Source organism: Corynebacterium sp. CQ3829_602738, assembly GCF_054478435.1.
Genome location: NZ_CM137003.1, coordinates 1701121 through 1757206, shown reverse-complemented (window position 1 = coordinate 1757206; position 56086 = coordinate 1701121). Strand labels below are relative to the sequence as shown.

The following is a 56086-nucleotide window of genomic DNA, read 5'->3' as shown; positions in this document are numbered from 1 at the left end:
TTTGGGCGCGGCGGTGGTGTTCGCCGGGATTGTGGTGGTGCTGCGCGCGGGCAAACGACCGGTGCTGGAGGGCGACGCCGAGGGGCTCGAGCTGGCGATCTTCCGCGTGCTCGGCGTGCTCGTCGGCGTGTGCACCGCCATCCAGACCTCCGTGAACGGTTACATGGGCGGCATCGCCGGGTCGTCGCTGCACGCCGGCGAGATCAACCTCGCGGTCGGCGCGGTGTTGCTGCTGGTGGCGGCGCTGGTGACCAGCCCTCGCCAGCTCGCGCGGCGTCCTGAGCCGGGGCCGTGGTGGATGTGGCTCGGCGGCCTGGTCGGCGCGACGTTTGTCATCTCGGGCGCGACCCTGGCGCCGCTGCTTGGCACAGCCACCACCGTGATCGCGTTCAACGCGGGCACGATCGCGGCCGGCCAGGCGCTGGAGGCGCGCGGGGCGTTCGGGGCGCGGAAGAACCCGCTGACGGCGACGCGCCTGGCCGGCCTGGTGGTGATCTTCCTCGGCGTGCTGGCGGTGCGGCTGCTGTAGGGCGGGGTGCTAAACGACGATATCGGCGTTTACCCGTAACGGCTCCGCAAAAGCCCAGGTCGCCGCATCTCGGAAGGCGTAAACGCCGATATCGGCATTTGCGATCGGGGCGGCAAGAGGGGCTCGCGGCCTGACGTGCGGGCTACGCGTGCCCGCCGCCCCTCAACCTCAACCGAAGCTCGAGCAAATAGGGGGATCAACCAGCGGTTGAGGGTTGCTCGAGTCAACTTGTGTGAAGCAATATCGGCCGAGAGAAATCAGAGGCCGTTGGGGAAGACGAACCTCTCGTCTCACACTCCGCCGCGCGGACTAGTCACCCGCCGCGGCGCAACATCCCGCCTAGTCACCGGGGTCGGAGTGTGCCGCCATCGATGCGGGCACGCCGAAAAGGCGCCCGCAAGAAGGGTCCCCACCAATGACGACAACACTGGCCGCACCGACCTGCCGCGCCCCGCGCACCCGACTCGCGTGGACATTCTGCGTTGAGGGGATGCCGGTGCGGGAACGACGGAGCGTCGAAAAGCAAATGCTCTTGCTTCCCGACGGCGCGCCCGGCGAAATCTGGTTCACCCGCTGGCAGCGGCGCGCGGACCGCACGTACTCGTGCCGCGAGACGATTTACGCCACGCACGAGGAGATCGAGCCGTTTGCGCAGGCCATGGACCGGCTTTCGCGGGAGAAAAATTTTGTGGCGAGCCTCACGCCACGCTCCTACGATGGGCCGCATGTCTACTAAATACCGCGTACAAAACCCGAAAAACAACGAGATCGTCGAGTCCTTCGACTTCATCACCGACGACGCGCTCGAAACCGCGCTGACCACCGCAAACGACACGTTCAAGCAGTGGCGCGAGAGGAGCTTCGAGGAGCGCGCGGAGGTCCTTCGCAAGGTTGCGAAGCTTTTCGACGAGCAACGTGCCGAGCTGACCCGCATCATCGCAGAAGAGATGGGCAAGTCGGTCAAGGAGGGCGACGGCGAGATCAACGACGTCGTCGAGATTTTCAACTACTACGCCGACAACGGCGCTGAGTTCGGCGCCGACGAGGAGATCCCGAACCAGCGCGGCGGCACCTCCGTGATGCGCAAGGTCCCGCTCGGCGTGATCCTGGGCATCATGCCGTGGAACTTCCCGTACTACCAGGTCGCACGCTTCGCGGCCCCGGCGCTGATGGCCGGCAACGTGGTGATGGTCAAGCACGCCGAGATCTGTCCCCGCTCCGCCGCGGCGATTGCGAAGATCTTCGACGAGGCGGGCGCGCCGAAGGGCCTGTACACGAACCTGTACGCCAAGCACTCGCAGGTCTCCACGCTGATCAACGACGACCGCGTCCAGGGCGTGTCGCTCACCGGCTCCGAGCGCGCCGGCCGCACCATCGCCTCCCAGGCTGGCCAGGCGCTGAAGAAGTGCGTGCTCGAGCTCGGCGGTACCGACGCCTACGTCGTGCTGGATGCTTCCGACGTCAAGGCCGCCGCGGAGACCGCGTGGAACAAACGCATCGGCAACGTGGGCCAGGCCTGCACGTCCAACAAGCGCATGATCGTTATGGAGGACATTTACGACGAGTTTGTGCAGGCGTTGGTGGACCTGGCGGCGTCGTATAGCGAGGGCGACCCGCTCAACCCCGGCGACGGCAACGAGTTCTACCCGCTGTCCTCCCGCGACGCTGCGGAGCTTCTGGCGCAGCAGCTGCGCCTAGCTGTCGAGGATGGCGCGAACCTGCGCGTCGGCGGCGAGGTCACCGGCAAGGGCGCCTACATCACCCCGGCCGTGATCACCGACATCCCGGTCGGCTCCGACTCCTACTACGAGGAGTTCTTCGGGCCCGTGGCCGAGGTGTACAAGGTGTCCTCCGAGGAGGAAGCGATCGAGCTGGCCAACGATTCCCGCTACGGCCTCGGCGGCGCCGTGATGTCCGAGGACGCCGAGCGCGCCAAGAAGGTCGCCGCGAAGATCGACACCGGCATGATCCACGTGAACATCCCGCAGGCCCGCGGCGCCGAGCTGCCGTTCGGCGGCGTGAAGGCGTCCGGCCTGGGCCGCGAGCTCGGCCCGCTGGGCATGGACGAGTTTGTCAACCACCAGCGCTTCTACGTCGCCGGCTCCGACTCGGCGGTGTAGCTGTTTCAAAAATGAAACGAGCGTGTCAATATTGACACCATGAAGCTTCAGAACCCGTTCACTGCCATCTGCTCAGATGCGGATGCGGCGGTGTTGCTCTCGCTCGGCCGAGCGCCGGTGGAGCTCACCGCCCAACAGGTTCACCGTCTCGTGGCGGGGCCGTCTCTGTCCAGCGTGCGTCGTAGCTTGGAACGGCTCGCCCGGAGCGGGGTGGTTCTTGAGCGGGTGCTGGGGCAGGCGAGGGGCTACTCGCTGAATCAACAACACCTGCTTGCTGGCCCGATCCGGGAAATCGCTCAAGCGACCGAGGAGCTGTACTCCCGCATCGCGCAGTCCCTGGATGCTTGGCCTGCGAGCGTGGCGGGGTGCGTACTATTCGGCTCGGCGGCTCGCGGCGAGATGGGGGATTCCAGCGACATTGATTTGCTCATTTTGGTGGACAGCGAATCGGCGGCGGTGCAGGCGGAAAACGGAGCGTACGAGCTATCCCGGCAGGTAGAAGCCTGGACAGGGGTGCCCGCCAATGTTGTCGTCTGGACGCGTAACCAGGAAAACCCGGGCGCGATCCTTGAGAACATAGCGGGCGAGGGCAAAACCATTTATGGTGATCCGCAAGAAGTTCGGGGGATTCTGAGGGGGATTCGTGGCACCACGAGCGGGCAAGGGGAAGACCGCGCAAGCTAACAACGCTGTCTTGCGCAAGCGGATGCTCCGCGTAGAAGAGCATCTGGAGTTGGCGCAGTTCGCCGAAGGCGAGTTCGGAGCGAACGCTGTGATCTCGAGCTACATCAACGCAGCGATCGGTGCTGGGGACGTGATCTGCGGAGCGCTGACTGGTGAATACAACCGTTCCGCTGATCACCTCGAGGCGGTGCGGATGCTCGAGTTGGCTGGAGAAAAAGACGCAGCGAAGGCGCTCAACACGGTGCTGCAAAACAAAACGGTGGCGAACTACAGCGACGTCGGCCTTAGCGAAGTGCAGGTTAAACAGACTTCGCGGCTGTCAGTGAAGCTCGTCAATAGGGCGAGGCAGCTCGCCCCGTAGGCAACTGCCCCGGCTACTCGCCGTCCGTGTAGAACCCGTCGCCAAACGGGTCGCGGATGCGGTCCACCAGGTCCGCCACGGAATCCACCACCGCGGTGGGGCGAAAGGGGTACTTGGCGATCTCGGAGTCGTCGGAGATGCCGCTGCGCACGAGCACGGTGCGCATGCCCGCCTCGAGGCCGGCCTTGACGTCGGTGTCCATACGGTCGCCGATCATCACCGTGTTCTCGGAGTGCGCGCCGATGTTGTTGAGCGCCGAGCGCATCATCACCGGGTTCGGTTTGCCCACGTAGTAGGGCTCCATGCCGGTCACGGCGGTGATCATGGTGGCCACGGACCCGGTCGCCGGCACCACGCCTGCGGGCCCCGGGCCGGTCAGATCCGGGTTGGTGGCGATGAACCGCGAGCCGTTGCGGATCAGGTTCGACGCGGTGGTCAGCGCTTCGAAGGAGTAGGTGCGCGTTTCGCCCAGCACCACAAAGTCGGGGTCCGTGTCGGTGAGGATCCAGCCGATTTCGTGCAAAGCCGTCGTCAAGCCGGCTTCCCCGATGACGTATGCGGATGCCTCGCCAGCCTGCTGCGACAAGAACTTCGCGGTCGCGGTGGCGGAGGTCCAGATGCGCTCCGGCTCGATGTCCAGGCCCATGCGCATCAGCTTCGCGGACAGGTCGCGCGGGGTCTGAATCGAGTTGTTGGTCAGCACCATAAAATCGATGTCTTCGCTGCGCAGCGCTCCGATGAACTCCTTGGCGCCGGGAATGATCTCGCCCTCGCGGTGCAGCACGCCATCCATGTCGGTCAGATACGAAATCACTGGTGCTCCTCCACATAGTCGGCGAGGTCTTGGGCGGTGGTGCATTGGGCGTAGACGTGCTCGTCGATAGGCACTGCGAACTCCTCCTCGATGCGAACAGCGAGCTCAATACGGCTTAACGACGAAATCCCGCTCCCGTCAATCGTCGTTTCCGGTTCAAGCTCGACGCCGGAGATATCCTCCACGAGCTCCGCAATGCGCGCGAACGTGCCCCGCGCCTCCGCCTGCTCTTGGGCGTCCGTGTCGTCGGCGAGGTCGAGGTTGCTCAGGTTCAACCGCTGCGAAAGTTCCATGCCGTTATGATAAGCGCATGCAACGCTTCGCACTTCCGGCCGTGGTCGTCGTCGCCGCCGGCCTGCTCGCGCCCGCCGCCTCCGCCGCGATGGCCGACGAGTACACGCCCCACTTCGATCCGGCGCCGCGGCATGCGGCTGTGAAGCCGGGGGACGGGTATTCGGAGACCATCGAATACGAGCTTCTCGGTGTGCCGGAGGGGACGAAGTGGAAGCAGACCGGCGAGGACACGCTGCGGAAGAAGGCGCAGCTGTTCAACGGGGAAACCGAATTTGTGGATAAGCCGCTCGGCGTCAGGCTGAACAACTACACCAGGGAAACACCCCCGCAGCCCGGCGAAAACGTCATCGACTTTTCGGTCCGCGTTTTGTTCCCGGACGGGTCGAATGAGCTGTATTCGCAGAAGGTCAAACTGACCTCCGACGACGCGTTCTACTACAACCCGCTTTACGACGCCCGCGTCACCGCCAACCCCGGCCAGACCGTGACCTTGACGCCGGAGAACCAATTCCAGCTGGATCTGCCGACGAACGCTCGTTGGAAGGTCACCGGCGGCGAGGGGTGGGACTGGAGCGTCGACCAGAAGACGGGCACCATCACCGCGACGGTGCCGACCGACTCCTACAGCGACGCAAACTTCGAGGTAGTCACTACGTTCGCGGATGGGTCGGAGCGCAAGACTTGGACCAGCATCGACAACTCTGGTGTCGGTGTGGAGCTGCCGGAGCCCCCGGCGGCGGAGCCGGATGCGCCGGCGCCGGGCGGAGAGGGCAGCTCTAACGGGTCGTCCACGGCGCAGAAGGCCGCTCTCGTCTTCGGCATCCTGGCGCTGCTGGTAAGCGCCGCCGCCTTCGCGTGGCCGCAGCTGCAGCAGTTCCTGCCCAAGATGTAGGGGCCCCGGGCTCTCCCGGGGCCATCCCCGGGAATTTGTTCACTCGCGGGCTGCTAGCTGGTGAACAAACCCCTCATCTTCGCGGTGGTTTGTTCATTTTGCCCAGGTCGGATGATCGAAAGGGGAGGGTTGATTCATCGCGTAGTGAACAAATCCAGGCGTGCCGGTAGACGAGGACGCGCGGCCCAGACGCATCGCGGCGGAATCTGTCAGTCTGGCCCCATCGGCCCAGGTCGGCACAAAGGGCCGCCGTAATCTGTCAGGAATCCACCCAAGCCCCGCCCAAAACCACCCCAAAAAGGCACACGAAAAGGGGCGTTCCGCTACCGGGAACGCCCCTCCGTCGCTAGGCAGAAGGCCCTAACTCAAGCTACTCAGCGGCGTTCTCGTCGCCCTCGTCCTCGCCGTCGGTCTTGGCGGCGGTGGCGGTCGGGTCGTCGATCTTCAGGTCCTTCGCTGCCTGGGCGGCGACGGAACGGTCGATCTTGCCCTCGTTGGCCAGGCCGAGCAGGGCGGCGACGACCATGGACTCGGCGTCGATGTTGAAGAAGCGGCGGGCGCCCTCGCGGGTGTCGGCGAAGCCGAAGCCGTCGGCGCCGAGCACGATGTACTGGCCCGGGACGTAGGCGCGGATCTGCTCCTGCAGGTCGGAAGCGAAGTCCGAGGTCGCGATGTACGGACCGGAGGTCTGCTTCAGCTGCTTGGTTGCGAAGGCTTCCTCGACATCTTCGCCCGGGTTGAGCAGCTGCTCGGTGGCCTTGGCCTGGCCCTCGCGGGCGAGCTCGGTCCAGGAGGTCACGGAGTAGATCGCGGCGCCGACGTTGTACTGCTCCTGCAGGATCTCCTGCGCACGCAGCGCCTGCTGCATGCCCACGCCGGAGGCGAGCAGGGAGACCTTGTTGTCCAGGTCCTTGCCCTCGTCGTAGAGGTAGATGCCCTTGTGCAGGCCCTCCACGTCCAGGTTCTCCGGGCGTGCCGGCTGGTGGTGCGGCTGGTTGTAGACGGTGATGTAGTACATCACGTTCTCGTCCTTGCCGGCGCCCTGGCCGTACATGCGCTCGATGCCCTTGGAGATGATGTACGGCATCTCGTAGGCGAACGCAGGGTCGTACGAGACAATGGCCGGGTTGGTGGACGCCAGGATCGGGGAGTGGCCGTCCATGTGCTGCAGGCCCTCACCGAACAGGGTGGTGCGGCCGGCGGTGGCGCCGATGATGAAGCCGCGGCCCATCTGGTCGCCGGCGGCCCAGAAGTTGTCGCCGGTGCGCTGGAAGCCGAACATCGAGTAGAAGATGTACATCGGGATCATCGGCTCGCCGTGGGTGGCATACGACGTCGCCGCGGCGATGAAGGAGGCCGACGAGCCGTCCTCGTTGATGCCCTCGTGCAGGATCTGGCCGTCGGTGGCTTCCTTGTAGGACAGCTGCAGGTCGTGGTCCACCGGCACGTAGTTCTGGCCGTTCGGGTTGTAGATGCCCAGGGTGGGGAACCAGGAGTCCAGGCCGAAGGTGCGGGCCTCGTCCGGGATGATCGGGACGACGCGCTTGCCCAGCTCCTTGTCGCGCATGAGCGCCTTGAAGGTGCGCACGAGCGCCATGGTGGAGGCGACTTCCTGCTTGCCGGAGTCCTTGAACAGCGCCTTGAAGGTCTTTTCAAACTCGGGCAGTTCCAGCGGGGTGTACTTCTCGCGGCGCTCCGGCAGGTAGCCGCCGAGCTCCTCGCGGCGGGCCTTGAGGTATTTGATTTCCTCGGCGTCCTCGCCCGGGTGGTAGTACGGCGGCAGGTACGGGTCCTTCTCCAGCTCTTCGTCGGAGATGGGGATCTGCTGCTTGTCGCGGAAGAGCTTGAGGTCTTCCAGCGTCAGCTTCTTCATCTGGTGGGTGGCGTTGCGGCCCTCGAAGTTGTGGCCGAGGCCGTAGCCCTTGACGGTGTGGGCGAGGATGACGGTCGGCTTGCCCTTGGTCTCCAGCGCGCGCTTGTAGGCGGCGTAGACCTTGCGGTAGTCGTGGCCGCCGCGGCGCAGGTTCCACAGCTCCTCGTCGGTCATGTTCTCGACGAGCTTCTTGGTGCGCTCGTCGCGGCCGAAGAAGTGCTCGCGGACGTAGGCGCCGTCGTTGGCCTTGAAGGTCTGGTAGTCGCCGTCCTTGGTGGTGTTCATGATGTGGACGAGTGCGCCGTCCTCATCCTTTTCCAAAAGCTCGTCCCACTCGCGGCCCCACACGACCTTGATCACGTTCCAGCCTGCGCCGACGAAGAAGCTCTCCAGCTCCTGGACGATTTGGCCGTTGCCGCGCACCGGGCCGTCGAGACGCTGCAGGTTGCAGTTGATCACGAAGGTGAGGTTGTCCAGGCCGTACAGGGAGGCCATCTGGATCAGGCCGCGGGATTCCGGCTCGTCCATCTCGCCGTCGCCGAGGAATGCCCAGACGTGCTGCTGGTCGGTGTCCTTGATGCCGCGGTCCTGCAGGTACTTGTTAAAGCGTGCCTGGTAGATCGCGTTCATCGGGCCCAGGCCCATAGACACGGTGGGGAACTCCCAGAAGTTCGGCATGCCGTGCGGGTGCGGGTAGGACGGCAGGCCGCCCTGCTTGCGGGAGTGCTCCTGGCGGAAGCCGTCCATGTCGTCTTCGCTCAGGCGGCCTTCCATGAAGGCGCGGGCGTACATGCCGGGGGAGGCGTGGCCCTGGAAGAAGACCTGGTCGCCGCCCTGCGGTGCGTCCTTGCCCTTGAAGAAGTGGTTGAAGCCGACCTCGTACAGCGCCGCTGCGGAGGCGTAGGTGGATATGTGTCCGCCGACCTTGATGCCGGGGCGCTGCGCGCGGTGCACCATCACTGCGGCGTTCCAGCGCATCCAGCGGCGGTAGCGCTTCTCAATCTGCTCGTCGCCCGGGAATTCCGGCTCGAGCTTGGTGGGGATGGTGTTGACCAGGTCGGTCGAGGACAGCGCCGGCAGCGGCACGCGCTTGGCGTTGGCGCGCTCGATCAGGCGCAGCATGAGGTAGCGGGCGCGCTCCGGATCGGATTCCTCCAGCAGACCGTCGAGGGAGTCCATCCATTCCTGGGTTTCCTCCGGGTCTGCGTCGTGCAGGTAGGACGCTACGCCTTCGCGCAGCGAGAGAATGTTGGTGTCAACTTCGGACGCGTTCTTCACGCGAGCGTCTTCCATCTTGGTCTCTTTCTGGGCCACTTCAACCTCCTGGCTTCAGTCGGGCAATACGTCCCCAAGGATACGTGCTTACGCGCGCGCTTTCTTACAGCGGGTGGCCTTTGGTGAGACTAATCACGAGTTTCCAAGCATTCTTTGCTTCTCGACGTTAAGCTATCGCCCAAACCACACCATTTTGATACTTGGAGGACATGGAGATTTGAGTGCCACAGGAGTGGACACCTACGCATCCCGCCTGGGGGTAAAACCGGGTGATGTTGTGCAGGAGATCGGCTGGGACGAGGACGCGGATTCCGCCATCTCGGAGGCCATCGAGGATGCCATCGGGGCCGAGCTTCTCGACGAAGACGCCGACGAACCCTGCGACACCATCCTCCTCTGGTTCCGCGACGGCGACGGCGACCTCGTCGACGATCTCGTCGACGTCTCCCGCGGCCTCGGCCCCGGCGGCCGCATCTGGCTGATGACCCCCGGCGCCGGCTCCGCCTCTACCGGAGTTGTCCCGCCTAGCGAGATCGCCGAGTCTGCCCAGCTCGCCGGCTTCATCCAGACGAAGGCGGACCGCTTCGGCGCCTGGCAGGGCTCCTGCCTCACACCCCGCAACCGGTAGCTGTCGGCGGATTCTGGCCAGCGCTGGCCACGTCGCGGGGCTAGGCAGCAATGCGAATGGTCCCGTTCCGGAATGCCGGATCGGGACCATTGATTTGGTGCGCCATGACGGGCTCGAACCGCCGACCTACTGGGTGTAAACCAGTTGCTCTTCCAGCTGAGCTAACGGCGCGCGTAGCAAGCAGAGTAGCAGAGCCTTTACGGGAAGCGAAAACTGCTGCTGGCTGGGTAACTCAGCTCATCTGGGCCTAGGTGCTTACCCCAGGATGCTTACCGGGCCTAGATGCTTACCCGAGGATGCTTACCCGGCCTAGATGCTTACCCGAGGATGCTTACTTCTCGAGTGTAGTGGCGGGCGCGGCCGGAGGTTCGTCGAGAAGTAAGCGTTTAGGAGTAAGCATCTAGCCTGGGGCGGGGTTTCGGTGCCCACAGACCCTGGGCAGGGGCGCCAGCAGAGGAGCGCGGGCAGTGCGGGACTACAGCGCGCGGGACTCGATGGCGGCCAAGATGGCCAGCTCGAAGCTGGGGGAGGGGCCGTCGAAGGGCACGTCGGCGACGTCCCACTCGGAGAACTGCACCCGGGCGGATCCGGCCGCGGAGCCTTTGGCGTCGGGGACGATGGCGAGGCTCCAAAGCTCGACGCCGGCGGCGGCGCAGGCGCGGGCGGCGCGGGTTTCCAGGGAGCCGGGGCGGGCGAGAGCGAACAGAGCTTCGTCGGTGTCTGACAGTCCCGCCACCTGCGCCAACACCGCGAACGGGCGGGTGGGGAACAAGACTGGCTGGTCGGCCACGGCGTCGTCGATGTCGTCTACCTCGACATCATCCGCGAGACCGACACCCGCGGATTGCAGGGTGAACAGGGCGGAGTGGAGCTGGTCGGCGGTCGAATTCACGGCGGTAGACATCCGTCCCCTTCAACGATCAAGGAAAGCTAGCGTTCTTCTTCCTTATCGTAGGCCTTGGCCCACGGGTTGGCGCGGGAGGAGCCGTAACGCTGGCGGGACCGGGCAGTGGAAACAGTGGGCACAGCGGGAGAAGGATCCGGGTCGGGGCTGCCGGCGGCGGTGGTGTCGTCGAGAAGCAATTGCTCCTGCTCGGCCTCGAAGCGGCGCCGCTCGCGGGAGTCGGCGTAGAGGAAGTAGATCAGGCCGGCGGGGGCGGCGATGCCGAACAGGATCCACTGCAGCCCGTAGGAGAGGTGGTTGCCCGTTTCGAGTTGCGGCAGCGGAATCGGGTCGAGCACGCCCGCTTCGCCGCCGAGGAGCTGCAGATACGGCGAGACCACATTGGTGCCGGTCAGCGAGCCGATCTGGGCGGGGCTGATGGAGTAGACCATGTCGTAGCCCTGCTCGTGCATGGGCGGGTTGGGGTGCTCGCCTTCGTCGGCGCGCAGCAGGCCGGTGAGGGTGACTTCGCCGGTCGGCGCCGGTTCCACGGCGGGCACTTGGGTGGAGTTTTCGGCTTTCACCCAGCCGCGGTGGACGACGATCGCGCGACCGTCGTCCAGCATAAACGGCGTGAGGACCTGGAAGGCGGGTGTGCCGTCGACGGGCCGCAGGCGCAGCAGCACGTCCGAACCTGCGTAGTGGCCGGTGGCGACTACGCGGGACCACTCGGCGTCGGCACCGAGGGAACCGTCGGCGCCGACGCGGGAGGACAACGGCTCCGGGTCGTGCTCGAAGGCGGCGGAGATGTGCTCGTTGCGCTCCACAAGCGCCTCGTTCTTGCCCAGCTGCCACGGCGCCAGGAACGTAAACGCGTAGTAGGAAAACACCCCGATCAACAGCGCCGCGATGACCCAGCCGGGGGTAAGCATCTGCCGCCACCACGGCTTCGAAGTCTGATTGTTGGCGCTCACGCCGGGTCAGTCTAGTCGCTCACGCACCCAGGCAATAATGCCGTCAGCTGCGGACTCGATCTGCTCGCGCACAACGGTAAAGCCCTGGGGCCCGCCGTAGTAGGGGTCGGCCACGCCCGCGCCTTCCTCAGCGGCGGGGTCGAACGAACGGATGAGGCGCACCTTGTCCTCGTCCACGCCGCGCGCGACCAGCTCGGAGACGTGGTTCGTGTCCAGCGCGACGATCAGGTCGGCCTGCTCCTGCGCAAACCCGAATTGTTGCGCGCGGTGCGCCTCGCCGTCGTAGCCGTGGGCGGCAAGCTCGGCGCGCGCCCGCTCGTCGGCTTTCTGCCCGACGTGCCAGCCGCCAATGCCTGACGACGTCACCGTGACCGCGTCCGCAAGCCCCTCCTCCGCCAGCTTGTCGCGCACGATCACCTCCGCCATCGGGGAGCGGCAGATGTTGCCGGTGCACACGAAGTCGATGTGCAATTTAGAACTCACGGATGATCCTTTCTAGTTCTGCGGCGTCGTGTGCCACGTAGTCCGCCAACTTCCACTCCTCTTCCGCGCCGTAACCCCAGGTCATGGCCACGCTCGGGATTCCGAACTCTTTCGCGCCCTCGAAGTCGTGCAACCGGTCGCCGACCATCAGCGGCCGCTCGGGCGCAACAGTGTCCAGCACGTGCCGGATCACGTCGACCTTCTTCGCGCGCACCCCGTCGTTCGATGCCGCGCCAAGGAAGTCGATGTGTTCCAGCAGCCCGGCGCGCTCAAGGGCGGCGCGTGCGAAGCGTTCGCTTTTCGACGTCGCCGTGCACACGCGGTAGCCCTCACCCGTCAACCGCCGCACCAGGTCGTCCATGCCGGGGTAGACCTCGAAGCGCTGCCAGCCCTCGCCGGACATGTAGTCCGAATACGCGCTCATGGCCTGGTCGACCTGCGCGGCGGTCATGCCGAGCGAGCGCATCGTCTCCGGCATCGGCGGGCCGGGGATGCGGCGGATAAATTCCTCGTCGGGGATCTCCCACCCCACGGCATTAAGCCCGACCAGGAAGCCGTGGCGGATGCCGGGGAAGGAGTCGATCAGCGTGCCGTCGACGTCGAAAAGCAAAGTGGCGTTCACACATACCCACTGTTCCAAATTTGTAGGCTGGCTGCCATGACAGACGTAACAGTGCAGACAGTTGTTGACGCGCTCGAGGCGGCCTACCCGCCCGCGCTGGCCGAGAGCTGGGACCAGGTGGGCCTGATCTGCGGCGACCCGGACGCGAAGGTGGCCAAGGTGGCCTTCGCCCTGGACTGCACCCAGGAGGTGGCCGAGCGCGCCGTCGCCGCGGGCGCCCAGCTGCTGGTCGTGCACCACCCGCTGCTGCTGCGCGGCGTGCACTCGGTGGCGGCGAACACGCCGAAAGGCAAGGTCATCCACACTCTGCTCGCCGGCGGCTGCGCGCTGTTCGCGGCGCACACCAACGCCGATTCGGCCCGCCCGGGTGTCTCGGACAAGCTGGCGGAGCTGGTCGGCATCGCACCCGGTCGCCCGATCAAGCCGGTCACCCTGGACGCCACCGACCGCTGGGGCGTGCACGTCCCGCCGGCAGCCGCCGCGGACCTGAAGCGCGCGCTGTTCGAAGCGGGTGCCGGCGCGATCGGCGACTACCGCGAGTGCGCCTTCTCCGTCGAAGGCACCGGCGAGTTCACCCCCGTCGAGGGCGCGAACCCCACCGACGGAGCCGTGGGCACGCACTACACGGGCGACGAGATCCGGATCGAGTTTGTGGCCAGGGCGAGGGACCGCCGGAGGATCGTCGAGAAGCTGCGCGAAGCGCACCCCTACGAAGAACCCGCGTTCGACGTGGTGCAGATGGCCGACACCCAGGACCTAGAGAAAGCGACCGGCCTGGGCCGCATCGGCGAACTGCCCAAACCGATGACGCTGCGCGAGTTCACCCAGCAGGTCGCCAACGCGCTGCCCGAGACCGCGTGGGGCGTGCGCGCCGCCGGCGACCCGGACCAAATCGTGCAGAGAGTCGCGGTCTCCTCTGGCTCCGGCGACAGCTTCCTCGCAGATGTGGCGAAGCTCGGCGTGGACGTCTACGTCACCTCCGACCTGCGCCACCACCCCGTGGACGAGCACCTGCGCGCAGGCGGGCCCGCCGTGATCGACACCGCCCACTGGGCCAGCGAGTTTCCCTGGACCCAGCAGGCGGAGAGTATCGTGGCTCCGTTAAGCGTGGACACCGAGATCCTGCACATCCGCACGGACCCGTGGACCATCTCCGCGCACCCCGAGTAAGGAGAAACGATGCACCTTTCCAAAGACCTGCAGCCCGTCCTCCTGCAGCTCGCGCAGGCAGACGCCGCGTCCTCGCAGCCGCGCGTGCGCCCCGAGGAGCAGGAGTTGCAGAAGCTTATCGACGAGCGCAAGCGCCTCACCGACGCCTCCGCCGCAGCCCAACTCGCAGTCGACGACATGGAGCTGGAAATCCTGCGCATCCAGGAGGACGAGCGCAAGCTGAAGAAGCGCGAGCTGGACGACAAGCGCCAGCTGTCCGCCGAGACCGACCCGGAGCGCCGCAAGGATCTCGAGCACGACCGCTACGCCGCGAAGTCGCGCATCGCCGACCTGCTCTCCGAGCTGAAGGAGGCGCACAACGAGATCGCCGCGCTGCGCAACAACCGCGACGTCCACGCCGCCCGCGTCGACGAGGCCAACCGCAAGGTCGAGGCCGCCCAGCGCGCCGTGGACGCCCTGCCCGAGGAAGACGTCGTGGACACCGATGCGCTTCGGGGGCAGCTGCCTGACGACGTGCTCCGCGCCTACGACGACATCAGCGCCGCCAAGTTCAACGGCCGCGCCTGCGGCGGCTGCTTCATCCAGCTGCCGCCGGCCGAGCGCGCCGAGGTGCTGGCCGAGCCGGAGGACGAGCTGCCCACCTGCCCGAACTGCGGCACGCTGCTCGTGCGGGTCAACCCGGTTACCGACGAGGCGTAAATGCACGTCAAGATGTACTGCGACGGCGGCTCCCGCGGCAACCCGGGTGTGGCCGGCTCCGGTTCGGTGGTCTACGACGCCTCCGGCGAAACCCTCGGCGAGATCGCCTACGTGGTGGGCAAAAAGTCCTCCAACAACGTCGCCGAATACTACGGCCTGATCCGCGGCCTGGAGGCCTGCCGTGAGGTTGGGGCCACGGTGGTGGACGTGTTCATGGATTCCAAGCTGGTGGTCGAGCAGATGACCGGCCGCTGGAAAGTCAAGCACCCCGACATGCAGAAGCTGGCGCGGGAGGCGCGCGACCTCGCGTCTTCGTTTGAGAAGGTCACCTACACCTGGGTCCCGCGCGCGAAGAACAAGAAAGCCGACGAGCTTTCCAACGTGGCCATGGACGCCGCCGCCCGCGGCGACGCGCCCGGCATCGTCAAAGGCACTGGCGTGTGGGTGGGGGAGAAGCGGGGGGAACCGGAGGACGTCGAGAAGCACACGCACCAGACCGCGAGCCCCGCGCACTGGGCAGGCGCCGACGCGCCGCGCACCCGGTTCATCCTGCTGCGGCACGGGCAGACCCAGCACTCCGCCGAGCAGCGCTTTTCCGGCGCCGCCGAGCCCGAGCTGACCGACACCGGCCGCGACCAGGCGCGCCGGGCCGCCGACGCGCTGCGGGGGTTCGGACGCATCGACGCCATCGTCGCCTCGCCGCAGGCCCGCGCGCAGGGCACCGCCCGCATCGCCGCCGGGGCGCTCGGGCTCGACGTGGTTGTGGAGGAGGGGCTGCGCGAGATCGACTTCGGCGACTTCGAGGGGCTCACCCGCGACGAGGCCGTCGCGCGGGACTCGGCGGCGTTCGACGAGTGGCAGTCCTCGCCGAACAACGCGCCGCCGGGCGGCGAGTCCCTGACCGCGTTGCACCGCCGGGTCACGCGCACGCGGTCGAAGCTGCAGGAACGCTACGAGGGCCAGAACGTGCTGGTGGTCACGCACATGACGCCGGTGAAGTCGTTTCTCCGCCAGGCCCTCGGTGCCGGGCCGGAGCTGTTCAAGCACCTGTTTTTGGACCTGGCCAGCATCAGCGTCGTGGACTACTACGGCGACTTCGGCGTGGTGCGCTGCGTCAACGACGTCGCTCACCACCGCGGGTAGGTTCCGGCGCTAGATGCTTACCCCAGGATGCTTACCGGGGGAGGATGCTTACTCCTAAACGCTTACTTCTCGAGTGGACACGAGAGATGCCCGTCAACGCTCTCGAGGGATAAGCATCCTTGGGTAAGCATCCTCGACCGATGCCCGGCAGTTCCGTTCCAACCGGCGGAAAGCGTATGCTGTACCTCGCGAATGAGCCGGCCGGGCGGCCGCGGCACCGTGAACCACCCCAACCTTGGGGAAGGCGCGGGTCGAGGAAAGTCCGGACTCCACAGGGCACGGTGGTTGCTAACAGCAACCCGGAGCGATCCGCGGGAAAGTGCAACAGAAAGTAGACCGCCTCGGCGACGAGGTCAGGGTGAAAGGGTGCGGTAAGAGCGCACCGGCATCTGCGGTGACGTAGGTGGCCAGGTAAACCCCACCGGGAGCAAGGCAAGAGCCCCCGTCGCAAGGCGGAGGTCATCGGATGTAGGCTGCCCGCCCAGTCCGAAGGTAGCTGCTTGAGGCCCCCAGCGATGGGAGGTCCAGATGGATGGTCGCCGCCCCGCAAGGGGAACAGAATCCGGCTCATAGGCCGACTCATTCGCCCTTTTCGTGGCACGATGGCTGCTTATGAAGCTCTACGCCGCGCCCCTGAACTTCCGCTCGATTGCGCGCGAATTCGACGTGCGCACAACGTTCGCGCCGGAGCTCCACACACAAGCCTCGCAGCTTCAGGACCGCTTTTCGCAGTTGCGTATCGACGCCCGCTCCGTGCCGCTGGTCACCATCGATCCCGCCGGCTCGAAAGACCTGGACCAGGCGGTGCACATCGAGGCGCGCGACGGCGGCGGCTACGTGGTGCGCTACGCCATCGCGGATGTGGCGGCGTTCGTGGACCCGGACTCTGAGGTGGCGGCAGAGTCGCTCGAGCGCGGCCAGACCATCTACCTGCCCGACGAGCCTGCGCGCCTGCACCCGGAGGAGCTTTCGGAAGGCTCTGCCTCGCTGCTTCCCGACGTGGACCGCCCCGCAGTGCTCTGGACGTTCGAGCTGGACGAGCGCGGCGAGGTCGATTCGGCGCACGTGGAGCGCGCGCTGGTGCGCTCCGTGGCGCGGCTGGACTACGAGGGCGTGCACGAGGAGATGCAGGCAGGGTCGGTGCACCCGTCGATTGCGCTGTTGGAGCAAGTCGGGCAGTTGCGGCAGCAGTCCTCGCTGCGCAGGCACGCGATCAACCTGCGCCTGCCGTCGGTGCGCGTGGTCGGCGACGGCGGCACCTTCGAGCTGGTCATCGAGCCGCGCCACCCGGTCATGGACTACAACTCCGAGATCTCGCTGCTCACCGGCATGGTCGCGGGGCGGATGATGGTCGACGCCGGGGTGGGCTTCCTGCGCACGTTGGGCCCGGCGGATGAGGGCGGGGAGGCGGAGTTCCGTCGAGAAGCACGCAACTTGGGCTACGACGTCGCCGGCGACATCGGGGAGTTCCTCGCCGGCGTGGACGCCGACACCCCGCGCGGCATGGCGGTGATGCGCGAGGCGCAGAAACTCCTGCGCGGATCCGGCTACGTGGACTTGTCCGAGAAGCAGGCCGAGGTGCACGCCGGTATCGGCGGGTTCTACTCGCACGTCACCGCGCCCTTGCGGCGATTGATCGACCGCTACGCCACCGAAGTCTGCCTCGCCATTTGCGCTGGTGAGGACGTTCCGGAGTGGGTCGAGCGCGATGCCCCGCGCGTGATCAAGACGATGGGGCGGTCCTCCCAGCTCGCCAACACGGTGGAGAAGGCGTGCCTGCACCTGACGGAGGCGACTGTGCTCGAGCCGTGGGTGGGCCACAACTTCGACGGGGTGACGCTCAAGAGCAGGGAGGATGCCGCGCGTGTGTTCATCGTGGACCCGCCGGTGCTCGCGCCGTCCGCGGGCGCGCCGGAGGAAGGTGCCGAGACGAAGTTCTCCCTCGTGCGGGCGGACTCTGGCGCCCGCGAGGTCGGCTTCGCCTGGCCCGCGGACTAGGCCTGGTTCCTCTAGCTGGGACGGCTAGCACGGCAGCGGTGCGGTACAGAGGAGGCAGCCCGCGCCGTCGACTTACATTTCCTCTTTCGCGCGGTCAAACAATGCCGCCATGGGTTCAAACGGAATGTCAGAGGCCGCTCGAAAAACGGGGAGCCCTCAGTGTCGGTAACTCTATTCCGCCATCCAGTACAGCGCGAGGTCGACGTCGCGTGCTCGCCAGGCCAGGCCGCGTGCGTTATTGATGTCGTAGCGCAATGCTTCAACAACTGCCATGTACCGAGAATAGATGCCTGTCTTGTACCCAATGGAGATACCGAGTTTCCTCAACGATGCGTGCGCGCGACGGTCGTAAACTGCCATTCGTTCCGGCACCCCAGCGGTGAGCACAGCCGACGCGACGGCTCCGCCTCGTCGCAAGCCGGGGAGCGGGTGCAACGCTGCGACGGCGTTGGCGGCGGCTTCCGAAATCGATTCCGTGCTTCGTGCTGCCGCGAACGCCGTACCAGTGGCGTCGCGCACGGCGCTTTCAGGAAGTTGCATTAATTCTCGGACCCACACCGCGCTGGCGTTGAGCCGTTTCCAACTCACCAGCGCTGCTACGTCCGTTTTTCCGGCGCTGCCGGATGCAGCAATCCGGTCCTCAACTTCGTGGAGCACCTCGTCGTAGTACTCGTTGCGGGAGTTGCGGTAGCCAGCATGCGCAGCAATAAGCTTCTCGACGACACCGCCGGCGTCCTCCGGATAGCCAAGAGAGTCGAGCGTAAGAATAAGCGCCAAAGTTGGCCCTACCCCTCGAGGCGGGCGGGTTCGCCGGCGGCGACCTCCACCACCTCGAACTCGCGCGCCATCGCGGCCGCGAACGAGTCCGCCTCCTGCACCGGCACGAACGCGATCACCGCGTCGGAGGTGCCGATGGCTGCAGGACGGGCGGCGACGGCGCCGCGCTTGCGGGCTAGGGCGACCAGGGCATCGGGGGAAGCCAGGTCGTGGGCCTCAGAAGGCGAGTTGAGCAGCGTAAACAGCTCGTTGGCGCGGCGCGAACGTAGGGCCTTCGCCGCGGCAAGCGAGCGCAGCGTCTCCGATTCGCAGAACGTCACCCAGCGCCGCGCGGCCTCCGGCTCCGGTGCGTCCGAGTCACCCGCGGCGCGGCGGGCCTCGACCCATTGGACGGCGCGGCCCGGGGCGTCGGGAAGCTGACGCAGCGAGGAGACGCCGAAGTTGGAGCAGGCGGCGTCGATGAACGCGCGGCGCTCAGCGATCGCCTCGCGGGACTGCGTAAACGGCACGCCCAGCTCCTGGGACACGGAAAACACGCGCACGCCGTGGCGCGAGGGGTGCGGCGCCTGGGTCAACGAGCCGTCGGCGTAATCCACCACCGACACGCCCTCGGCCCCGCGCAGCGCCACCGAGTGCCGGGCGCGCAGCACCGGCAGCGACGAGTAGGTGGCCACGGCGTGCGAACAGATCTCCGCCAGCCGGGCCCGAAACGGGGCGGTGTCCACGTCGTCGTGCGAACCTGCCAGAGCCAGCGCGATCGCGGCGTCGGCGGCGTACAGCGCGCCAAGGCCCGCGCCGACCGGCACGTCCGACTCCACGGTGATGTCCACGCCAGCGGTGTCGCGGGAGAGCACTTGGCGCTGCACGAGTGTGTGCACGAGCCCCCACCAGCGGCGGGCGAGCCCGTCGGCAGGCTCATCGCTGTAGGGCAACTGCTCCGAGAACTCCTGGCCGAGCGGGCCGCGGGCCGCAATGGAGATCACGCCGTCCGTGCGCGGGGACACCGCCGCCGCGGCGCGCAGCGACGACGTTCCCACCAGCGTCACGCCGCCGAAGTGGTCGACGTTTTCACCGATGAGCACCCACGTGCCGGGCGCGGATGCGACACGCCCGGACGCTGCGCGGACGCGCTCCGCAGGCGACTTCGAGGGGGTTTCAAATAATGCCATGTCACGCTCCTTTTAACCGCACCCACACTACCAACCGCCCCGGTACAGTCGGACGGGTAAACAACACCCGAAAGGAACGAAAATGGCAGACGAGCAGTACTACTACAACCCGTCCACCGGCGAGGTCACCCAGGGCAAGGAGGCCGCCTGGGACAACCGCATGGGCCCGTACGCCACCCGCGAAGAGGCGGAGTCCGCGCTGCAGATCGCCGCGCAGCGCAACAAGAGCGCCGACAACCAGGACGAGGCGGACGACAACTGGGGCGAGGCCCCGTCCTGGGAGAAGTAAACCCGCTTACGGCTTGATCTTCTTAAACGCCTTGCGCACCTCGCGCACGGCCTCGTCGTAACCGCTCAAGGCCTGCTCCCCGCGGTCGAGTTCGCGCTGGTAGAGCATGCCGTAGGCGAAGGTGTCCTCGCCGCGCTCGCGGGCCTCCTCGGCAAGCCGCTGGATGCGGTCGCGCGAGGTCACGGCGTCCTGGAAATCGCCCAGCTTGGACTGCAGCGCCTTGCATGCCTTCGCCAGCCGCCCCGCCTTCAGCCCGGCGTCGGCCGCGGCGTTGGCGGAATACCGCAGCTTCTTCGCGGCCTTGCGCACGTCGTGGACGTAGTCTTCGCGCTCGTGCAGCGGCAGGTCGGTGTCGTGGTAGTGCTCATCCACCTTGTCGTGGCGCTTCTTCAGCTTCTTGTAGCCACGCTTCAAGTGGTCGTAGAGGACCTCCTTCGACTCCGCCGGGGTGTCTTCAGGAGCTTCTTGCTTTGCGACGGGCGGCTTAGCCAACAACCCGTCAATCGCGTCCAGCAGATCCATGAAGCGCTGCGAGTCGAGCATGGCCACGATCTCGGCGTGGGCCTCGTTGTAGTCGCGGCGCATATCGCCGGCGATGTGCGCGCGGGCGGCGTCGTCCACCAGCCCGGACTCGTCCGAATCCAACAGCTCCAGGAAGCGCTCTTCCACCACTTCGGCGTCGCGGGCCACGCCCAGCACGCCGGCGGCGTGCTTGAGCTCGTCTTCAAGCGCGCCGAGCTGCTCGCCCTCCAAAACACCCTCGAACGTCTCCAGCAGGGAGCGCATCTCGCGGGTTGCCACGCGCAGCTGGTGCACCGAGTCGTACTCGTCGGCGCGCACGCGCGGCTCCCAGGAAACGATGGCGTCGCGCTGCTTGCGCAGGGAATCCACCACGGCCGCCGCCGGGGAGTCCGCCTCCAGCTCGGCCTGCATGTGCGGCGGCAGGGGAGCGGTCTTGACCGAATCACCCAGCGCGGTGGCCAGCTTCGACGGCGAGGACGACTTGCGCGCGCCCGCCGAGATCAAAAAGCTCGTGCCCTGGTTAATCAGCGTTTCGCCCGCCTCGGTGCCGGCGAGCGTCTCGGACAGCTCGAGCTCCCACTCGCGCCAGTTGGTGCGCTCGCCGCCGGGAAGCAGCGACCAGGCGGTGACGTGGTCGTCGCAAAACTCCGCGACCTCGCCCTCATCGCCCGCCAGCGCGATCTCCACTCGGCGGTTGTCCACCTGCGCCACCGGCGCCAGCTCCTCGGTGCGCACAATCGAGCGCACCTGGGCCAGAAGTTCCTCGGGCACGGCCGATGGATCGTCGAGAGGCATCCGCACCTCGTTGCGCCCGCCCTCCTTGGGCAGCTTGAGGTGCCAGCCGTCATCCGCACCGCCGGTGCGGCGGCGCAGCGTGATCTTGGAACGCGTCAGGCGCAGATCCTTGGTGTCGTAGTACACGGCGGAGAGGTTGTGCTCGCGCATGTTGGAGATTTCCTCCACGCCGGGCAGTTGCGTCAGGTCCGGCATGCCGGTGCCCTCGTCCACGGCGAGTTTGATTTCCACCTCGAGGAACTGCTCGGGTGCTTGTGCAGCCATGATCGTTGTCCTCCTTCAATGGTTTGTTGCCCCCAAGCTTAGCCTGCCTATCGACGCCCAAAGGCCCGCTACAGTTGAGCAGCATGAGCGCCCAAACCGACAACGTGCTGCGAATGGTGGAGCAGCAGGACATCGCCTTTATCCGCCTCTGGTTCACCGACATCTTCGGCTCGCTGAAAACCGTGATGATGTCGCCCGCGGAGCTGGAAAGCGCCTTCGAGGAGGGCGTGGGCTTCGACGGCTCCTCCATCGAGGGGTTTAGCCGCGTCTCCGAGTCCGACACCCTGCTGCGCCCCGACCCGTCGACGTACCAGCCGCTGCCCTTCGACGAGGAGGCGGGCCTGCAGACTGCGCGGATGTTCTGCGACATCACCATGCCCGACGGCGACCCGCTTTTCGCCGACCCGCGCCAGGTGCTGCGCCGCCAGATCACCAACGCCCGCGACATGGGCTTCGAGTTTGTGGCCAGCCCCGAAATCGAGTTCTACGTGGTCAAACCCGGCGAAGGCGACCAGCCGCCCACACCTGCGGACAAGGGCGGCTACTTCGACCAGGCCAAGCGCAACGAGGCGCCGAAGCTGCGCCGCATGGCCGTCTCCGCCTTGGAGTACATGGGCATTGTCACCGAGTTTTCCCACCACGAGGGCTCGCCGGGCCAGCAGGAGATCGACCTGCGCCACACCGACGCGCTGACCATGGCCGACAACATCGTCACGTTCCGCTACATCGTGAAAACGGTCGCCGAGATGAACGGCGTGCACGCCACGTTCATGCCCAAGCCGTTCGCCGACCTCGAGGGCTCGGCGATGCACACGCACTTCTCCCTGTTCGAGGGCGACGCCAACGCCTTCCACGACCCGGACGACGAGATCAGCCTGTCCGCCACAGGCCGCCAGTTCATCGCCGGCATCATCGAGCACGCGGGCGAGATCTCCGCGGTGACCAACCAGTGGGTCAACTCCTACAAGCGCCTGCAGTTCGGCTCCGAGGCGCCCACCGCCGCCACCTGGGGTATTTCCAACCGCTCCGCCATGGTGCGGGTGCCCACCTACCGCCTGCACAAGGCGGATTCGCGCCGGGCGGAGGTGCGCTCGCTGGATTCCGCGTGCAACCCCTACCTGGCGTTTTCCGCGATCCTCGCCGCGGGTCTGAAGGGCATCGAGGAGGGCTACGAGCTGGACGAGCCCGCCCGCGACGACGTCTTTGCCCTGACCCGCCGCGAGCGCCGCGCGATGGGCTACCGGGACCTGCCCAACTCGCTGGACCAGGCGCTGCGCCAGATGGAGCGCTCCGAGTTCATGGCCGAGGTGCTGGGCGAGCAGGTTTTCGAGTTCTTCCTGCGCGCCAAGTGGGCCGAGTGGCACGACTACACCGCCCAGATCACCCCCTGGGAGATCGATACGGGGATCGACCTGTGATTTCACCCGCCAAGCTCGGACTGACCAGCCCGCGCGCCGCCGAGGACATCGAGGAGCTTTCGCTTTACGACGAAGCTTCGCTCTACACCCTCGCCGGCTCAAGCGACCCGGACCTGGCGCTCAACAACGCCCACCGGCTCTTCGACGCGTTAGGTGGCGGATGGGCGGAGCTGCTTGCCGCGCTGCGCGACTTTCCGGTGTTCCGCACCCGGTTGTTCGCCCTGCTGGGCGGCTCCACCGCGTTGTCGGACCACCTGATCGCGCACCCGCAGCAGTGGCGGCTGCTGCTCGAGGACCTGCCCGATGAGGCTGAGCTTTACCGCACCATGCTCGCCGCCGTGGGGGTCGACGCTGACGGGCCGGGGTTGTATAAGGCGGGGGAGGGCGAAGTAAGCGCGGCTAAGCAAAAGCTCCGCGCCACCCACCGCGACCTGGTGATGCGCATCGCCGCCGCCGACCTCGCCGGCACCTTTGCCGCGGTCAAGGGCTACGGCGAGGGCGAATCCATGAGCTACAGCTACACGACGGAGCGGCTGACGTGGCTCGCGGACGCCGCGCTCACGGCCGCGCTCGCGGTGGCGGTGCGCGACGTTTACGGCGACGTGGAGCCCGACGCGGAGCTCGCCGTGATCGCCATGGGCAAGTGCGGCGCCGGCGAGCTGAACTACATCTCCGACGTGGACGTCGTGTTCGTGGCCGAGCCCGCCACGCCCAAGATCACGCGCGTGGCCGCGGAGATGATGCGCATCGGCTCCGCGTGCTTCTTCGACGTGGACGCGAACCTGCGGCCGGAGGGTACCTCGGGCGCGCTGGTGCGCACGCTGGAATCGCACCAGGCCTATTACCGGAAATGGGCTGAGACCTGGGAGTTCCAGGCGCTGTTGAAGGCGCGGCCGCAGACCGGTTCCATGGACTTGGGGCGGGCGTACTCCGAGGCGATCGCGCCGCTGGTATGGGAGGCCTCCCAGCGCGACAGCTTTGTTGAGGACGTCCAGGCCATGCGCCGGCGCGTGTTGGAAAACGTCCCGGCCGAGGTGCGACGCCGCGAGCTGAAACTCGGGCCCGGCGGGCTTCGCGACGTCGAGTTCGCCGTGCAGCTTCTGCAACTCGTGCACGGGCGCATCGACGACACGCTGCGCTCCCGCAACACCCTGGAGGCCCTCGCGGCGCTGGCGAAGGCCGGGTACGTCGGGCGCGAAGACGCTCGCGTGCTCACTGAGGCCTACGAGTTCCTGCGCCTTTTAGAGCACCGCCTGCAGCTGCAGCGCTTCAAGCGCACCCACCAGCTGCCCGAACCGGACGACGAGAAACGCAACCGCTGGCTCGCCCGCGCCGCAGGCTTCACCGCCAACCACCGCGGCTCCGCCCCGGACGCGATGTACCGCGAGCTCAAACGCGTGCGCCGCGACGTTTCTGACCTGCACGAGCGCCTGTTCTACCGACCGCTGCTCGGCGCGGTGGCGGACATGTCCGTCGGCGAGGCCACCCTCTCCGCCGACGCGGTGAAAGCCCAGCTCGCCGCGCTCGGCTACCGCCACCCGGCGCGCGCCTTTGACCACCTCTCCGCGCTGGTCAAGGGCACCTCGCGCAAGGCCAAGCTGCAGGCGATCCTGCTGCCGTCGCTGATGCACTGGCTCGCGGACACCGCCGACCCCGGCCAGGGGCTGTTGAACTACCGCAAGCTTTCGGACGCCGCCGTGGACCGCAGCTGGTTTCTCCGCATGCTGCGCGACGAGGGCGTGGCGTCGCAACGCCTCATGCATATCCTGGGCACCTCGCCGTACGCCTCCGACCTCATCATTTCCGCGCCCGACGTGGTCAAACTCCTCGGCGACGGCTCCAACGGCCCCCGGCTGCTCGACGCCGCCCCCGACCAGGTCCACAAAGCCATCCTCGCCTCCGCCAAGCGCCACCAGGCCGACCCGGACAAGGCCGTCGCCGTGGCGCGCTCCCTGCGCCGCGCGGAGCTCGCCCGCATCGCGTCCGCCGACCTGCTCGGCTTCATGGAGCCGCGCCAGGTCTGCCTCGAGCTGACCTACGTGTGGGAGGCCGTGCTTGAGGCCGCACTTCGCGCCGAGGTGTACGCCGATCTCGCATCCTCGCCTTACGACGAGCCTCCCGCCCGCATCGCCGTCATCGGCATGGGCCGCCTCGGCGGCGCCGAACTCGGCTACGGCTCCGACGCCGACGTGATGATCGTCGCCGAGCCGAGCGAGGAAGCCGACGAAGCCAAGGCTATTTCTTGGGCGGCAAAGATCGTCGACCAGATGCGCGCCCGCCTGTCCAAGCCCTCCGGCGACCCGCCCCTCGAGGTGGATCTGGGCCTGCGCCCCGAGGGCCGCTCCGGCGCGGTGGTGCGCACCATCGCCAGCTACGAGCGCTACTACCGCGAGTGGGGCGAGGTCTGGGAGCGCCAGGCGCTGCTGCGCGCGGCCGTCGTTGCCGGCGACCGCGGCGTGGGCGACGCGTTTTTGGAGGCCATCGACGACTTCCGCTACCCGGCCGGCGGCGCCAAACCCGCCGACATCCGCGAAATCCGCCGCATCAAAGCCCGCGTGGACAACGAGCGCCTGCCCCGCGGCGCCGACCGCGCCACCCACACCAAGCTCGGCCGCGGCGCGCTCGCGGACGTGGAGTGGACCGTGCAGCTATTGACCATGCAGCACGCCCACACCCACGAGGAGCTGCGCACCCCGTCCACCCTCGACGCGCTGGATTTCCTCGTCGAGCTCGACGACCCGTCCGTCATCCGCGGCTCGCACGCCGAGATACTGCGCACCGCGTGGCTCACGGCCACCCGCGCCCGCAACGCCATCGTGCTGGTCACCGGCAAGCGCACGGACCAACTTCCCGCGCCGGGCCCGCAGCTCGCTCAGGTCGCGGGCTCTGCCGGCTACGACCCCGACGACCAGCAGGAGTTCTTAGAGGACTACCTGCGCATCACCCGCCACGCCCACAAGGTGGTCGAGGAGGTGTTCTGGGGAGAGGTGCCGTCGCACGAGTTCGATTAGGGCGGGGAGGCGCAGTGGCGTCGATAGGCAATATGCTCGAGCCCATGGCAGTGAACATGACCATCGACCTGAACAACGCCACCTTCGCGGACCTTGTCGCGCTGGTGGACGCCGCGCGCGTGGCCGGCGTTGACCCCAAGACCGGGCTGGAGCTCGACGGCGAGTCGCTGAGCATCACCGTCGAGCCGACAACCCGCACGCCCGCGCGCGAGCATGCGCCGGAGAAGGAGCGCACCGTGCCGCCGCTTGGCGACGCCGCGATTCGTTCGGTGGTGGATATTTTGACCGGTCGACAGGAACCGCCGCGCAGGTAGGCGCCCATGACGTAGACTGCGCGGGGTGGACTACATCTCAACTCGCGACGCATCGGCGCAGCCGCGTTCCTTCACAGACATCCTGCTCACAGGCCTAAGCCCCGACGGCGGCCTGTTCATGCCGGCGGTGTACCCGGCCATCACGCCGGAACTTCTGAGCGAGTGGCGCGAGCTTTTGCTTCACGACGGCTACGCTGCCCTCGCCGCCGAAGTGCTGAAGCTCTACGTCGACGACATCCCCGAGACGGACCTCGAGGCCATCGCGCGCCGGGCGTACCGCACGCCCGTGTTCGCCGACGAGGAGATCGTGCCGGTGACCCGCCTGAACGACCAGCTGCATATCGGCCACCTGTCCGAGGGCCCGACCGCCGCGTTCAAGGACATGGCGATGCAGCTGCTCGGCGAGCTGTTCGAGTACGAGCTGGCCCGCCGCGGCGAGGAGATCAACATCCTGGGCGCGACTTCGGGCGACACTGGGTCGTCGGCCGAGTACGCGATGCGCGGGCGCGACGGCATCCGCGTGTTCATGCTCACCCCGGCCGGGCGCATGACCCCGTTCCAGCAGGCGCAGATGTTTGGGCTGGACGACCCGAACATTTTCAACATCGCCCTGGACGGCGTGTTCGACGACTGCCAAGACGTGGTCAAGGCCGTCAGCGCGGACGCGGGGTTCAAGTCGAAGTACTCCATCGGCGCGGTGAACTCCATCAACTTCGCGCGCCTGCTTGCGCAGGTGGTGTACTACCTCGCCACGTATCTCAAGGTCACTGAGACCAACGACGAGCGCGTCTCGTTCTGCGTGCCCACCGGCAACTTCGGCAACGTGTGCGCGGGCCACATCGCGAAGCAGATGGGCCTGCCCATCGACCGCCTCATCGTGGCCACCAACGAAAACGACGTGCTCCACGACTTCTTCGCGCGCGGCGAGTACCGCCCCCGCTCCGCCGCGGAGACCTACGCGACGTCCTCGCCGTCGATGGACATTTCGAAGGCGTCCAACTTTGAGCGGATGCTTTTCGACGCCACGTTGCGCGACTCCGACCTCACCCGCGAGCTGTTCGCCAACAGGGTGAAAGACGGCGGCTTCGCTGCCTCCGACCTGGGCGGGGAAGAGGTGATGGAGCGCATCCGCGGCGAGTTCGGCTTCGCCTCCGGCACCTCCACCCACGCCGACCGGGTGGCCACCATCAAGCGCGTGCACGACGAGGTCGGCGTGCTGGTGGACCCGCACACCGCCGACGGGATCCACGTGGCCGAGCAACTCGCGCGCGAGGTGGACACCCCGATCGTGGTGCTGGAAACTGCGCTACCGGTGAAGTTCGCCGACACCATTACCGAGGCGATCGGTCAGGCGCCGGAGGTGCCGGAGCGGTTCGCGGGCATCATGGACGCGGAGCGCCACGTGACCGACCTGCCCAATGACGCCGAGGCCGTCAAGGCGTTTATCGCCGAGGCCATTGAGGGCACTAACGTCTAGGGCACATCGTCCTCAAGCCACAAAGGAGTGCGCGCACATGGCACAGGAGCAGTTCGCAGGCCCGGAGCACTACACCGACTTCGACCCGGAGAAGTTCATCCGGGACATGAAGATCATGGCCGAAGAAAAGGAGAAGGACGGCGAGTCCGGCGACGAGGGCTCGGCGGTTGACGCCTCCGAGTAGCCAGGGCGGTTCAGCCAAGCGCTACCAGCCCGAGCAGGGCCCGCAGTGGCGCTTCCCGGACATGCCCGGAGAGCCAGCGCCGCAGCGGCAGCAGTACCCGCAGTACCCGCTGAAGTTCCCCGACATGCCCGCGCAGCCCGGCTCCACGGCTCGGGCGCGCCGCAGCGGGCTGCAGACGGGCGGGTGGATCACCGTCATCGTCGCGATGGCGATGGTCGTGGGCATCGTGGTGTGGCTGGGCCTGAACGCGTCGAAGGTCCCCACCGGCACGGTGGAGGAGCGCGAGGCGCTGTCCGAGGTGCAAACGCCTGACGACGACGCTCCCGCGCCGGAGAACGAAAACAACGTGCTCGTGCCCGCGTTCGCCCCCTGGGCACCGGGGACGAAGATCCAGACCACGGACCACCGCCCGGCGCCCGGGGAGCATTTCACGGCGCAGTCGTGCACCGCGGCGTTTTCGTTTACCGGCAAGGACGGCCGGGCGTATGCGGTGACCGCCGGCCACTGCGGCCGCGAAGGCGACCTGGTGTGGCCCACCAACGCCTCCACAGCCTTCGACTACGCCTCCGAGGTCGGCCACTTCATTTTCTCCGGGCTGTATTCGCAGAACACCCCGGAGACGGAGGGCGCGGACGTCGGCATCATCGAGATCACGGACCCGGACCGGTTCATGGACATGGTCGGCGTGCCGATACCGACTGGGATCGGGGAGGGCCTTGGGCCCGTCGATAGGGTGTGCAAAACGGGCGCGACCACGGGCTACACGTGTGGCGATTTCGAGGACACTGAGCGGGTGCAGATAGTCAACCTCGACCCCGGCGTGGAGGACGAGACCTTCGGCGACATCGCCGCCGTGTGCGCCGCCTCCGGCGACTCGGGTGGGCCGGTGTTCGCCGACGTCAACGGCCGAGCCACCGTCATCGGCGTCGTCTCCGGCACGGAAGCCGGCCGCGCGGGCGAGGAGTGCTACGAGGGCATGGAGGATCCGCACCTGATGAGCTACTCCAACGTCAATCAGGTCATGGCCGTGATCCGTCACGCGGTGCCGGACGCGGAGTTTATTCCCCGGCGTTGGTGACAGGGTTGGCGAGCAGCGGCCAGCGCTTGAGGTGCTCGCCGGTTTCCTTGTCGTTGTCCACCACCACGACCTCGTCGTCGGTGTAGCCGTTGAACGTCACGCGGTCGATCTCGTCGGGGCGCTCCACATCGAGCCACCGCTTCGACAGCGCGTCGGCGTCGTCCACGTCCATCCAGTTTAGGGTGATCACGCGGAAGTGGTTGTGCGACGCGTAGTCCACAAACGACACCGAATCGGCGCCCTCTGCCACGCCGAAATCGATGTACTGGGCGAGGGTCTCCGGAGGAAGCGTCGAGAAGCAAAAGCCCCAGAAGTTAAAGCGCATCCCGCTTTTCGACGTCAACGTCACCGTATCCAGACAATTCTGCTCCAGCAGACGCGACAGGTGGCCCGCGATCTCGGTGGAGTCGTCGAGGGCGCCGTCCACGACGTCGCCGCGCATCATCGCTCCCGAGTTCGTCTCGCCCACGCGCACGTTGTCGATCAGGTTCGGTCGGATGCTCGCCGCGACGTTGCCCGGATCCGCCGGCGCCGGGTTGAACGGGCGCTCCGGCTGCGGCAGCTCCGCGTCCTCCGGGGTGCTCGCCGTGGTGCGGCTCGCCGCCATCGCCACACCGAAAATCACCAGGATGACCAGCGCGCCGTACACCGCGACGAACAGGGGAGCGGGGACGCGTCTGACCCAGGGCTGTGTGTCGGAAACGGCGGTGCTCATAATTCTGGGGATTGTACACTTGCCACCATGCCTATCCCGGAGTTCATCGTGGAAACCCGCAAGAAAATCGGCACCGACCTGATGTGGGTGCCCGCCGTGTGCGCCGTCGTGCTTCGCGACGCCACCGATGCGTCACCGTGGGCCGTCCCCGAGGTGCTGCTGGTGCGCCGCGCCGACAACGGCGAGTGGACACCTGTGACCGGGATCGCGGACCCGGGCGAAGAGCCGCACGTCGCCGCCGTGCGCGAGGTGCTGGAGGAAACCGGCGTGCGGGTCACCGCCGCGGCGATTTTGGGTGTCGGCGCGCACGGCCCGGTCACCCACGCGAACGGGGATAAGGCCAGCTACATGACGGTGCAGTTGCGCTGCGAGCCACTCGACCCCACCGTCGAACCCGTGGTCGGCGACGACGAAAACACCGAGGCCGGCTGGTTCCCCATCTCCCAGATGCCGGTGCGCGACCCGAAGTGGCGCCTGGCCATCGCCGACGCAGCCTCGCAGCGCCGCCACCCGGGCAGCTTCGCGCCGCGCATGGGGCTGACCAAGCGGTGAGGCTCGGCGTCGACGTCTCGGAGCACCAGGCCGGGCTCGACGTTTCCCGCTTCGACTTCGTCATCGCCCGCACCACCGACGGCACGTACCAGGACGCTGCGTTTTCGTCGTTCGCCCCTTTCGCGACCGCGGCGTACCACTTCCTGCGCGCCCCCTCCGAAGGGACCACCATTGCGGCGCAGGTGTCGGCCGCGCTCGAGGTTCTCGGGGGCCGCCGCTTGCCTCTGTGGCTCGACGTCGAGTCCCCCGCGGGGCTTTCGCTTCTCGACGTCCGCTCCGCCCACCACTCCTTCTCCTCCGCAGGCGTCGAAGTAGCTGGAGTCTACACGAACGCCTGGTACTGGCGGCGGCACATGCTGTTCGCGGACGTGGCCGAGTTCGGCGCGCTGTGGCTGGCGCAGTGGGGCTCGAACCCGGTGGTCGACGTTTCGACGCCTTTGGACGTGGGGGCGTGGCCGCGCCCCGTCGGCCTTCCAACGCCCACAGTGTGGCAGTTCACCTCGCGCGGCCGCGTAGACGGGACGGACGTAGATTTAAGTTTGGCCCTGTGAACTGCGCTTTGTGAATTTCTCAGGTTCAGTTATCCACAATTCGCGCAGGGCCTGGTGTTGGGGGTTGCGCTGTCTTAGCTTCTGGGCCATGAACTTCACTGACTTTGTTTCCGCAGGCGTAGCCGTGCTCGCCGACTTTGACCGCGGCACCGCCATGGCCGCCGGCCTGTCCACCGGGCGGGTCCGTGACCTGGCGCGGGTGCACCACGCGTATTACGGGCCGACCCAGTTCACCCGCAAGCAACGCGACGCACTCGCCGCCGCGGAAGGCTTACCAGTGGACCAACTCGTGCACATCGAGAAGAAACTGCTCGCCGTCGAAGGGGCCGCCGAGCGCTGGCGCATTAGGTTGGATTTGGTGCGCCACCGCGGCTCCTACAGGGCACTGACCAAGCGCATCAAACGGCTGATCAAACAACCCGTCAAACCAGCCCCACCCTCGTGCAGATTCAGCCGCTCGAAGGCCGGCATGCGCACCATGATCCTGACCTACAACGAGCGCGACCTCGCCGATCTCGAACACCTGCTTCGCAAACTCATCGACGCAGACGACCCCGCCGCCGCCCAAATGGCCGACGCCCTCATCGCGATCCTGCGCGACGGCAAAGGTGTCCCGAAGGCGTCGTTCCGGCCGATCATTTTGGTGCCGATCGCCGACTGGGCCCGCATCCAATCCGGCCACGCCGACGAGGTCACCTTGATCTGCACCGACGGCACCACCATGACCGGAGCCGAATACATGGAGCACGAATTCGGCGACATACTCGAAGTCGCCGCGTTCCACCCCCAGGAAGGCCCAGTCAACCTGTACTACGGTAAGCGCTGCGCCAACCCCAAGCAAAAGGTCATGTCGAAGCTGCTCTGCCCGGCCTGCGCGTTTCCCGACTGCAAACACTCCGCCGAGACCACCCAGACGCACCACATCAACGCCTGGCGCTACGGGGGAATGACCAACATGGACAACCTCGCCGAGCTGTGCCCCTTCCACAACGGGGTCAACGCCGACAACAGGCAAGGCCCGTTCGGCTACATCGACAACCCCAACGCCCGCATCCACTGGGTCGCACCCAACGGCACACGCGTCCCCATGACCACCCCGGGCGCGATGGAGCTGCTCTTCGACTAACCCCCACACACCGAAAACCCGTCTCACAAGGCGGGCAATTTGGTGTGCCGTTTGCTACCGGAGGGACGTCGATAGGCGATCGCGCGCGGCGTCGTGGCGACCCTCAAGCACCCAGCTGATGAAGCGGCCGGAACACAGCGACCAGTGCACGATGAGCAGGAACGGCAGCGACAACGCGATGACATCGAGCCAGTGCGAGCCGTTGACAAGCGCGACCTGGTGCCCGCCCATGCTCACCGTGCCCGGCGGGAACGTGCACGCCCACCAGGCCGGCGAGTACTCCACCCAGCGCGCGACGTTGGGGTAGAAGTTGAACATCGCCCAAATGCCCAGGGGGATAGCCAAGACGAGCGCGACGTAGCCGTAGTGGATGGAGAATTTTCCGGGGAACAAAATCTGCATCGCGGTGGTGGATTGGCCGATCACGCCCAGCGGCACCCATGCGGTCGCCGACAGCGGCCCCGAAAGGTCCACCTTCCCGTGCCACGCGGCCCAGTACACGCGGGCGAACGTGGGCACCGCGGTGAACAGGGACATCAGGAAGAACACGGTGCCGAGCACGTGGTAGAACTGCCCGTAGTCGCGGGCGAGCCAACCAGCCACCGACGCGGAAATCATCGGGCCGACCAACGGCAGGCCCCAGGTGAACTTCGGCGCGCCCTCAAAGCGGCTGAGCTGGATGGCCCAGGTGATGACGGTGACGGGGGCGCCGACCCAGAAGCCGATGAGGCGGTAGACGCCTTCGTCGGTAAGCCCAGAAAGCGCAGCACCCAGTGCGAGGATGCCGATGAAGAACATCGACCATTCCGCCATGGTGGTGCGCTTGAAGCTGGGGTGGCGGTAGCGCGCGAACCCGTACACGAGCACGACGAGGATGAAGCACGCGATCGCGGCGAAGACGGCGGCGAAGAACTGGTGGTCCATTTCCACGAGCAATCGCGACACGATTGAGGTGCCCATGAGGCTGCCGCCCCACGCGGGGCCGGGCGGTGGCAGTTGGCGGAACTTGTCAGTCACTCAGCGCATGGTAATCCCTTTCTTGGGAAGGTGCTCGCGCGGCCCGCCGGGAGGGACCCGTTGCACCAAAACGGCCCCGGCAGCTCAAAACCCGACCTGCGGTTTTGCGCCGATTCGGTCGGGTTCTGGTTGGGCAGGTCACTGTTGGGCCGCGGTGTGTTTCTAGCCCACGTTTGCTCCGAACAGCGAGCCGATGGCAAACGTGGCCGCCAGCGCGATGGTGCCGCCGACCACGATGCGGGCCACCGAGCGGGCGACCGGGGCCTCGCCGAGCTTCGCGGACAGCGCGCCCGTCAACGCGAGCGCCACCAGGGTCAGCACGAAAATTGCGGCGATGCGCCAGGTCGCGGGGGCGAGCAGCGCCGTCGCAAAGGGCAATGCGGCGCCGAGCAAAAACGACAGGAAGGACGCGATGCCCGCGGACCACGGGTTGACCTGCATCTGCGCGGCGAGTCCCATGGCGCGCTCGGAGTCACGCTGCGAGGACACCGAGACGTATTCGCCCAGCGCCATCGAAACCGCGCCGCCGATCACCGCGGCCAGGCCGGACATCGCGATCGTGGTCTGATCGGACGTCGCGCCCGCCACGCCGACGACCACGGCGGCGGTGGAGACGATGCCGTCGTTCGCCCCGAGCACCGCGGCGCGCAAGCGGTTCAGCCGCTCGCCGGCGCCGGGCTCATGCCTATCGACGCCACCTTCCGCCGTGCCCGGACAATCCATCAGATCAGTCATGACCCAATCATCGCCCGGCCGAATCACCCCCGCAAGGAAGTTCGGCCTGCCTTACTGCAGGTCAGGCTATGCAAACCTAGCAGTCGAAGTACATCTCGAACTCCTGCGGGGTGGGACGCAGGCGCACCGGGGTGATCTCGTTGTCGTACTTGAGCTTGATGTAGGTCTCGATGAGGTCCTCGGTGAACACGTCGCCTTCGGTGAGGAAGTCGTGGTCCGCCTCCAGGGCCTTGAGCGCGGCCTCGAGAGACGTCGGTGCCTGCGGGATGTCCTTGGCTTCCTCCGGCGGCAGCTCGTAGAGGTCCTTGTCCACCGGGGCGTGCGGCTCGATGCGGTTCTTGATGCCGTCGATGCCCGCCATGAGCATCGCCGCGAAACCGAGGTACGGGTTGCCCGACGGGTCCGGGGCACGGAACTCGATGCGCTTGGCCTTCGGGTTCGCGCCGGTGATCGGGATGCGGATGGCGGCGGAGCGGTTGCGCTGCGAGTACACCAGGTTGATCGGCGCCTCGAAGCCCGGCACGAGGCGGTGGTAGGAGTTCAGCGTCGGGTTGGTAAACGCCAGCACCGCACCGGCGTGCTCGAGCAGGCCGCCGATGTACCAGCGGGCGATGTCGGACAGGCCGCCGTAGCCGGACTCGTCGTAGAACAGCGGCTCGCCGTCCTTCCACAGCGACTGGTGGGCGTGCATGCCGGAGCCGTTGTCGCCGGCGAGCGGCTTAGGCATGAACGTGGCGGTCTTGTCGTACAGCGTCGCGGTGTTCTTGATGATGTACTTGAAGTCCTGCAGGTCATCGGCCGCGTGCAGCAGGGTGTTGAAGCGGTAGTTGATCTCCTGCTGGCCACCGTTGCCCACCTCGCGGTGGAAGCGCTCAATCTCAAAGCCTGCGGCATCGAGGTTGCGCACCATGGCGTCGCGCACCTCGACGGTCTTGTCGTGCGGGGCGACGGGGAAGTAGCCGCCCTTCCAGCGGTTCTTGTAGCCCAGGTTCGGCGAGCCGTCGGCCTCGACCTCGTTGCCGCGGTTCCACCAGCCTTCCTCGGCGTCGATTTCGTAGAACGCGGAGTGGCCTTCCACCTCGTAGCGGATGGAGTCGAACAGGTAGAACTCCGCTTCTGCGCCGATGGAGCAGGTGTCGGCGATGCCGGTGGAGCGCAGGTATTCCTCGGCCTTCTTGGCTACGTTGCGCGGGTCGCGGGAGAACGGCTCGTGGGTGAACGGGTCGTTGACGAAGAACTTCACGTTCAGGGTCTTGGCGCCGCGGAACTGGTCCAGCTTGGCGGTGGCGAGGTCCGGCATGAGGGTCATGTCGGATTCTTCGATGGTGGTGAAGCCGCGGATGGAGGAGCCGTCGAAGGCGAGGCCTTCTTCCATCACGTCTTCGTCGAACATCGATGCCGGGATGGAGAAGTGGTGTTCGATGCCGGGCACGTCGGTGAAGCGCACGTCGATGAATTCCACCTCCTCGTCGGCGATGAATTTCTTGACGTCTTCGATGTTGTCGAAGGACACGGGCAGTACTCCTCGTTGTGTGTCGGACATAAGCGGTTTCAAGTCTACGCGGACGTCCCGCTACGCTTCGGAGGCATGGCTGCTTCTCGACGACAAACCTGGCACGACGGTCCCGAAATCCCGAACCAATTCTCAGGGGAGGACGCTCTGCCTGACTACCCGGGGCAGTTCTTGGGGTTGCCGAAGGAGGGGCAGGGATCCCAGGCGTCGGTGCTGCGCCGCATGGGTGGGGTGCTCATCGACTGGGCGTTGTGCGCGGTGGCGGCGTCGCTGATCACGGCGAACACCTCCGCGTTGGGGGACCGTTACACCGCGACGTACCTGCTGTGGATCGTCCTCGGCATCGTGTGCGGCTGGCTGTTCGCCCGCACCCCGGGCATGGCGGCGCTGGGCATGGGTGTGGCCCGCGTGGACAAGGAGGCCCCGGTGGGGCTGTGGCGCGCGGCGGTCCGCACGATCCTGACGGGCTTTGTGCTGCCGGCGGCGCTTGTGGACGCTGACGGTCGCGGCATGCACGACCGCGCCACCACCACGACGGTGATCCGCACCTAGTTGTTGATGGGGCGTTCCTCGCCGACGAGTTCGTGGTCGAAGTCGATGTAGCGGAAGAACGCCCAGGTCGGGTCGGTGAGCATGCGTCCGACGGAGAGCCCGCCGGCGATGAACAGCACCACGAAGGACACTTCGGTGAATTTCGACAGCGCGTTGATGATGTCGCCGACCGCGAAGTTGTGCACCGCGGCGTAGATGACGGGGCCGGGGATCATCACCACGGCTGCCGGGATGGTCACGGTGGTGCGCGGCACCTTCGCCACCTGGCCCAACACCCCGCCGGCGATGCCGATGATCAGCGCGGCGACGAACGCGGCGAGGTAGGAGCGCACCCCGTCCGCAAGCAATGCGAGGCGCGCGGCGTTGGCCACCATCCCGAGGGTTGCGGCGATGAGCGCCATGCGTCTCGACGAATTGAACAGCAACGCAAAGCAGCCCACACTGACGAAGCTGGCCAGCGCCCCGGCGACCATGAACTCCGCCGACCTCGGCACCGCCGCCGACGGCAGGTCCGGGGTGCCGGAGAGCATCGCGACCACGGAGACGGTCAGCATGATCACCACGATGATCTCGAGGGCGAAAAACAGCCTCGGGATCCCGGCGGTGAAGTCGAAGCGGGCGAGGTCCACAAACGAGGTGAACAGCGGGAAGCCGGGGATCAAAAACAGCACCGCGGCGATGAAACCGGGGGAGACCACGCTCGCAAGCGGCAGCACCCGGTCGAGCAGCAAGAACGCCGACGAGGCGACGAACGACGCCGCCATCGTGATGCCGATCAGGTTGAAGTGGGCCTTGTGCAAAAACGCGCGCACGAGCTGGCCCAGCATCGCCGCCATGCACACCAGCGCGGCGGTGGCGAGCCCGAACTGGTTCAGCACTGCGAATCCGGCGCAGGCCAGCCCGGCGGCGAGCGTCGATAGGCGAAAGCCCCAGCGTGGGGAGGGGATGCGTTCGATCTCATCCAGCACCGCATTAATGACCTCGGGGGTGCGGTAGCTCTGCAGCAGCGAGTGCGCGGCGGTCTCCAGCGCCTCGATGCGCGAGGCGTTGACACCCGGCAACGGCACGTCGGACACGGCGGTGCGGAACTGCTCGCCGCGGTGGAACGTGCAGCTGATGGTGTTGAAGCCGACAATGACGTCGGCGTTGTCGAAGCCCACCGAGCGCGCGCAGCGCTTCACCGCGCGAATCACGCGGTAGCCGGACGCGCCGGCAGCCAACAGCAAGACGCCGAAGCGAAGACAGGTGTTCGCCTCGGCGTCCATGGGCGGGTTGTGTGCGGTCACTTGCCGCCCTTGCGCTCCTGCATGCGGCGCATTTTGCGGTTCATGCCCGCCATGTTTTGCGCCTGCTTCGGCAGCGGGCCGCCCGGCAGGCCGGCCGCCTGGGCGCCGCGGCCGCGGGAATCCATCGCGTCGAGCTTGGCGGCGAGGTTGTACACCTCGTCCTTCTGGTAGTTCTTCGGCAGCTTGAGCAGGTGCTTCTGCAGGTCGCGGTTGCGCACCTGGCCTTCGCCCTCGCCGGCGTAGACTTCGTAGACGGGCACGCCCGCCAGCAGGCGCTCCACGCGCTTGTGCTCCTTGCCCATCAGGGACTTCAGGCGGTTCGGGTCGCCCTCGCCGACGAGCACGACGCCCGGGTTGCCCACCACGCGGTGCACGGTGTCCATGTGGGTGTTGGCCTGCACACCGGTTTTGGTCTGCCAGACGATGCCCATCGTGTTGCGCATGTTCTCCAGCGTCCAGCCGGCGGCGCCGGGGGTGTCGCCGACCTCGTCGTACATGGACTTCTCCAGGCGGCGGGAGAAGATGAACATCGCCAGCACAGCGCCGAGGATCAGGCCCATGATCAGCCAGAACCACTTCGCGCCCCACCACAGGCCGAGAAGGAAGAACAGCAGCCCGCCGCCGAGTACGCAGGCGAGCATGATCGGGATGAGCGCCTTGTCGCGCTTGCGCTGGATGTCGAACGCCTGCTTGAGCTGCGAGCGGGTTGCTTTGCCCTTGGCGCGCTTCGCGGCGCGCTGTTCTTTCTTGGCGGCTTTTGCCGCTTCCTTGTCCTGCGTCTTAGCCATGGCCATAACTGTATGCCACAGCTAAGACGCGGGCCAAAGACCCTAGCGGGTCTCCACCGGGTGGTCTGCGGAGGCGCCGTACTTCTTCAGCAGGGTGGAGGCTTCTTGGGCGGTATCGCCTTGCGACGTCTCCGCCAAGTGCACGAGATTCTCCGGCAGCTCGAGGCCGCGGTGGGCCATCGCCTCGACGTAGAGCTTGCCGGCGCGGTAGGAGGAGCGCACCAGCGGGCCGGACATGACGGCGCCGAAGCCCATCTCGTAGGCGGCGTCGCGGTATTCGATGAACTCTTCCGGCTTCACCCAGCGGTCGATCGGGTGGTAGGTCGGGCCGGGGCGCAGGTACTGGGTAATGGTGATGATGTCGCAGCCTGCGTCGACCAGGTCGTGCAGCGCCTCGAGGACTTCCTCGCGGGTCTCGCCCATGCCGAGGATGAGGTTGGACTTGGTGATCAGACCGAAGTCGCGGGCCTGGCGGATCACGTCGAGGGAGCGCTCGTAGCGGAACGCCGGGCGGATGCGGCGGAAGATGCGCGGCACGGTCTCCACGTTGTGGGCGAACACCTCGGGGCGGGCCTCGAAGACCTCCTGGAGCAGGTCCGGCTTGCCGGAGAAGTCCGGGGTGAGGTTTTCCACGCCGGTGTGCGGGTTGAGCTCGTGGATCTTGCGCACGACCTCGGCGTAGAGCCAGGCGCCCTCGTCGTCGAGGTCATCGCGGGTGACACCGGTGATGGTGGAGTAGTTCAGGTTGAGGCTCTGCACTTCTTCTGCCACGCGGCGCGGCTCGTCGCGGTCCAAAGGATCCGGGCGGCCGGAGGCGATGTCGCAGAAGTCGCAGCGGCGGGAGCAGCGGGATCCGCCGATGAGGAAGGTCGCCTCACGAGATTCCCAGCACTCGTGGATGTTCGGGCAGCCCGCCTCTTGGCACACGGTGTGCAGGCCCGCGCCCTTGACCTTTTGTTTCATGTCCTCGTATTCGGGACCGGTCTTGACGGAGTTGCGGATCCACCGCGGCTTCTTCTCAATCGGTGTTTCGGAGTTGCGCGCCTCAACGCGCAAAAGCTTGCGGCCTTCTGGTGCTACAGTCACGCTTCTCACCGTACCTTCCGTGTCAAACCCTTCGAGGGGTCCGGTCGGGTGGCGAAGGTGTGGTCCGCCACGACCAGCTCGCCGGACAGCGCGCGCTCGAGTTCGCGCACCATCGGCGCGGCCATGTCGGCGGGGGTGATGTCGCGGCCGAGCTCGAGCGACAGGGTGGTCACGTCGGCGTCGTCGATGCCGCAGGCGACGATGTGTTCGTAGTGCTCGAGGGTGTTGTTGCAGTTTAAGGCGAGGCCGTGCATGGTCACGCCGCGTGTGATGCGGATGCCCAGGGCGGCAATCTTGCGTTCGCGTGTCGACGCTGCCGGGTCCACCGCCTTCGTCTCCTCCGGCACCCAGACCCCGGAGCGGCCGTCGACACGCCCCGCCGTGGTCACGCCAGCGTCGCGCACGACCTGGATGAGCGCCTCTTCGAGACGGCGCACGTAGTCGACCACATCCACCGGCTCCGCGAGCTTGATAATGGGGTAGACCACCAGCTGGCCCTCGCCGTGCCAGGTGATGCGCCCGCCGCGGTCCACCGGCACCACGGGCACGGGGTAGGCGGGGTCGGGCATGTCCTCCGGCTGCGTGCGCTTGCCGGCGGTGAAGGTGGAGGGGTGCTCGAGGACCAATACTGTGTCCGGCAGTTCGCCTTTGGCCCGTCGAGAAGCAATGTCCGCCTGGAGGTCCCAGGCTTCCTGATAGTCCACGAGCCCCAGCTCGCGCACGTCAATGGGCGCGGCTGAGGCTCGGATGGATTTGTCGGCGGGGAAAAACGGGTCGCGCGGGGCAGTCATACCCTTAGACCCTAGTCCCCGCCGGTTTAGACGCCGTTGGAGGAGGCGTACTCGTCGGCGGTCATCAGCGGGCCGACCTCCTCGACCTCCACCTCGAAGAGCCAGCCCTCGCCGTACGGGTCGTTGTTGATGGCCTCGTAGGCACCGTCGATGTCCTCGTTGACCGCGGTGACCGTGCCGGTGACCGGGGAGTACAGGTCGGAGACGGACTTGGTGGACTCGATCTCGCCACAGGTCTCGCCCGCGGTGACGGTGTCGCCGACCTGCGGCAGCTCCGCGAAGACGACCTCGCCGAGGCGGTCAGCCGCAACGTGGGTAATGCCCACGCGCACAGTCTTGCCTGCTGCTTCGTCCGGGGTGGCGTTGATCCACTCGTGGTCCTCGGAGTAGTAGAAGTCCGGCTTCAGCTCCATGGTTATGCGTCCTTTCGGGAGTAAAACGGGGTCGGTGCAATAGTAAACGGGTAACGGCGTCCGCGGATGTCGATTTCCACTTCCGTGCCCTCCTCAGCATGCGCCGGGTCCAGGTGCGCGAGCGCGACCGGGTGGCCCAGCGTCGGCGACGGCTGGCCGGAGGTGACCACGCCGATCTTGTCGTCCGAGCCTGCGAGGAAGACCTCGGCGCCCTCGCGGGCGGCGCGGCGCTGCTCGGAGGTCAAACCCGCGATGACGACGCTCGGTTCACGGCCAGTGAGCGCGTCCTTGCCCACGAAGTCCGCCTCCTTCTTGGCAAACGCGCGGCCCATGCCGGCCTCCACCGGGGTGATCTCGACGGTCAGCTCGTGGCCGTAGAGCGGCATCGAAGCTTCCAGGCGCAGCGAGTCGCGCGCCGCCAGGCCGCAGGGGGTGCCGGAGCCGATGACGGCGTCCCACACCTTCTGCGCGTCATCGCTTGCGCAGAACAGCTCGAAGCCGTCCTCGCCGGTGTAGCCGGTGCGGGCGACGAAGGTTTCCACGCCGTCGAGGGTCATCCACGCGCCGGAGTAGTAGGACAGGGCGGAGGCGTCGTCGCTAAGCAAAGGCTCCAGCACCTCGAGCGCACGCGGGCCCTGGACCGCAACCAGCGCGAACGATTCCGAATTGTTGGTCAGCTGTACGTCGAAGTCGCCCTTGCGGGCCTCAAACGCGGCCCACACGGCGGCGGTGTTCGCGGCGTTGGGCACGACCATGAAGTGGTTCTCGCTGAAGCGGTAGGTGATCAGGTCGTCCAGGATGCCGCCGTCCTCGGCGACGATCATGGAGTACTTCGCCTTGCCGTCTTTCAGCGCGGAGAAGTCGGAGATGAGGGTGTAGTCCAAAAACGCGGCGGCGTCGGGGCCCTGGACGGTGATCTCGCCCATGTGGGACAGGTCGAAGATGCCCACGTCGTTGCGGACGGCGCGGTGCTCCTCCAGCTCCGAGCCGTACTTCAACGGCATCTCCCAGCCGCCGAAGTCGGTGAAACTGGCGCCGAGCTTCTCGTGGGTGGCATGCAGCGGGGTCTGTGGCATTGGTGGTTCTCCTTTAAGACTCAGTTTCGATGTCAAACGCTTCCGGCGGCGGGCAGGCGCACTGGAGGTTGCGGTCGCCGAAGGCTTCGTCGATGCGACGCACCGGCGGGAAGTACTTCGCGTGCACCAGCGAGGCAACCGGGTAGGCGGCCTTCTCGCGGGTGAACTCGTACGGCCATTCCGAGCGGATCACGCTGGCGGCGGTAAACGGCGCGTTGTGCACGACGGAGTTTTCGTACTCGACGTTGCCGTCGATGATCTCCTGGATCTCGGCGCGGATGGAGCGCATCGCCTCGATGAAACGGTCCAGCTCGGCCAGGTCCTCGGACTCGGTCGGCTCCACCATCAGCGTGCCGGCGACCGGGAAGGCGAGGGTGGGGGCGTGGAAGCCGTAGTCGATCAGGCGCTTGGCTACGTCAGCCGCGGTGACACCGGAGGCGTCGGTAAGTTCGCGCAGGTCCAGAATGCACTCGTGGCCGACCAGGCCGTCGTTGCCGGTGTAGAGCACCGGGTAGGAGTCGTTCAGCGCGCGTGCGATGTAGTTCGCGCCCAGCACGGCGTGTTCGGTGGCGCTGCGCAGGCCGGCGGCACCGGACATGGCGATGTACGACCAGGAAATCGGCAGCACGCCTGCCGAGCCGTACAGGGTGGAGGTCACCGGCACGCCGCCCTCGCCGTCCGCGGCGGTCGGGTCGCCTGGCAGGAACGGGATCAGGTGCTCGCCCACGCCGATCGGGCCCACGCCCGGGCCGCCGCCGCCGTGCGGGATGGTGAACGTCTTGTGCAGGTTCAGGTGCGAGACGTCGCCGCCGAAGTCGCCCGGGCGCGCGATGCCAGTCAGGGCGTTCATGTTCGCGCCGTCGATGTAGACCTGCCCGCCGGCCGCGTGCACCTTGTCGCAGACCACGCGCACGTCTTCCTCGTACACGCCGTGCGTGGACGGGTAGGTGAGCATGATCGCGGCCACGGCGTCGGCGTGCTTTTCCAGCTTCGCGTCCAGGTCCTCAAGGTCGATCGAGCCGTCGTCGGCGGTCTTCACCACCACGACGCGCAGGTTCGCCAGCGTCGCCGACGCCGCGTTTGTGCCGTGCGCCGAGGCCGGGATGAGGCAGATGTCGCGCTCGGTGTCGCCGTTGGCCACGTGGTACGCGCGGATGGCCAGAAGGCCGGCCAGCTCGCCGGTCGCGCCGGAGTTCGGCTGCACTGACACCTCGGCGTAGCCGGTGATTTCCACCAGCCAGGAGCGGATTTGGTTAATAAGCTCGCGCCAGCCCGCGGTGTACTCGTCGGGGGTGTAGGGGTGCACGTTGGCGAAGCCCGGCCAGGTGATCGCCTCCAGGCCGGCGGTCGGGTTGAGCTTCATGGTGCACGAGCCCAGCGGGATCATCGTGCGGTCCAGCGCGAGGTCCTTGTCGCCGAGCGTGCGGATGTAGCGCATCATCTGCGTCTCGGAGTGGATGCGGTTGAACGTCTCGTGGGTGAGGAACTCGGTTTCACGCTCCAGCGCTGCCGGGATGCGCGCGGCGCCTTCGGTAGCGGAAGCGCCGAAGCCCGCCAGCAGCGCCTCGACGTCGGCGTCGGTGGTGTCCTCGCCGAAGGACACTCCGACGGTGGTCTCGTCGATCGCGCGGACCAGGTACCCAGCATCCGCGAGCTTTGCGACGACCTCCGGTGCCCCCGCAACCTCAACCGCCACCGTGTCGAAGAACTCGGCGTGCTTGACTGCCACGCCGGCAGCCTCGAGCGACGCCGCGAAGTCCGCCGCACGCTGGTGCACCGCGCGCGCGATCTCGGTCAAACCTGCAGGGCCGTGGTAGACGGCGTACATCGACGCGGTCACCGCCAGCAGCGCCTGCGCGGTGCAGATATTGGAGGTGGCGCGCTCGCGGCGGATGTGCTGCTCGCGGGTCTGCAGCGCCAGGCGGTAGGCGGGGTAGCCCTCGGCGTCCTTGGACACGCCCACCAGACGGCCCGGCATCTGGCGCTGCAGCTTCTCGCGCACCGCCATGTAGGCCGCGTGCGGGCCGCCGTAGAACAGCGGCACGCCGAAGCGCTGCGTGGTGCCGATGGCGATGTCCGCGCCGAACTCGCCCGGGGACTCAAGCAGCGTCAGGGCCAGGATGTCGGCGTCGACGGCGACCAGGCCGCCGCGCTCGTGGATCGCCTCGATCACCGGGCGCGGGTCCACGATGTCGCCCTCGGTGCCCGGGTACGCGAACACCGCGCCGACCAGGTCCTCGCCGACCACGCCCTCGGCCAGGTTGACCACCTCGACCTCCAGGTCGATCGCGCGGGCGCGCTCGGAGGCGACTGTGATCACCTGCGGGTGCAGGCGCGAATCCAGAAGCACCCGGCGGCCCTTCTTCACCACACGCGACATCAAACCGACGGCTTCGGCGGCGGCGGATGCTTCGTCGAGAAGCGATGCGTTCGCGATGTCCAAACCGGTGAGATCCTGCACCATGGTCTGGAAGTTCAGCAGCGCCTCAAGGCGGCCCTGCGAAATCTCGGCCTGGTACGGCGTGTACGCCGTGTACCAGCCCGCGTCCTCCACCACACCGCGGCGGATCACGGGCGGGGTCAGGGTGGAGGAGAAGCCCTGGCCGTAGAACGCGCGCAGCACGGTGTTCTTGTCTGCGAGCTCGCGCAGGCGGGCCTGGGCTTCGTACTCCGTCAACGCCTCCGGCAGGTCGAGCGGCTGCTCCGTCAGGATGCCGGAGGGCACCGCGGCGTTGATCAGCGCATCGATGGAATCGTAACCCAGGGCATCCAGCATTTTCTGCTGTTCTGCCTGGTCTGGGCCGATATGGCGGGAGATGTAATCCAACTGGGGCTCCTTGAAAATCGGGTCGTGATAACCACGCGACAGCTTAGCTGTTTCTCAGCCCCAGAAAGCCCGATTTAGAACTCGTCTACACCCGCTTCTCCGAACAGCCACGTCACCGCGATCGCACCCGGATCCGGCACGTCTTTCGCGCTCTCGCCGAGGTAGGACGCGCGGCCCTTTTTCGCCTGCATGCCGCGGGTCGCCTTCGCGCCCTCGACCGCCGGGGCGAAGACGTGCTCGAGCACCTCGTCGACGCTGCCGGTGGCGTCCTTGGCGGCGCGGGCGGCCGGTGCGAGGGCGTCGACGAGCGTGTTGTCGCCCTCCTTCGCGCCGCCGAGCTCCGTGATGGCGTCGACGCCGCGCTGCAGCCCCTCCGCGAGCGCCCCGGCAAACGCGGCGCCGTCCGCGTCGCGTGAATCCACGCCGGCGTCCTCGAACGCGTCCGCCATCTGGCGGAAGAGCGTGCCCAGCACCGCACCGGAGGTGCCGCCGGCGCGCACCAGCATGCGGTGGGCGAAGAAATTCAGCACCTCTGCATCAGCACCCCGCACAGGCCTGACGACGTCACCAAAGGCTGCCTCCATATTCTGACCGAAGTCGCCGTCGCCGGCCTCGCGGTCCAGGGCAGTCAGGTCGTCGTAGCTGGCGGCGAGGCGCTCCACAAAGCCGGTCAGCCACGCGTTTTCCTCGCCGGAATCCGGCTGGGTTTCGTCGTCGACCATGCGCGCGTCGGCGTACTCCGGATCTGCGACGGTGCCGGGCCAGGCGGGCGCGGCGGTGTCGGCGTCGATGAGCTGGATCAGCTCGTCGTCGACCACGGTGAGCGTCAGCGAAATGCCCGCCATGTTCAGCGAGGTCACCAGCGTGCCGCGCATCCCGCGGCGCACCTTCAGCCCGCGTTGCGTCAGCTGCTTGACCGCCTCGCCGAAGACCAGGTCCTGCTCGAGCTGGCTCGTACCGCCGAGGCCGTTGACAAACAGCATGACGTCCTCGCCCTCAACGCCGGCGTCGCGCAGCGAGGACAGGATGCCATCCAGGAGCTCTTCCACCAGGGCTGCGGCGGTGAGCTGCGCGCCGGCGATGTCGCGGCGCTCCACGCCCGGCTCGCCGTGGATGCCCACGCCGATCTCGATCTGGCCTTCGCCCAAGTCGAACGTCGCTCGGTCCGAGGTCGGGGAGTGGCCCGGCTGCAGCGCCACCGCCATGCTGCGGGACTGATCCGCCGCGCGCTGGGCAACCTCCGCCACCGCCTGCAGGTCGTCGCCCCGCGCCGCCGCAGCGCCGGCGACCTTCTCCACGATCACCGTGGCACCCGTGCCGCGGCGGCCCGGCGAGTCGTCGTTGTCGATCTCGGTGGCCACGTCGTCGTCCACGAGCACCTGCGCCACCTCAGCGTCGGCGTGGTTTGCGGCGACGGTGAAGTTCATCACGTCGCCGGTGTAGTTCTTCACCACGTGCACCACGCCCGCGCCGCGGTTGGCCCACTCGGTGGCCGCGCCGATCTGCACCGCGTTGGGGGAGGTGAACAGCAGGCCCGGGCAGGCCGCATCCAGCATGCCGGCGCCGATGAAACCAGCGTGCATCGGTTCGTGGCCGGACCCGCCGCCGGAGATGACGGCTACTCGGGGTTCGCCTTTGGTGGCGTCGTCAAGCAAAAGCCCCACGAAGCCCTCGTCGTGCCACTCGGCGCATGGGTGCGCGGCGACAAGGCCGCCGAGGGCCTCGCGCATGAAGTGGTCGGTGGAGTTACGAAATGATTTGAACGTGTCAGCCATACCGCCACTTTATGCCAAAAACGACGAAACCCGGCACCGAGAAACGGTGCCGGGTTCAGCGCATTCCGGGGCTAGATGTCGAGATCAGCCTCGAAATCGCCCTGCTCGATGCGGTCCTTGATCGTGGTTACGAAACGGCCCGCGTCCGCACCGTCGATCAGCTGGTGATCGTAGGTGAACGGCAGGTAGCACATCTGGCGGATTGCGATGGAGTCGATGCCGTCCTCGGTCACGATGACCGGGCGCTTCTCAATCGCGGCGGTGCCCAGGATGCCGGCCTGCGGCGGGGTCAGCACCGGGGTATCCAGCAGCGCGCCCTCGGAGCCGATGTTGGTCACGGTGAAGGTCGCGCCGGACAGGTCGTCCGGACGCAGCTTCTTGTCGCGTGCGCGGGACGCCAGGTCGGTGATCGCCTTCGCGATATCCGCCAGGTTCATGTCCTGCACCTTCTTGATTACCGGCACCAGCAGACCCATCGGGGTATCCACTGCGATGCCGATGTTGACGTCGGAGTGGTAGGTGATCTCCTTCGCGTCAGCGTCGTAGGAGGCGTTGACGTTCGGGTGGGACACCAGCGCCTCTGCCGTGGCCTTGATGAAGAAGGCCAGGTAGGTGATGTTTGCGCCATGCTTCTCGACGAATGCCGGCTTGACCTTCTTACGCAGCTCCGCAACGCGAGTCACGTCGACCTCCTGCACGTGGGTCAGCTGCGCGGTGGTCTGCAGGGACTCCACCATCTTCGCGGCGGTGATCTCGCGGATGCGGTTCACGCGCTGGGTGGTGCCGATGAGCTCCGCCTTCGCCGGATCCACGGACTTGGTGGACCAGTTTGCGCGCGGGCCCTTCGGGGCCGCCTTCTCGTCGCCCTTCGCCGCAGCTGCGTCAGCGGCGCCCTCGGCCTTGCCGCCCTCGGCAGCGGCCAGGACGTCCTGCTTGCGGATGCGGCCGCCGACGCCGGTGCCCTCAACCGTGTTCAGGTCCACGCCGTGCTTGTCGGCGAGCTTGCGCACCAGCGGGGTGACGTACGGGACGTTGTCGCCGTTGTTGACCTTGGCGGACGCGTTCTTGGAGTCAGCCTTGTCAGCCTTCTCGGTCTTCTCGGCCTTCGGTTCTTCCTGCTTCGGTTCCGGCTTCTCTTCAGCCTTTTCCTCGGCCGGCGCCTCAGCCTCTTCAGCCTCGTCGGCATCGTCTTCCTCGACGGCGGCGTCAGCGTCGCCGATGATCACGATGACATCGCCGACCTCTACGGTGTCGTCTTCCTCGGCCAGGATCTCCAGGATGGTGCCCTCGACCGGGGACGGGATCTCGGTGTCGACCTTGTCGGTGGAGACCTCGAGCAGCGGCTCGTCGACCTCGACCATGTCGCCGACGGACTTCAGCCAGGTGGTGATGGTGCCCTCGGTGACGGACTCGCCGAGCTCCGGCATCTCAACCTTGGTGCCTGCACCGCCGGAAGACTTCTTCTTCGGCTCGGCCTTCTTCTCTTCCTTGGGCTCTTCCTTCTCCTCGGCCGGCTCCTCTGCCTCTGCCTCGTCCTCGTTGGAGTCGTCGGAAGCTGCTGCAGCATCAGCGTCGCCGACGCGGGCGATGACGTCGCCGACCTCGACGGTGTCGTCCTCTTCAGCCAGGATCTCGATCAGGGTGCCGGCAACCGGGGACGGGATCTCGGTGTCGACCTTGTCGGTGGAGACCTCGAGCAGCGGCTCGTCCACCTCAACCTCGTCGCCGACTTCCTTCAGCCAGGTGGTGATGGTGCCCTCGGTGACGGACTCGCCCAGCTCCGGCATCTCCACGTCGGTGGCGTCGCCGGAGGCCTTCTTGGCCGGCTTGTCGTCCTTCTTCGGCGCCTCAGCCTTCTCCTCGGTCTTTTCTTCGGCCGGCTCCTCAGCCTCAGCCTTCTCTTCCTTCTTGTCGGAGGAAGAGTCCGCTTCCTCGCCCTCGTCGCCGATGATGGCGATCACGTCGCCGATCTCAACGGTGTCGTCCTCCTCGGCCTTGATCTCCAGGATCACGCCTGCGACCGGGGACGGGATTTCGGTGTCGACCTTGTCGGTGGAGACCTCGAGCAGCGGCTCGTCCACCTCGACCGTGTCGCCGACTTCCTTCAGCCACGTGGTGATCGTGCCTTCGGTGACCGATTCGCCCAGCTCGGGCATCTCAACTGAGTGCGCCATTTCTTAAGTCTCCTCATTGAAACGTTGGAAGCTATACAGGCATAAAGCGTACCTGTAACACGCCCCGCACGTCGCCCAAGGGGTGACCTTTTCTACCCGAGACGCCCCGTATGATGTGTGACGTGTTCAACCTGTTCGGCAAAGGCAAGAAGTCCACGACGTTTAAACCACCCCGCGCGCCGGGGGAGACGATTCGTCCGGACGATGCGCAGTACCTGCGCGACTGGGTCGTCGGCAGGTCCTATGTCGAGGGTTTTGTCGAGCCGGAAACAATGGTCAACGAGATGTCCGTCGTCCTCGTCGACGAGAAGGGCAATTACACCCGCCGCCGTATCGGCGGCCCCAAGGGCATCGACCAGGTGGCCGACATGCTGGGCATCATGCTCTACGACGTCGAGGAGACCGGCTACCCCGACCGCATGCGCAAAAAGATCGAGCAGGAGCGCATTCTGTGCAAGCGCGAGGAGCAAAAGCAGCGCCGCGCCCGGTTCGAGCGCGGCGAAAACCCCTACGGCTAGTTTGTACGAATCGACAAAACGCCCCGGCGTGCTGGTTTCCCACCTGGGAAAACGCCGGGGCGTTGTTGATTCGTACAAAAGACGCCGTTTGCGGGCTCCGCATTGCGGACAACCTCGTAAAAGTTGACATTCTGCCGAAATCGGCCCGTGGCGACCTGCGGAAATGTAGGGCTGTTGTCAGATCTTGCGAGCGCCGGAGCGTCGCCGACTCTTATTGCTTATCGACGAGGCGCGACAACGTCTCCACAATCGTCCGCACAGGCGCGCCAGTGGCACGCTTCGGGGTGTATCCGTAGGGGGCGCCGCCGTTCCAGGCGGGGCCGGCGATGTCGATGTGCGCCCACTCGACGTCCTCCGGCACGAAGCGGGACAGGTACAGGCCCGCAAAGAGCATGCCGCCGGTGCGCGCGTTGTGGGTGTTGCGGATGTCGGCGATGGGGGACTTCAGCTCGTCCTCCTGCTCTTCCAGAAGCGGCATGGCCCAGGCCTGCTCGCCCACGCCTCGGCCGGTCTCGGCGATGAGGTCGCGCAGCTCGTCGGAGCCCATCACGCCGGCGGTGCGGTTGCCCAGCGCCACCAGCTGAGCGCCGGTCAAAGTCGCGGTTTCGATGAGGTAGGCGGGGCCGTCTTCGCAGGCGCGGGCGATGGCGTCGGCAAGCACGAGGCGTCCCTCGGCGTCGGTGTTGATGACCTCGCTGGTGATGCCGCCATAATGGGTGATTACATCGCCCGGGCGGGTGGCGGTGCCGGACGGCATGTTCTCCGCCAGGGGCAGCCAGGCGTCGACGCGCACCGGCAGTTCAAGGCGCGCCGCCGCCGCGATGACGGCGAGCTGGGCTGCGGAGCCGCCCATGTCCGAGATCATGTCCTCCATGCCGGAGCCGGGCTTCAGCGAAATGCCGCCGGTGTCGAAGGTGATGCCCTTGCCCACCAGCGCGACCTTCTTCGATGCCCCGGAGGGCGCCCAGGTCAGGTGCACCAGGCGCGGCGGGCGCGAGGAGCCGCGGCCCACGGACAGGATGCCGCCGAAGCCCTGCTCCTCCAGCGCGGCCTCGTCGAGCACCTCGATGTCCAGGCCAGCCGTGGAGGCGACCTCGCCCATGACGGACGCGTAGGACTCGGGGTAGAGGTAGTTCGCCGGGGTGTTGACCAGGTCGCGCGCCAGGTTCACGGACTCGGTGACGATCACGGCGGCGTTGTACTCGGCCTCGTCGGCGCCGACGACGGTGACCTCGGTGGTCTGCGGCGTCTCGGCGTCGGTGTTCTCGTCGTCCTGCACCTCGGCCTGGGACTTCAGGCCGGTGTAGGTGTAGCCGCCCAAAAGCAGGCCCTCCACCACGGGGGTGACGCCGAACTCGGCGGAGATGGCGGCGCGCTCCACGTCGTTCAACGCGCGCGCTGCCGCACCCACGCCGCGGCGGACGGCTTCGTCGTCGATCTCGGAGGCGTCGCCGAGGCCGAATGCGGTGACCAGGGAGCCGTCGATAAGCAGATGCGTCACCTCGCCCTCGGTGCCCTTGGCGCCGACCGCAACCAGCGCTTCCAGCAGACCCTTCGGGGCGAGTGCGGTGACCGGGACCTCGATGCCGTCCTCGCCGTTCGCGACGGGGATAAGCAGCGCCGCACCCTCAGGGGCGGTGGCGCCGAGCGTCGTGCGCACCGTGGTGCCGCGGGCGGGGAGGCTGATGTCGAAGGCCATGGATGTCCTTTCGTTGTGCGGGCAATTACACCCTGTGAGGGTACTGAATGAGGGGAGTACCCTGGCCGGTATGGCTGAGATCGAATTCACAATTACCCCCACCGCAAACCCCACCCCCGACGCCGAGCGCGCGAAGATCCTCGAAGACCCGGCGTTTGGCCAGCAGTTCACGGACCACATGGTCTCCATCGACTGGACCGAGGACGAAGGCTGGCACAACGCGCAGGTACGCGCCAACGAGCCGATCTCGCTGGATCCGGCGTCCAACGTGTTCCACTACGGCCAAGCCATCTTCGAGGGCCTGAAGGCCTACCGCCACGCGGACGGCAGCATCACCGCGTTCCGCCCCGAGCAGAACGCGAAGCGCCTGAACAACTCCGCCAATCGCATGGCCATGCCGGAGCTGCCGGAGGAGGTCTTCCTGGAGGCGGTGCGCCAGATCGTGGACATTGACAAGGCCTGGGTGCCGGAGGCCGGCGGCGAGGCGTCGCTGTACCTGCGCCCGTTCATGATCGGCACGGAGAAGACACTGGGCGTGAAGCCGTCGTCGAGCTACAGCTTCTACATCATCGCCTCCCCGGCAGGGGCGTACTTCTCCGGCGGCATCAAGCCGGTGAGCGTCTGGATCTCCGAGGACTACGTCCGCGCGGCCCCCGGCGGAACGGGCGACGCGAAGTTCGCCGGCAACTACGCCGCGTCCCTGCTCGCGCAGCAGCAGGCGGCGGAGAAGGGCTGCGACCAGGTGGTCTGGCTCGACGCGATCGAGCGCAAGTACATCGAGGAGATGGGCGGCATGAACCTCATGTTCGTCGAGGGCTCGGGCGCGGACGCGAAGATCATCACCCCCGAGCTGACCGGCTCGCTGCTGCCGGGGATTACCCGCAAGTCGCTGCTCCAGGTGGCCGAGGACCTGGGCTACACCGCCGAGGAGCGCAAGATCACCGTCGAGCAGTGGCGCCAAGGCGTCGAGGACGGCACGATCACCGAGACCATGGCGTGCGGCACCGCGGCCGTGATCACCCCGGTGGGCACCGTGAAGTCCAACGAGGGCGAATTCACGGTGAACAACAACGAGGCCGGCGAGATCACCATGGCCATGCGCGAGCGCCTCCGCGGCATCCAGACCGGCGACGCGGAGGACACCCACGGCTGGAACACCGTGCTCATCGAGAGCTAATTGCCTATCGACGCACCTTCGGCCAGCACCTCACCCGCCAACTCAGCGGCGAGGTTGAGCTGACCAAGCGCGGCCAGGGCCCCTGCGCCCTGGCCCGTTTTCATTTCCAGCGCCAGTACTGGCGTCAGGCCCAGTGCCTCGAGGCAGCCGGCGTGGGCCGGTTCCGCGGTGGATTGGCCGGCGATGAGCCAGTCTTTCGTGCCGGGGGCGAGACGCTCGGCCACGTAGGCGGCGAGGGTGGGGTAGGCCTCGCCGATGAGCACCGGGGTGCGGCGCGCGGCGGACTGGGCGATCAGCCCGACCAAAAACGCGAAGTCCGGGCCGGTCAGTTCGGCGCAGACGCACTCGGTGTCCTCGCGGAAGTCGCGCACGCGGAACATTGCGTCGCGCACCGCGGCGACTTTGACCTTCCACACCTTGTCGTTGATGCCGGAGCCGCGGCCGATGGCCTTCACCGGCTCGGTGCGGGTGAATACGCCGTAGACCGCCGCAGCGACGGTGGTGTTGCCCACCCCGATGTCGCCGGGGATGATCAGGTCCGCGCCCGAATCGATCTCGTTGTCCGCCACCTCGGCGCCGGCGGCGAGGGCGGCGTCGAACACCTCGGGGGAGGTGGCGGGCTCCACGTCGATGGCGCCGGTGGGGGTGTCCAGGTAGTCGCCGATGAAGCGCACCGTCGCACCTGCCAGTCGCGCCGCGGCGTGGGCCGGGCCGCCGCCGGCGCGCAGCTGCTCGGCCTGCACGTCGCCGGCGTCTTCCGTCCACGCGGACACGCCGCGCGCGGCAACGCCGTGCTTGCCCGCCACGATCACAACCCGCGGACGGGCAAACGGGGCGGGGACATCCGTGCCCTGCACCGAGGCGATCCTGGACGCCAGAGAACCCAGCCTGCCCAGCGCCAGCCCCGCAGCAGAGCCAGCCAAGGCGTCGGCGACGGCGTGGCCGTGGGACTGCTTCGGGGCGTCAACCGGTGGAAACTGCATGGCCTAAACCTTCTCGCCCACGGCCACGCGCGGCTTCGGGGTGCGCCAGTTGCGCGGCTGGGTGGCGCGGGAGAAGGCGTACATGCCCAGGCCGAAGCCGGTGTCGGCCTCCGGGAACTTCTCGCGCACGGCGCGGTTGGCCCGGATGCCGATGATGAACCCCTCGATGAAGATGGTCAGCATGAACAGCAGGCTCAGCAGCGACAGCACGGCGGACACGCGCGGTAGCCAGGTGCCGATCAGCATGATCAGCAAGAGCACCAGCGCGGCTGGCATGACGTAGTTGTTGAAGAAGCGCTTGGAATCCACCCAGTCGCGCACGAACCCGCGCACCTCGCCGCGGTCGCGCTCGGTGAGGTAGCGCTCGTCGCCGGCGTCCATGCGGGCCTGGATCTCGCGGTTGCGGGCGCGGTTTTCCTCCCGCACCTGCTTCTTGTGCGCCTTCCACTCCTCCTTGGACATGGTCTTCTTCAGCTCTTTTTCGCGCTGACGGATCTGCGCCGGGGTGGCGGCGTTCGGGTCGCGCACCACGCCGCGCTTGATCTCTTGGTCGATGCGCTTCGGCGTCGGGCGGCCCTTCGGCGGGGTGTAGCCCTTAGGGAGCTTTTCCCCCGTCTGCTCGGCCTGCTCAGCCTCAGGCAGCTCGACCTTCGTCGAGCCCTGCGCCGCGTCTGCGCTCTGCTCGGTTTTCTGCCAGGGAAGTTTCACGCTCATTAGGCTACAAGGCCCGCGTGCGGGAGTGGAATAACCCGGCACGCCTACCGGTTGCACTGTGCATGGCCAGTGGCGCGTAGCATGGGCGCCACTCCACATCGAAAGACTTGAGTCGAGGCACGAAGGAGACTGCAATGACTGCCCCCACCTCTACCACCGGCGTGAACCTCACCGAGGCCGCCGCTGCGAAGGCGAAGGCCCTGCTTGATCAGGAGGGCCGCAACGACCTGTCCCTGCGTATCGCTGTCCAGCCGGGCGGCTGCGCCGGCCTGCGCTACCAGCTCTACTTCGACGACCGTGACCTGGACGGCGACAAGGCCGACGAGGTCGGCGGCGTGCGCCTGGTCGTGGACAAGATGAGCGTGCCGTACCTCATGGGCGCCACCATCGATTTCGCGGACACCATCGAGCAGCAGGGCTTCACCATCGATAACCCGAACGCGGGTTCCGCCTGCGCCTGCGGCGACAGCTTCAACTAAGCACTTCGTGCTTATCGACGACTAAAGCTCCGCACCGTCACACAGTGCGGAGCTTTTTCGCGTCTTATGCGCAGCTGTGCTCGGCCGCGAGCCACGCGAGGGCTGCGTCTTCGCCGCCGGGCTCATCGGGCTGGATCGGGTCTTCGGAGAAAACTTCGCCGGTGCGTGCCTTATCTTTCGCAATGGTCAGCATCAGTGCGCTGCCATCGGGGAAGTCGTAGACCATGTTGGCTGAGGCGTAGCCGGCTGTCGGGGTGCCGAAACTCTTGGCGTGGTCCAAGCCTCGGAACGCCAGCATGGTCGCTTCGGCGGAGGAAGCGGTATCGCCGTCGACAAGCACTGCGACCGGCGCGTCCCACTTGCCGCCGGAGGTAGTCGTCGGACTACCGCCGCCGCGCACCCCGTTGCCCTCGATCGTCACGGGGCTGGAGTACGCGTTGGAGACAAACTCCAGTGCTGTGCCGTCCGGCAGTAGGGGAGAGACCCCGGCGAGCATCGGCCCCATGTCGCCTCCGTCGTTGCCGCGGAGGTCCACCACCGCGCCGCAGGCACCGCCGTCGCGAGCGGCAGCCAGCCCCTTGGCAAGCGTGTCGGCGTAATGCTGGCCGTCGTCGTGGCGGCCCACACCGGGCACCGTCGCCCAGGCCACGCCGTCTTTGACATTCACAGACGGGGAGCGGGTGTCCGCTTCACTTGCGTTGTCCTGCTCGGCACCAGGCTCGATGAGCTTGGAGTGCTTGCCGCCGGCAGCCTTCACGGCATCGTTGAGGGCGGAGCGGACGTCGTCACGCGAAGATGCCCCCTGAACCGCATCTTCGGCTGCGGCGCGCGCGGCCCGGAACTCCTCGGAGTCGCCGTAGATGCCCTCCTCCGACAGATCCAACACTGTCTTTGCGTAGCGGCGTGGTGTGTCCGTGCCCCAGAATCGCGCGGTTCCCGAAAACTTCGCGGTCATGGTGGGGCCGTAGACGAACGCGGCGGCGACGGCGACAAGTATCAGCGCGCCGAGGACGCCGGCTACTGCGATGAGGACTTTCCGTGCAGTTGACATGCAAACCATTGAACCAGGCAGCCGTCATGCCGGCAGCCAGATTCGCCGGAAAATGGCTGCGCTAGAGCTGGACCGGGTAGTCCTTGTGCTCGATCTGCGGGTCGATGCGGTGCTCGACAAAGATGCCGTGCCAGACCATGAACGCCAGCACCGTCCACAGTCGGCGGGAGTGGTCGGAGACACCGTCGCGGTGTTCCTTGAGCATCTCCATCACCTGGTCCTTGGCAAAGATGTCGTCGGTCTGGGACTCGCGGATGGTGTCCTGCGCCCAGCCGAAGAGCTCGTCGCCGGCCAGCCAGTGGCGCATCGGCACCGGGAAGCCCAGCTTCTTACGGTGCAGCACGTGCGGCGGCACGATCTGCTCCATCGCCTTGCGCAGCGCGTACTTGGTGGTGCCGTTGGCGATCTTTTGATCAAACGGGATGGTCTGGGCGACCTCGAAGACCTCCTTGTCCAAGAACGGCACGCGCAGCTCGAGGGAGTTGGCCATGTTCATCTTGTCGGCCTTGACCAGGATGTCGCCGCGCATCCAGGTGAACAGGTCCAGGTTCTGCATGCGCGCCACTGGGTCCATCTCGGTGGAGGCGGCGTAGATCGGGGCGGTGACCTCGCGGTGGTCCCACTCGCGCTTCGCCCACGGCAGCACGCGGTTGAGCTGGTCGAAGTTGAAGGAGCGGGCGTTGCCGTAGTAGCGGTCCTCGATCGGGGTGGTGCCGCGCTCGAGCAGGCTCTTGCCCTTCATCCCCTCCGGCAGCACGCGGCTCAAACGGTTCAGGCCCTTGTTCAGCGCACCTGGCAGCTTCTCAAACGGCGCGAGCGACAGCGGCTCCTTGTAGATGGTGTAGCCGCCGAACAGCTCGTCGGCGCCCTCGCCGGAGAGTACCACCTTGACGTGCTTGCGGGCCTCCTGCGCCACGAAGAACAGCGGCACCAGCGACGGGTCCGCCACCGGGTCGTCCAGGTACCACATGATTTTCGGGATGGCCTCGGCGTACTCCTCGGGGGAGACAATTTTCACGATGTGCTCGACACCGATCGCCTCGGCGGACTCGGCGGCCACGTCGACCTCGGAGTAGCCCTCGCGCTCGAAACCGGTGGTGAAGGTGAGCAGGTCCGGGTTGTGGCGCTTGGCCAGCGTGGCAATGGCGGTGGAGTCGATGCCGCCGGAGAGGAACGAGCCCACGGTGACGTCGGCACGCATGTGCTTTTCCACGGAGTTCTCCAGCGCACGCGCGATGCGGTCGTAGAGGTCCTGCTCCTTGCCCTTCGTCACCGGCTGGGACTGAAAGTGCGGCTTGAAGTAGCGGTCCGAGTGCACCTCGCCGCCCGGCTTTAAGGTGACGGTGCAGCCGGACTCGACACGGCGGATCTCCTTGTGCAGGCTCTCCGGCTCGGGCACGTACTGCAGGTCCACGTAGTGCTCGATCGCGCGGCGATCAAGGTCCAGGCCTAGACCGAGCTCCGGCGCCATCTCCAGGATGGACTTCTTCTCGGAGGCGAACACCGTGCCCTTGTCCGTGGTGGCGTAGAACAGCGGCTTGATACCGAACTGGTCGCGCGCCGCAAACATCGTCTGCGTCTCGGTGTCCCAGATGACGAAGGCGAACATGCCGCGCAGGTGCTCGACCACGTTCGCGCCCCAGTGGTGGTACCCAACCACGATCGGCTCGCCGTCGCCGCTGGTGTTGAAGGTGTAGCCGGCGGACTGGAGCTCCTCGCGCAGCTCGATGTAGTTGTAAATCTCGCCG

General features: G+C 66.9%; 53 protein-coding genes, 1 tRNA gene and 1 other RNA gene (2 of these 55 running past the window's edge). 26 read left to right on the top strand and 29 right to left on the bottom strand.

Features of this window, described 5'->3' with window-relative positions; genetic code table 11:
• The 5 genes from ACX1NL_RS08465 to ACX1NL_RS08445 all read left to right on the top strand — a co-directional run.
• Positions 1-529, top strand: the 3' portion of a protein-coding gene (locus tag ACX1NL_RS08465) for a DMT family transporter (RefSeq protein WP_269951992.1). Its footprint begins 383 nt before the window's first position; 529 of the gene's 912 nt are visible here — the last part of the coding sequence; its start codon lies beyond the left edge, outside the window; it ends in the stop codon at positions 527-529.
• A 415-nt stretch (positions 530-944) separates the two neighbouring features.
• Positions 945-1265 carry a hypothetical protein gene (locus ACX1NL_RS08460; RefSeq protein WP_239357029.1) on the top strand — a complete coding sequence of 107 codons (321 nt, stop codon included), beginning with the start codon at positions 945-947 and terminating at the stop codon, positions 1263-1265.
• Positions 1255-2649 carry an NAD-dependent succinate-semialdehyde dehydrogenase gene (locus ACX1NL_RS08455; RefSeq protein ID WP_458897877.1) on the top strand — a complete coding sequence of 465 codons (1395 nt, stop codon included), beginning with the start codon at positions 1255-1257 and terminating at the stop codon, positions 2647-2649. Before ACX1NL_RS08460 ends, ACX1NL_RS08455 begins: the two co-directional genes overlap by 11 nt.
• Before the next feature lie 39 nt (positions 2650-2688).
• Entirely contained in the window at positions 2689-3333 is a 645-nt protein-coding gene (locus ACX1NL_RS08450) for a nucleotidyltransferase domain-containing protein (RefSeq protein ID WP_448236558.1), read from the top strand.
• 10 nt (positions 3334-3343) lie between these two features.
• The gene (locus ACX1NL_RS08445; RefSeq protein ID WP_458897876.1) at positions 3344-3694 is read left to right on the top strand and encodes a hypothetical protein; all 351 of its coding nucleotides are present in this window, start codon (positions 3344-3346) and stop codon (positions 3692-3694) included.
• Positions 3695-3707: 13 nt separating this feature from the next.
• On the opposite strand, the gene ACX1NL_RS08440 is transcribed toward ACX1NL_RS08445, so the two are convergent.
• Both ACX1NL_RS08440 and ACX1NL_RS08435 read right to left on the bottom strand, forming a co-directional pair.
• Positions 3708-4553, bottom strand: coding sequence for an HAD-IIA family hydrolase (locus ACX1NL_RS08440; protein WP_458897875.1), 846 nt, complete (start codon positions 4551-4553; stop codon positions 3708-3710).
• Complete coding sequence (locus tag ACX1NL_RS08435) at positions 4505-4801, bottom strand: acyl carrier protein (RefSeq protein WP_448231771.1); 297 nt, start codon at positions 4799-4801, stop codon at positions 4505-4507. Before ACX1NL_RS08435 ends, ACX1NL_RS08440 begins: the two co-directional genes overlap by 49 nt.
• Before the next feature lie 17 nt (positions 4802-4818).
• Here ACX1NL_RS08435 and ACX1NL_RS08430 point away from each other — a divergent pair, with 17 nt between their 5' ends.
• Positions 4819-5694: a YPDG domain-containing protein gene (locus tag ACX1NL_RS08430; protein ID WP_458897874.1), complete on the top strand. Its 876-nt coding sequence runs from the start codon at positions 4819-4821 to the stop codon at positions 5692-5694.
• A gap of 370 nt (positions 5695-6064) precedes the next feature.
• Here the strand turns inward: ACX1NL_RS08430 and aceE are convergent, their stop codons facing one another.
• Positions 6065-8860 (bottom strand): pyruvate dehydrogenase (acetyl-transferring), homodimeric type, encoded by a 2796-nt coding sequence (gene aceE / locus ACX1NL_RS08425; RefSeq protein WP_239306701.1) that lies wholly within the window; start codon positions 8858-8860, stop codon positions 6065-6067.
• Between the two features lie 199 nt (positions 8861-9059).
• On the opposite strand from aceE, the gene ACX1NL_RS08420 reads away from it, so the two are divergent.
• Complete coding sequence (locus ACX1NL_RS08420; RefSeq protein WP_236883413.1) at positions 9060-9470, top strand: DUF3052 domain-containing protein; 411 nt, start codon at positions 9060-9062, stop codon at positions 9468-9470.
• Between the two features lie 95 nt (positions 9471-9565).
• Here the strand turns inward: ACX1NL_RS08420 and ACX1NL_RS08415 are convergent.
• The 5 genes from ACX1NL_RS08415 to ACX1NL_RS08395 all read right to left on the bottom strand — a co-directional run bounded on the left by ACX1NL_RS08415 (position 9566) and on the right by ACX1NL_RS08395 (position 12432).
• Positions 9566-9641: transfer RNA gene (locus tag ACX1NL_RS08415), tRNA-Val, on the bottom strand.
• 304 nt (positions 9642-9945) lie between these two features.
• Positions 9946-10374: a hypothetical protein gene (locus tag ACX1NL_RS08410; RefSeq protein WP_458897873.1), complete on the bottom strand. Its 429-nt coding sequence runs from the start codon at positions 10372-10374 to the stop codon at positions 9946-9948.
• A gap of 26 nt (positions 10375-10400) precedes the next feature.
• Positions 10401-11327 carry an SURF1 family cytochrome oxidase biogenesis protein gene (locus tag ACX1NL_RS08405; protein WP_458897872.1) on the bottom strand — a complete coding sequence of 309 codons (927 nt, stop codon included), beginning with the start codon at positions 11325-11327 and terminating at the stop codon, positions 10401-10403.
• Between the two features lie 6 nt (positions 11328-11333).
• Positions 11334-11753, bottom strand: coding sequence for a low molecular weight protein-tyrosine-phosphatase (locus tag ACX1NL_RS08400; RefSeq protein WP_219911409.1), 420 nt, complete (start codon positions 11751-11753; stop codon positions 11334-11336).
• 46 nt (positions 11754-11799) lie between these two features.
• Complete coding sequence (locus ACX1NL_RS08395; protein ID WP_458897871.1) at positions 11800-12432, bottom strand: HAD-IA family hydrolase; 633 nt, start codon at positions 12430-12432, stop codon at positions 11800-11802.
• 36 nt (positions 12433-12468) lie between these two features.
• Here ACX1NL_RS08395 and ACX1NL_RS08390 point away from each other — a divergent pair, with 36 nt between their 5' ends.
• From ACX1NL_RS08390 to ACX1NL_RS08370, 5 genes are all read left to right on the top strand, one after another.
• The gene (locus ACX1NL_RS08390) at positions 12469-13602 is read left to right on the top strand and encodes a Nif3-like dinuclear metal center hexameric protein (RefSeq protein WP_458897870.1); all 1134 of its coding nucleotides are present in this window, start codon (positions 12469-12471) and stop codon (positions 13600-13602) included.
• 9 nt (positions 13603-13611) lie between these two features.
• Positions 13612-14301 (top strand): zinc ribbon domain-containing protein, encoded by a 690-nt coding sequence (locus tag ACX1NL_RS08385; RefSeq protein WP_458897869.1) that lies wholly within the window; start codon positions 13612-13614, stop codon positions 14299-14301.
• The gene (locus tag ACX1NL_RS08380) at positions 14302-15444 is read left to right on the top strand and encodes a bifunctional RNase H/acid phosphatase (RefSeq protein WP_458897868.1); all 1143 of its coding nucleotides are present in this window, start codon (positions 14302-14304) and stop codon (positions 15442-15444) included.
• Positions 15445-15637: 193 nt separating this feature from the next.
• Positions 15638-16030: RNase P RNA component class A (rnpB, locus tag ACX1NL_RS08375), an RNA gene on the top strand.
• Positions 16031-16056: 26 nt separating this feature from the next.
• Entirely contained in the window at positions 16057-17442 is a 1386-nt protein-coding gene (locus tag ACX1NL_RS08370; RefSeq protein WP_458897867.1) for an RNB domain-containing ribonuclease, read from the top strand.
• Positions 17443-17613: 171 nt separating this feature from the next.
• Here ACX1NL_RS08370 and ACX1NL_RS08365 read toward each other — a convergent pair whose 3' ends face one another.
• Both ACX1NL_RS08365 and ACX1NL_RS08360 read right to left on the bottom strand, forming a co-directional pair.
• Complete coding sequence (locus tag ACX1NL_RS08365; RefSeq protein ID WP_458897866.1) at positions 17614-18219, bottom strand: hypothetical protein; 606 nt, start codon at positions 18217-18219, stop codon at positions 17614-17616.
• An 8-nt stretch (positions 18220-18227) separates the two neighbouring features.
• Positions 18228-19388: a galactokinase family protein gene (locus ACX1NL_RS08360; protein WP_458897865.1), complete on the bottom strand. Its 1161-nt coding sequence runs from the start codon at positions 19386-19388 to the stop codon at positions 18228-18230.
• A gap of 82 nt (positions 19389-19470) precedes the next feature.
• On the opposite strand from ACX1NL_RS08360, the gene ACX1NL_RS08355 reads away from it, so the two are divergent.
• Positions 19471-19677, top strand: coding sequence for a hypothetical protein (locus ACX1NL_RS08355; RefSeq protein WP_034998455.1), 207 nt, complete (start codon positions 19471-19473; stop codon positions 19675-19677).
• Positions 19678-19683: 6 nt separating this feature from the next.
• Here the strand turns inward: ACX1NL_RS08355 and ACX1NL_RS08350 are convergent, their stop codons facing one another.
• On the bottom strand, positions 19684-21258 hold the full coding sequence (locus ACX1NL_RS08350) for a CYTH and CHAD domain-containing protein (protein ID WP_458897864.1): 1575 nt from the start codon (positions 21256-21258) through the stop codon (positions 19684-19686).
• Positions 21259-21341: 83 nt separating this feature from the next.
• On the opposite strand from ACX1NL_RS08350, the gene ACX1NL_RS08345 reads away from it, so the two are divergent.
• The 6 genes from ACX1NL_RS08345 to ACX1NL_RS08320 are packed head-to-tail and all read left to right on the top strand — an operon-like array spanning position 21342 to position 28740.
• A complete protein-coding gene (locus tag ACX1NL_RS08345; protein WP_458897863.1) occupies positions 21342-22676 on the top strand; it encodes a glutamine synthetase family protein in 1335 nt (444 codons plus the stop codon).
• Entirely contained in the window at positions 22673-25687 is a 3015-nt protein-coding gene (locus tag ACX1NL_RS08340) for a bifunctional [glutamine synthetase] adenylyltransferase/[glutamine synthetase]-adenylyl-L-tyrosine phosphorylase (RefSeq protein WP_458897862.1), read from the top strand. Before ACX1NL_RS08345 ends, ACX1NL_RS08340 begins: the two co-directional genes overlap by 4 nt.
• Positions 25688-25731: 44 nt before the next feature.
• On the top strand, positions 25732-26001 hold the full coding sequence (locus tag ACX1NL_RS08335; protein ID WP_458897861.1) for a hypothetical protein: 270 nt from the start codon (positions 25732-25734) through the stop codon (positions 25999-26001).
• 25 nt (positions 26002-26026) lie between these two features.
• Positions 26027-27478 carry a threonine synthase gene (thrC, locus tag ACX1NL_RS08330; RefSeq protein WP_458897860.1) on the top strand — a complete coding sequence of 484 codons (1452 nt, stop codon included), beginning with the start codon at positions 26027-26029 and terminating at the stop codon, positions 27476-27478.
• A gap of 37 nt (positions 27479-27515) precedes the next feature.
• The gene (locus tag ACX1NL_RS08325; RefSeq protein ID WP_181888786.1) at positions 27516-27662 is read left to right on the top strand and encodes a hypothetical protein; all 147 of its coding nucleotides are present in this window, start codon (positions 27516-27518) and stop codon (positions 27660-27662) included.
• Complete coding sequence (locus ACX1NL_RS08320) at positions 27646-28740, top strand: S1 family peptidase (protein ID WP_458897859.1); 1095 nt, start codon at positions 27646-27648, stop codon at positions 28738-28740. Before ACX1NL_RS08325 ends, ACX1NL_RS08320 begins: the two co-directional genes overlap by 17 nt.
• Here ACX1NL_RS08320 and ACX1NL_RS08315 read toward each other — a convergent pair.
• A complete protein-coding gene (locus tag ACX1NL_RS08315) occupies positions 28721-29455 on the bottom strand; it encodes a hypothetical protein (protein ID WP_458897858.1) in 735 nt (244 codons plus the stop codon). The genes ACX1NL_RS08320 and ACX1NL_RS08315 overlap by 20 nt on opposite strands.
• 27 nt (positions 29456-29482) lie before the next feature.
• Here ACX1NL_RS08315 and ACX1NL_RS08310 point away from each other — a divergent pair, with 27 nt between their 5' ends.
• From ACX1NL_RS08310 to ACX1NL_RS08300, 3 genes are all read left to right on the top strand, one after another.
• On the top strand, positions 29483-30007 hold the full coding sequence (locus ACX1NL_RS08310; protein WP_311389290.1) for an NUDIX hydrolase: 525 nt from the start codon (positions 29483-29485) through the stop codon (positions 30005-30007).
• Complete coding sequence (locus ACX1NL_RS08305) at positions 30004-30558, top strand: GH25 family lysozyme (protein WP_458897857.1); 555 nt, start codon at positions 30004-30006, stop codon at positions 30556-30558. Before ACX1NL_RS08310 ends, ACX1NL_RS08305 begins: the two co-directional genes overlap by 4 nt.
• Positions 30559-30646: 88 nt before the next feature.
• Positions 30647-31684, top strand: a complete 1038-nt coding sequence (locus tag ACX1NL_RS08300; RefSeq protein WP_458897856.1) for an HNH endonuclease signature motif containing protein — start codon at positions 30647-30649, stop codon at positions 31682-31684.
• Positions 31685-31738: 54 nt separating this feature from the next.
• On the opposite strand, the gene ACX1NL_RS08295 is transcribed toward ACX1NL_RS08300, so the two are convergent.
• From ACX1NL_RS08295 to glnA, 3 genes are all read right to left on the bottom strand, one after another.
• Positions 31739-32701, bottom strand: coding sequence for a TDT family transporter (locus ACX1NL_RS08295; protein ID WP_458897855.1), 963 nt, complete (start codon positions 32699-32701; stop codon positions 31739-31741).
• A gap of 162 nt (positions 32702-32863) precedes the next feature.
• On the bottom strand, positions 32864-33436 hold the full coding sequence (locus ACX1NL_RS08290; RefSeq protein WP_458897854.1) for a VIT1/CCC1 transporter family protein: 573 nt from the start codon (positions 33434-33436) through the stop codon (positions 32864-32866).
• Between the two features lie 76 nt (positions 33437-33512).
• Positions 33513-34979, bottom strand: a complete 1467-nt coding sequence (glnA, locus tag ACX1NL_RS08285; RefSeq protein ID WP_458897853.1) for a type I glutamate--ammonia ligase — start codon at positions 34977-34979, stop codon at positions 33513-33515.
• Between the two features lie 45 nt (positions 34980-35024).
• Here glnA and ACX1NL_RS08280 point away from each other — a divergent pair, with 45 nt between their 5' ends.
• Positions 35025-35501 (top strand): RDD family protein, encoded by a 477-nt coding sequence (locus tag ACX1NL_RS08280; protein ID WP_239356990.1) that lies wholly within the window; start codon positions 35025-35027, stop codon positions 35499-35501.
• Here ACX1NL_RS08280 and ACX1NL_RS08275 read toward each other — a convergent pair.
• From ACX1NL_RS08275 to sucB, 9 genes are all read right to left on the bottom strand, one after another.
• Entirely contained in the window at positions 35498-36787 is a 1290-nt protein-coding gene (locus ACX1NL_RS08275; RefSeq protein ID WP_458897852.1) for a threonine/serine exporter family protein, read from the bottom strand. The two genes, ACX1NL_RS08280 and ACX1NL_RS08275, sit on opposite strands and share 4 nt — an antisense overlap.
• Positions 36784-37575: a DUF4191 domain-containing protein gene (locus tag ACX1NL_RS08270; RefSeq protein ID WP_370645820.1), complete on the bottom strand. Its 792-nt coding sequence runs from the start codon at positions 37573-37575 to the stop codon at positions 36784-36786. The genes ACX1NL_RS08275 and ACX1NL_RS08270 overlap by 4 nt, the downstream gene beginning before the upstream one ends.
• A gap of 42 nt (positions 37576-37617) precedes the next feature.
• Complete coding sequence (lipA, locus tag ACX1NL_RS08265; RefSeq protein WP_269510171.1) at positions 37618-38661, bottom strand: lipoyl synthase; 1044 nt, start codon at positions 38659-38661, stop codon at positions 37618-37620.
• 5 nt (positions 38662-38666) lie between these two features.
• On the bottom strand, positions 38667-39452 hold the full coding sequence (lipB, locus tag ACX1NL_RS08260) for a lipoyl(octanoyl) transferase LipB (protein WP_458897851.1): 786 nt from the start codon (positions 39450-39452) through the stop codon (positions 38667-38669).
• Between the two features lie 26 nt (positions 39453-39478).
• Positions 39479-39865: a glycine cleavage system protein GcvH gene (gcvH, locus tag ACX1NL_RS08255; protein ID WP_181888773.1), complete on the bottom strand. Its 387-nt coding sequence runs from the start codon at positions 39863-39865 to the stop codon at positions 39479-39481.
• A 2-nt stretch (positions 39866-39867) separates the two neighbouring features.
• On the bottom strand, positions 39868-40941 hold the full coding sequence (gene gcvT / locus ACX1NL_RS08250; RefSeq protein ID WP_458897850.1) for a glycine cleavage system aminomethyltransferase GcvT: 1074 nt from the start codon (positions 40939-40941) through the stop codon (positions 39868-39870).
• Between the two features lie 13 nt (positions 40942-40954).
• Positions 40955-43768 carry an aminomethyl-transferring glycine dehydrogenase gene (gene gcvP, locus ACX1NL_RS08245; RefSeq protein ID WP_458897849.1) on the bottom strand — a complete coding sequence of 938 codons (2814 nt, stop codon included), beginning with the start codon at positions 43766-43768 and terminating at the stop codon, positions 40955-40957.
• 74 nt (positions 43769-43842) lie between these two features.
• Positions 43843-45543, bottom strand: a complete 1701-nt coding sequence (locus ACX1NL_RS08240; protein WP_458897848.1) for a dihydroxyacetone kinase family protein — start codon at positions 45541-45543, stop codon at positions 43843-43845.
• Between the two features lie 71 nt (positions 45544-45614).
• A complete protein-coding gene (gene sucB / locus ACX1NL_RS08235; RefSeq protein WP_239306648.1) occupies positions 45615-47717 on the bottom strand; it encodes a 2-oxoglutarate dehydrogenase, E2 component, dihydrolipoamide succinyltransferase in 2103 nt (700 codons plus the stop codon).
• Positions 47718-47839: 122 nt separating this feature from the next.
• Here sucB and ACX1NL_RS08230 point away from each other — a divergent pair, with 122 nt between their 5' ends.
• Positions 47840-48235 (top strand): oxidoreductase, encoded by a 396-nt coding sequence (locus ACX1NL_RS08230; protein WP_458897847.1) that lies wholly within the window; start codon positions 47840-47842, stop codon positions 48233-48235.
• Between the two features lie 211 nt (positions 48236-48446).
• On the opposite strand, the gene ACX1NL_RS08225 is transcribed toward ACX1NL_RS08230, so the two are convergent.
• On the bottom strand, positions 48447-49934 hold the full coding sequence (locus ACX1NL_RS08225) for a leucyl aminopeptidase (RefSeq protein WP_458897846.1): 1488 nt from the start codon (positions 49932-49934) through the stop codon (positions 48447-48449).
• Positions 49935-50004: 70 nt separating this feature from the next.
• On the opposite strand from ACX1NL_RS08225, the gene ACX1NL_RS08220 reads away from it, so the two are divergent.
• Positions 50005-51111: a branched-chain amino acid aminotransferase gene (locus ACX1NL_RS08220; RefSeq protein ID WP_458897845.1), complete on the top strand. Its 1107-nt coding sequence runs from the start codon at positions 50005-50007 to the stop codon at positions 51109-51111.
• Here the strand turns inward: ACX1NL_RS08220 and ACX1NL_RS08215 are convergent.
• Together ACX1NL_RS08215 and ACX1NL_RS08210 are read right to left on the bottom strand one after the other, a co-directional pair.
• Positions 51108-52094, bottom strand: a complete 987-nt coding sequence (locus ACX1NL_RS08215) for a nicotinate-nucleotide--dimethylbenzimidazole phosphoribosyltransferase (RefSeq protein ID WP_239306644.1) — start codon at positions 52092-52094, stop codon at positions 51108-51110. The genes ACX1NL_RS08220 and ACX1NL_RS08215 overlap by 4 nt on opposite strands.
• Positions 52095-52097: 3 nt before the next feature.
• On the bottom strand, positions 52098-52802 hold the full coding sequence (locus ACX1NL_RS08210) for a DUF3043 domain-containing protein (protein WP_181888764.1): 705 nt from the start codon (positions 52800-52802) through the stop codon (positions 52098-52100).
• Between the two features lie 140 nt (positions 52803-52942).
• On the opposite strand from ACX1NL_RS08210, the gene ACX1NL_RS08205 reads away from it, so the two are divergent.
• On the top strand, positions 52943-53287 hold the full coding sequence (locus tag ACX1NL_RS08205) for a HesB/IscA family protein (protein WP_034998489.1): 345 nt from the start codon (positions 52943-52945) through the stop codon (positions 53285-53287).
• 64 nt (positions 53288-53351) lie between these two features.
• On the opposite strand, the gene ACX1NL_RS08200 is transcribed toward ACX1NL_RS08205, so the two are convergent.
• Together ACX1NL_RS08200 and asnB are read right to left on the bottom strand one after the other, a co-directional pair.
• Positions 53352-54338: a S41 family peptidase gene (locus ACX1NL_RS08200; RefSeq protein ID WP_239306643.1), complete on the bottom strand. Its 987-nt coding sequence runs from the start codon at positions 54336-54338 to the stop codon at positions 53352-53354.
• Positions 54339-54399: 61 nt separating this feature from the next.
• Positions 54400-56086, bottom strand: the 3' portion of a protein-coding gene (asnB, locus tag ACX1NL_RS08195) for an asparagine synthase (glutamine-hydrolyzing) (RefSeq protein ID WP_458897844.1). It continues 236 nt past the right edge of the window; the window shows 1687 of its 1923 coding nt (coding positions 237-1923); its start codon lies off the right edge, out of view; its stop codon occupies positions 54400-54402.

What these genes read in the sequence shown, in the direction of transcription:
- ACX1NL_RS08270 (WP_370645820.1), bottom strand. Translation starts at nt 37,575, where the DNA reads ATGGCTAAGACGCAGGACAAGGAAGCGGCAAAAGCCGCCAAGAAAGAA.
- ACX1NL_RS08360 (WP_458897865.1), bottom strand. Translation starts at nt 19,388, where the DNA reads ATGGCATTATTTGAAACCCCCTCGAAGTCGCCTGCGGAGCGCGTCCGC.
- ACX1NL_RS08390 (WP_458897870.1), top strand. Translation starts at nt 12,469, where the DNA reads ATGACAGACGTAACAGTGCAGACAGTTGTTGACGCGCTCGAGGCGGCC.
- ACX1NL_RS08435 (WP_448231771.1), bottom strand. Translation starts at nt 4,801, where the DNA reads ATGGAACTTTCGCAGCGGTTGAACCTGAGCAACCTCGACCTCGCCGAC.
- ACX1NL_RS08400 (WP_219911409.1), bottom strand. Translation starts at nt 11,753, where the DNA reads ATGGCGGAGGTGATCGTGCGCGACAAGCTGGCGGAGGAGGGGCTTGCG.
- sucB (WP_239306648.1), bottom strand. Translation starts at nt 47,717, where the DNA reads ATGGCGCACTCAGTTGAGATGCCCGAGCTGGGCGAATCGGTCACCGAA.
- ACX1NL_RS08455 (WP_458897877.1), top strand. Translation starts at nt 1,255, where the DNA reads ATGTCTACTAAATACCGCGTACAAAACCCGAAAAACAACGAGATCGTC.
- ACX1NL_RS08300 (WP_458897856.1), top strand. Translation starts at nt 30,647, where the DNA reads ATGAACTTCACTGACTTTGTTTCCGCAGGCGTAGCCGTGCTCGCCGAC.
- ACX1NL_RS08410 (WP_458897873.1), bottom strand. Translation starts at nt 10,374, where the DNA reads ATGTCTACCGCCGTGAATTCGACCGCCGACCAGCTCCACTCCGCCCTG.
- ACX1NL_RS08220 (WP_458897845.1), top strand. Translation starts at nt 50,005, where the DNA reads ATGGCTGAGATCGAATTCACAATTACCCCCACCGCAAACCCCACCCCC.
- ACX1NL_RS08380 (WP_458897868.1), top strand. Translation starts at nt 14,302, where the DNA reads ATGCACGTCAAGATGTACTGCGACGGCGGCTCCCGCGGCAACCCGGGT.
- ACX1NL_RS08350 (WP_458897864.1), bottom strand. Translation starts at nt 21,258, where the DNA reads ATGGCTGCACAAGCACCCGAGCAGTTCCTCGAGGTGGAAATCAAACTC.
- ACX1NL_RS08280 (WP_239356990.1), top strand. Translation starts at nt 35,025, where the DNA reads ATGGCTGCTTCTCGACGACAAACCTGGCACGACGGTCCCGAAATCCCG.
- ACX1NL_RS08310 (WP_311389290.1), top strand. Translation starts at nt 29,483, where the DNA reads ATGCCTATCCCGGAGTTCATCGTGGAAACCCGCAAGAAAATCGGCACC.
- ACX1NL_RS08325 (WP_181888786.1), top strand. Translation starts at nt 27,516, where the DNA reads ATGGCACAGGAGCAGTTCGCAGGCCCGGAGCACTACACCGACTTCGAC.
- lipB (WP_458897851.1), bottom strand. Translation starts at nt 39,452, where the DNA reads ATGACTGCCCCGCGCGACCCGTTTTTCCCCGCCGACAAATCCATCCGA.
- ACX1NL_RS08355 (WP_034998455.1), top strand. Translation starts at nt 19,471, where the DNA reads ATGGCAGACGAGCAGTACTACTACAACCCGTCCACCGGCGAGGTCACC.
- ACX1NL_RS08315 (WP_458897858.1), bottom strand. Translation starts at nt 29,455, where the DNA reads ATGAGCACCGCCGTTTCCGACACACAGCCCTGGGTCAGACGCGTCCCC.
- aceE (WP_239306701.1), bottom strand. Translation starts at nt 8,860, where the DNA reads ATGGAAGACGCTCGCGTGAAGAACGCGTCCGAAGTTGACACCAACATT.
- gcvH (WP_181888773.1), bottom strand. Translation starts at nt 39,865, where the DNA reads ATGGAGCTGAAGCCGGACTTCTACTACTCCGAGGACCACGAGTGGATC.
- ACX1NL_RS08460 (WP_239357029.1), top strand. Translation starts at nt 945, where the DNA reads ATGACGACAACACTGGCCGCACCGACCTGCCGCGCCCCGCGCACCCGA.
- gcvT (WP_458897850.1), bottom strand. Translation starts at nt 40,941, where the DNA reads ATGCCACAGACCCCGCTGCATGCCACCCACGAGAAGCTCGGCGCCAGT.
- ACX1NL_RS08430 (WP_458897874.1), top strand. Translation starts at nt 4,819, where the DNA reads ATGCAACGCTTCGCACTTCCGGCCGTGGTCGTCGTCGCCGCCGGCCTG.
- ACX1NL_RS08370 (WP_458897867.1), top strand. Translation starts at nt 16,057, where the DNA reads ATGAAGCTCTACGCCGCGCCCCTGAACTTCCGCTCGATTGCGCGCGAA.
- ACX1NL_RS08215 (WP_239306644.1), bottom strand. Translation starts at nt 52,094, where the DNA reads ATGCAGTTTCCACCGGTTGACGCCCCGAAGCAGTCCCACGGCCACGCC.
- ACX1NL_RS08200 (WP_239306643.1), bottom strand. Translation starts at nt 54,338, where the DNA reads ATGTCAACTGCACGGAAAGTCCTCATCGCAGTAGCCGGCGTCCTCGGC.
- ACX1NL_RS08450 (WP_448236558.1), top strand. Translation starts at nt 2,689, where the DNA reads ATGAAGCTTCAGAACCCGTTCACTGCCATCTGCTCAGATGCGGATGCG.
- ACX1NL_RS08225 (WP_458897846.1), bottom strand. Translation starts at nt 49,934, where the DNA reads ATGGCCTTCGACATCAGCCTCCCCGCCCGCGGCACCACGGTGCGCACG.
- ACX1NL_RS08440 (WP_458897875.1), bottom strand. Translation starts at nt 4,553, where the DNA reads ATGCACCACCGCCCAAGACCTCGCCGACTATGTGGAGGAGCACCAGTG.
- glnA (WP_458897853.1), bottom strand. Translation starts at nt 34,979, where the DNA reads ATGTCCGACACACAACGAGGAGTACTGCCCGTGTCCTTCGACAACATC.
- ACX1NL_RS08345 (WP_458897863.1), top strand. Translation starts at nt 21,342, where the DNA reads ATGAGCGCCCAAACCGACAACGTGCTGCGAATGGTGGAGCAGCAGGAC.
- ACX1NL_RS08335 (WP_458897861.1), top strand. Translation starts at nt 25,732, where the DNA reads ATGGCAGTGAACATGACCATCGACCTGAACAACGCCACCTTCGCGGAC.
- ACX1NL_RS08205 (WP_034998489.1), top strand. Translation starts at nt 52,943, where the DNA reads ATGACTGCCCCCACCTCTACCACCGGCGTGAACCTCACCGAGGCCGCC.
- ACX1NL_RS08290 (WP_458897854.1), bottom strand. Translation starts at nt 33,436, where the DNA reads ATGACTGATCTGATGGATTGTCCGGGCACGGCGGAAGGTGGCGTCGAT.
- ACX1NL_RS08240 (WP_458897848.1), bottom strand. Translation starts at nt 45,543, where the DNA reads ATGGCTGACACGTTCAAATCATTTCGTAACTCCACCGACCACTTCATG.
- ACX1NL_RS08385 (WP_458897869.1), top strand. Translation starts at nt 13,612, where the DNA reads ATGCACCTTTCCAAAGACCTGCAGCCCGTCCTCCTGCAGCTCGCGCAG.